At 36.3% G+C, this 49,604-nt stretch carries 44 protein-coding genes, 1 rRNA gene and 1 other annotated feature (1 of these 46 only partly in view); of the genes, 42 read left to right on the top strand and 3 right to left on the bottom strand.

Translation table 11 applies throughout. The features are described from left to right. From rrf to HCJ45_RS11650, 16 genes are all read left to right on the top strand, one after another. A 5S ribosomal RNA gene (rrf, locus tag HCJ45_RS15170) occupies window positions 1–75 on the top strand; the annotation flags it as partial. A 141-nt stretch (window positions 76–216) separates the two neighbouring features. Next, window positions 217–741, top strand: a complete 525-nt coding sequence (locus tag HCJ45_RS11720; RefSeq protein WP_185381276.1) for a DUF2179 domain-containing protein — start codon at window positions 217–219, stop codon at window positions 739–741. 246 nt (window positions 742–987) lie between these two features. After that, window positions 988–1,476, top strand: coding sequence for a 5-(carboxyamino)imidazole ribonucleotide mutase (gene purE, locus HCJ45_RS11715; RefSeq protein ID WP_185347309.1), 489 nt, complete (start codon window positions 988–990; stop codon window positions 1,474–1,476). Continuing rightward, window positions 1,469–2,593, top strand: a complete 1,125-nt coding sequence (gene purK, locus HCJ45_RS11710) for a 5-(carboxyamino)imidazole ribonucleotide synthase (protein ID WP_187124919.1) — start codon at window positions 1,469–1,471, stop codon at window positions 2,591–2,593. Before purE ends, purK begins: the two co-directional genes overlap by 8 nt. Window positions 2,594–2,611: 18 nt before the next feature. Continuing rightward, a complete protein-coding gene (gene purB / locus HCJ45_RS11705) occupies window positions 2,612–3,904 on the top strand; it encodes an adenylosuccinate lyase (RefSeq protein WP_185347296.1) in 1,293 nt (430 codons plus the stop codon). A gap of 80 nt (window positions 3,905–3,984) precedes the next feature. Further along, window positions 3,985–4,698, top strand: a complete 714-nt coding sequence (gene purC, locus HCJ45_RS11700; protein WP_185381279.1) for a phosphoribosylaminoimidazolesuccinocarboxamide synthase — start codon at window positions 3,985–3,987, stop codon at window positions 4,696–4,698. Between the two features lie 11 nt (window positions 4,699–4,709). Next, the gene (gene purS / locus HCJ45_RS11695) at window positions 4,710–4,955 is read left to right on the top strand and encodes a phosphoribosylformylglycinamidine synthase subunit PurS (RefSeq protein ID WP_185347292.1); all 246 of its coding nucleotides are present in this window, start codon (window positions 4,710–4,712) and stop codon (window positions 4,953–4,955) included. Window positions 4,956–4,958: 3 nt separating this feature from the next. Continuing rightward, a complete protein-coding gene (gene purQ / locus HCJ45_RS11690; protein WP_185347290.1) occupies window positions 4,959–5,642 on the top strand; it encodes a phosphoribosylformylglycinamidine synthase subunit PurQ in 684 nt (227 codons plus the stop codon). After that, the gene (gene purL / locus HCJ45_RS11685) at window positions 5,635–7,854 is read left to right on the top strand and encodes a phosphoribosylformylglycinamidine synthase subunit PurL (protein WP_187124918.1); all 2,220 of its coding nucleotides are present in this window, start codon (window positions 5,635–5,637) and stop codon (window positions 7,852–7,854) included. The genes purQ and purL overlap by 8 nt, the downstream gene beginning before the upstream one ends. Next, window positions 7,839–9,266, top strand: a complete 1,428-nt coding sequence (gene purF / locus HCJ45_RS11680) for an amidophosphoribosyltransferase (RefSeq protein WP_187124917.1) — start codon at window positions 7,839–7,841, stop codon at window positions 9,264–9,266. The genes purL and purF overlap by 16 nt, the downstream gene beginning before the upstream one ends. Window positions 9,267–9,284: 18 nt before the next feature. Beyond that, window positions 9,285–10,334 (top strand): phosphoribosylformylglycinamidine cyclo-ligase, encoded by a 1,050-nt coding sequence (gene purM, locus HCJ45_RS11675; protein WP_187124916.1) that lies wholly within the window; start codon window positions 9,285–9,287, stop codon window positions 10,332–10,334. After that, on the top strand, window positions 10,331–10,897 hold the full coding sequence (gene purN / locus HCJ45_RS11670; protein WP_187124915.1) for a phosphoribosylglycinamide formyltransferase: 567 nt from the start codon (window positions 10,331–10,333) through the stop codon (window positions 10,895–10,897). The genes purM and purN overlap by 4 nt, the downstream gene beginning before the upstream one ends. Window positions 10,898–10,902: 5 nt before the next feature. Then, complete coding sequence (gene purH, locus HCJ45_RS11665) at window positions 10,903–12,432, top strand: bifunctional phosphoribosylaminoimidazolecarboxamide formyltransferase/IMP cyclohydrolase (RefSeq protein WP_187124914.1); 1,530 nt, start codon at window positions 10,903–10,905, stop codon at window positions 12,430–12,432. Window positions 12,433–12,458: 26 nt separating this feature from the next. Further along, complete coding sequence (gene purD / locus HCJ45_RS11660; protein ID WP_187124913.1) at window positions 12,459–13,721, top strand: phosphoribosylamine--glycine ligase; 1,263 nt, start codon at window positions 12,459–12,461, stop codon at window positions 13,719–13,721. Window positions 13,722–13,858: 137 nt separating this feature from the next. Continuing rightward, entirely contained in the window at window positions 13,859–14,155 is a 297-nt protein-coding gene (locus tag HCJ45_RS11655) for a YerC/YecD family TrpR-related protein (protein WP_185347276.1), read from the top strand. A 17-nt stretch (window positions 14,156–14,172) separates the two neighbouring features. After that, window positions 14,173–14,427: a hypothetical protein gene (locus HCJ45_RS11650; protein WP_185347274.1), complete on the top strand. Its 255-nt coding sequence runs from the start codon at window positions 14,173–14,175 to the stop codon at window positions 14,425–14,427. Between the two features lie 43 nt (window positions 14,428–14,470). On the opposite strand, the gene HCJ45_RS11645 is transcribed toward HCJ45_RS11650, so the two are convergent. Beyond that, window positions 14,471–15,826, bottom strand: coding sequence for a sodium-dependent transporter (locus HCJ45_RS11645; protein WP_187124912.1), 1,356 nt, complete (start codon window positions 15,824–15,826; stop codon window positions 14,471–14,473). Window positions 15,827–16,031: 205 nt separating this feature from the next. Between HCJ45_RS11645 and pcrB the strand changes: the two genes are divergently transcribed. The 11 genes from pcrB (at window position 16,032) to HCJ45_RS11590 (ending at window position 29,707) form a co-directional block, all read left to right on the top strand. After that, entirely contained in the window at window positions 16,032–16,709 is a 678-nt protein-coding gene (gene pcrB, locus HCJ45_RS11640; RefSeq protein ID WP_187124911.1) for a heptaprenylglyceryl phosphate synthase, read from the top strand. A gap of 58 nt (window positions 16,710–16,767) precedes the next feature. Further along, a complete protein-coding gene (pcrA, locus tag HCJ45_RS11635; RefSeq protein WP_187124910.1) occupies window positions 16,768–18,969 on the top strand; it encodes a DNA helicase PcrA in 2,202 nt (733 codons plus the stop codon). A gap of 23 nt (window positions 18,970–18,992) precedes the next feature. Then, window positions 18,993–21,008, top strand: a complete 2,016-nt coding sequence (ligA, locus tag HCJ45_RS11630) for an NAD-dependent DNA ligase LigA (protein ID WP_187124909.1) — start codon at window positions 18,993–18,995, stop codon at window positions 21,006–21,008. Next, the gene (locus HCJ45_RS11625; RefSeq protein WP_185347263.1) at window positions 21,005–22,120 is read left to right on the top strand and encodes a CamS family sex pheromone protein; all 1,116 of its coding nucleotides are present in this window, start codon (window positions 21,005–21,007) and stop codon (window positions 22,118–22,120) included. The genes ligA and HCJ45_RS11625 overlap by 4 nt, the downstream gene beginning before the upstream one ends. Window positions 22,121–22,243: 123 nt before the next feature. Further along, window positions 22,244–22,537: an Asp-tRNA(Asn)/Glu-tRNA(Gln) amidotransferase subunit GatC gene (gene gatC / locus HCJ45_RS11620; RefSeq protein WP_187124908.1), complete on the top strand. Its 294-nt coding sequence runs from the start codon at window positions 22,244–22,246 to the stop codon at window positions 22,535–22,537. A gap of 22 nt (window positions 22,538–22,559) precedes the next feature. Further along, on the top strand, window positions 22,560–24,011 hold the full coding sequence (gene gatA / locus HCJ45_RS11615; protein ID WP_185347259.1) for an Asp-tRNA(Asn)/Glu-tRNA(Gln) amidotransferase subunit GatA: 1,452 nt from the start codon (window positions 22,560–22,562) through the stop codon (window positions 24,009–24,011). 11 nt (window positions 24,012–24,022) lie between these two features. Further along, entirely contained in the window at window positions 24,023–25,453 is a 1,431-nt protein-coding gene (gene gatB / locus HCJ45_RS11610; protein ID WP_185381288.1) for an Asp-tRNA(Asn)/Glu-tRNA(Gln) amidotransferase subunit GatB, read from the top strand. Window positions 25,454–25,592: 139 nt separating this feature from the next. Next, complete coding sequence (locus HCJ45_RS11605) at window positions 25,593–26,525, top strand: diacylglycerol kinase (protein WP_187124907.1); 933 nt, start codon at window positions 25,593–25,595, stop codon at window positions 26,523–26,525. Between the two features lie 145 nt (window positions 26,526–26,670). Next, a complete protein-coding gene (locus tag HCJ45_RS11600; protein ID WP_187124906.1) occupies window positions 26,671–27,429 on the top strand; it encodes a hypothetical protein in 759 nt (252 codons plus the stop codon). 30 nt (window positions 27,430–27,459) lie between these two features. Next, window positions 27,460–28,821, top strand: a complete 1,362-nt coding sequence (rlmD, locus tag HCJ45_RS11595; RefSeq protein ID WP_187124905.1) for a 23S rRNA (uracil(1939)-C(5))-methyltransferase RlmD — start codon at window positions 27,460–27,462, stop codon at window positions 28,819–28,821. A 331-nt stretch (window positions 28,822–29,152) separates the two neighbouring features. Further along, window positions 29,153–29,707 (top strand): molybdate metabolism regulator, encoded by a 555-nt coding sequence (locus tag HCJ45_RS11590; protein ID WP_185347249.1) that lies wholly within the window; start codon window positions 29,153–29,155, stop codon window positions 29,705–29,707. Window positions 29,708–29,732: 25 nt separating this feature from the next. On the opposite strand, the gene HCJ45_RS11585 is transcribed toward HCJ45_RS11590, so the two are convergent. Further along, entirely contained in the window at window positions 29,733–30,221 is a 489-nt protein-coding gene (locus HCJ45_RS11585; RefSeq protein ID WP_311769009.1) for a shikimate kinase, read from the bottom strand. 218 nt (window positions 30,222–30,439) lie between these two features. Between HCJ45_RS11585 and HCJ45_RS11580 the strand changes: the two genes are divergently transcribed. From HCJ45_RS11580 to HCJ45_RS11515, 14 genes are all read left to right on the top strand, one after another. Next, on the top strand, window positions 30,440–30,955 hold the full coding sequence (locus HCJ45_RS11580) for a hypothetical protein (RefSeq protein ID WP_185347247.1): 516 nt from the start codon (window positions 30,440–30,442) through the stop codon (window positions 30,953–30,955). A gap of 22 nt (window positions 30,956–30,977) precedes the next feature. After that, window positions 30,978–31,871, top strand: a complete 894-nt coding sequence (locus HCJ45_RS11575; RefSeq protein ID WP_187124904.1) for a carbon-nitrogen hydrolase family protein — start codon at window positions 30,978–30,980, stop codon at window positions 31,869–31,871. Window positions 31,872–32,027: 156 nt separating this feature from the next. Further along, window positions 32,028–32,795, top strand: a complete 768-nt coding sequence (locus HCJ45_RS11570) for an ABC transporter ATP-binding protein (protein ID WP_185381291.1) — start codon at window positions 32,028–32,030, stop codon at window positions 32,793–32,795. Continuing rightward, the gene (locus HCJ45_RS11565; RefSeq protein ID WP_187124903.1) at window positions 32,785–34,764 is read left to right on the top strand and encodes an ABC transporter permease; all 1,980 of its coding nucleotides are present in this window, start codon (window positions 32,785–32,787) and stop codon (window positions 34,762–34,764) included. The genes HCJ45_RS11570 and HCJ45_RS11565 overlap by 11 nt, the downstream gene beginning before the upstream one ends. Window positions 34,765–34,824: 60 nt before the next feature. After that, entirely contained in the window at window positions 34,825–35,502 is a 678-nt protein-coding gene (gene virR / locus HCJ45_RS11560; protein ID WP_187124902.1) for a two-component system response regulator VirR, read from the top strand. 70 nt (window positions 35,503–35,572) lie between these two features. Further along, a complete protein-coding gene (locus HCJ45_RS11555; protein WP_187124901.1) occupies window positions 35,573–36,448 on the top strand; it encodes an SDR family oxidoreductase in 876 nt (291 codons plus the stop codon). Window positions 36,449–36,467: 19 nt separating this feature from the next. Next, window positions 36,468–36,926, top strand: coding sequence for a hypothetical protein (locus HCJ45_RS11550; protein ID WP_187124900.1), 459 nt, complete (start codon window positions 36,468–36,470; stop codon window positions 36,924–36,926). Window positions 36,927–36,945: 19 nt separating this feature from the next. Continuing rightward, window positions 36,946–38,685 (top strand): adenine deaminase, encoded by a 1,740-nt coding sequence (gene ade / locus HCJ45_RS11545; protein ID WP_187124899.1) that lies wholly within the window; start codon window positions 36,946–36,948, stop codon window positions 38,683–38,685. Between the two features lie 19 nt (window positions 38,686–38,704). After that, a complete protein-coding gene (locus HCJ45_RS11540) occupies window positions 38,705–39,745 on the top strand; it encodes a sensor histidine kinase (RefSeq protein ID WP_187124898.1) in 1,041 nt (346 codons plus the stop codon). A gap of 246 nt (window positions 39,746–39,991) precedes the next feature. Then, window positions 39,992–40,231: a binding site (T-box leader), on the top strand. A gap of 55 nt (window positions 40,232–40,286) precedes the next feature. Next, complete coding sequence (locus HCJ45_RS11535; protein ID WP_185347228.1) at window positions 40,287–40,928, top strand: amino acid ABC transporter permease; 642 nt, start codon at window positions 40,287–40,289, stop codon at window positions 40,926–40,928. A 10-nt stretch (window positions 40,929–40,938) separates the two neighbouring features. Beyond that, window positions 40,939–41,586 carry an amino acid ABC transporter ATP-binding protein gene (locus HCJ45_RS11530; protein WP_185347226.1) on the top strand — a complete coding sequence of 216 codons (648 nt, stop codon included), beginning with the start codon at window positions 40,939–40,941 and terminating at the stop codon, window positions 41,584–41,586. Beyond that, window positions 41,587–42,402 carry an amino acid ABC transporter substrate-binding protein gene (locus HCJ45_RS11525; RefSeq protein WP_185381296.1) on the top strand — a complete coding sequence of 272 codons (816 nt, stop codon included), beginning with the start codon at window positions 41,587–41,589 and terminating at the stop codon, window positions 42,400–42,402. Window positions 42,403–42,493: 91 nt separating this feature from the next. Further along, the gene (locus HCJ45_RS11520; protein ID WP_187124897.1) at window positions 42,494–43,600 is read left to right on the top strand and encodes an iron-containing alcohol dehydrogenase family protein; all 1,107 of its coding nucleotides are present in this window, start codon (window positions 42,494–42,496) and stop codon (window positions 43,598–43,600) included. 2 nt (window positions 43,601–43,602) lie between these two features. Then, entirely contained in the window at window positions 43,603–44,121 is a 519-nt protein-coding gene (locus HCJ45_RS11515) for a GNAT family N-acetyltransferase (RefSeq protein WP_185381298.1), read from the top strand. Here the strand turns inward: HCJ45_RS11515 and gltC are convergent. Further along, window positions 44,118–45,005 carry a glutamate biosynthesis transcriptional regulator GltC gene (gltC, locus tag HCJ45_RS11510; protein ID WP_185347221.1) on the bottom strand — a complete coding sequence of 296 codons (888 nt, stop codon included), beginning with the start codon at window positions 45,003–45,005 and terminating at the stop codon, window positions 44,118–44,120. The genes HCJ45_RS11515 and gltC overlap by 4 nt on opposite strands. Before the next feature lie 193 nt (window positions 45,006–45,198). Between gltC and gltB the strand changes: the two genes are divergently transcribed. Next, window positions 45,199–49,604, top strand: the 5' portion of a protein-coding gene (gltB, locus tag HCJ45_RS11505; protein WP_187124896.1) for a glutamate synthase large subunit. It continues 187 nt past the right edge of the window; only the first 4,406 of its 4,593 coding nucleotides appear in the window; its start codon is at window positions 45,199–45,201; its stop codon lies beyond the right edge, outside the window.

Genomic DNA, 49,604 nt, shown 5'->3' with positions numbered 1-49,604 from the left:
GAACACGGTAGTTAAGCTTCTCTGCGCCAATGGTAGTTGGGGGCTTCCCCCTGCGAGAGTAGGTCGCTGCCGGGCAACAAAAAAAGTCCTAATTATTTAGGGCTTTTTTTGTTGGATAGAAGTTTTTCTTTGTAAGGTGTATGATTGAATGTTATATTGGTAAAAGATTCTTTCATATAGGAATTCTACTGCAGTTTTTTAGTCGGAGGTAATTTTGTGGATAATAGTTTGTTTATAGTGGTTACGATTTTTATTGTGAATATTTTGTATGTGACAATTTATACAGTAAGATTATTGCTTACGATGAAAGGTTATAGATATTTAGCGGCACTTTCTAGTGTATTTGAGATGATTATTTATGTAGTTGCGCTCAGCTTAGTGTTGGATAATTTAAATAATATTGCGAATGTATTAGCTTATGCAATTGGATTTGGTGTAGGTGTTATCGTTGGAATGAAAATTGAAGAGCGAATTGCGCTTGGATATATTACAGTAAATGTTATTACAAAAGAGTATAATTTGGACTTACCTAATCAAATTCGAGATTTAGGTTATGGTGTTACTAGTTGGCTCGCTAGTGGTCGTGATGGAGAGCGAATGATGCTGGAAATTTTGACCCAAAGGAAAAATGAGCGAAAATTATATAGACAGATTATTGAGATTGATGGAGGAGCTTTTATAGTTTCTTCTGAACCAAAACAGATTCATGGTGGATTTTGGATAAAACAAGTTAGAAAGTAAGCAATAAATATTTTAAATAGAGCTGGTACGCTTGAAATTCTAGGTTAGGATTTTAGGCGTGCTTTTTTATGTACAACCTTTTCTTTCGTGAAAAAAGCACTTAAATGGCAAAAACAACCTTAATTACAGCAAAACACGAACGTTAATAAAATGTAACATTTAAATGTTCGATTTTTAATTGACTTTTAGTGATGCTATTGTTAGAATGAAGGAGTCGAAATGAGATATAAAGGAGTTGATCACGTAATGCCTGCGGAAATTGGTGTCATCATGGGGAGTACCTCAGATTGGGATACAATGAAAAAAGCATGTGATATATTGGATGAATTAGAGATTACTTATGAGAAAAAAGTTGTTTCAGCTCATCGTACACCAGATTTAATGTTTCAGTATGCAGAACAAGCGCGGGAACGTGGTTTAAAAATTATTATTGCAGGTGCTGGAGGTGCAGCACACTTGCCAGGTATGGTTGCAGCAAAAACGACTTTACCTGTTATTGGTGTGCCAATTAAATCAAAAGCGCTTAGTGGAATGGATTCTTTATTGTCCATTGTACAAATGCCTGGGGGAGTTCCTGTTGCTACTGTCGCAATCGGTGAGAGTGGTGCTGTAAACGCTGGACTTCTAGCAGCACAAATTTTATCTGTAACAGACGAGGCAATTACTAACAGATTGCAAAATAGACGTGCTACACTAGAGAAAATAGTTCTAGAAAGTAGTGATTCTCTTGGATAAAAAATATTTACTGGCAAATAGTACGATAGGTATCATTGGTGGTGGACAATTAGGGCGCATGATGGCTCTAGCTGCTAAAGCGATGGGATATAGAATTATTGTTCTAGACCCGACTGTAGATTGTCCGGCTGCACAAGTAAGTGATGAACAAATTATTGCAGACTATGATGATAAAGTTTCTTTAAGAGATCTTGCAGAAAAAGCGGATGTAGTTACATATGAATTTGAAAATATAGACTATGATGCTTTGAAAATGACGCAAGATTTAGTCGCTGTACCACAAGGGTCGGAATTGCTTTCGATTACGCAAGACAGAATTTTAGAAAAGGCCTATTTAGAGTCTGCTAATATCAATATTGCTCCTTATGCAATTATTGTGGATAAAGAAGAAATTGAACGTGAAATTAAAAGTATTGGTTATCCAGCGGTTTTGAAAACAGCACAAGGCGGTTATGATGGAAAAGGGCAAGTTGTTTTACGAGATGCTAATGATATTGAAATGGCAGCACGTTTATTGCGTTATGGCTCATGTGTATTAGAAGCGTGGATTCCATTTGAAAAAGAAATCTCTATTATGGTTGCAAGAGGAATAGATGGTCAAGTAGAGACGTTTCCGGTGGCTGAAAATGTTCATCAGAATAATATTTTGCATACTACAATTGCACCAGCGAATGTCTCGGCAGATGTTCATGAAGAAGCAGAAGAAATTGCAAAAAAACTAGCAGATGTTCTTCAATTATGCGGTGTATTGGCAGTAGAAATGTTTGTTACGAAGTCGGGAGCGATTTATGTTAATGAACTTGCGCCTAGACCACATAATTCTGGGCACTATACAATAGAAGCATGTTCCATTTCTCAATTCACGCAACATATCCGTGCTATTGTTGGTTTGCCTTTACTAAAACCAGAACTACTAAAACCAGCATTAATGATTAATATTTTAGGACAACATGTGGATGCTGTAAATGAAAAAATGGCGGATTATCCACACTGGTTTGTTCACTATTATGGAAAAAAAGAAGCAAAAATAAATCGCAAAATGGGTCACGTTACTATATTAACAAGCGATCCAGAGGCGGTCTTAAGAGATATAGAAAAAGCACAAATTTGGAATTAATTGGAGGAGTTTAAAAGGATGTTAGAACGTTATACTCGTAAAGAAATGGGCAATATTTGGACAGAAGAAAACCGCTATCAAGCATGGTTAGAAGTAGAAATTTTAGCTTGTGAGGCGTGGGCTGAGTTAGGTGATATTCCAAAAGAAGATGTGAAGAAAATTCGTGCTAATGCTAAATTTGATGTTGATCGTATCCATGAGATTGAATTAGAAACAAGACATGATGTGGTAGCATTTACTCGTTCAGTTTCTGAGTCTCTTGGCGAGGAACGTAAATGGGTTCATTACGGACTAACTTCCACAGACGTAGTAGATACAGCCAACTCCTACTTACTAAAACAAGCAAATGAGATTTTACGAAAAGATTTGGAGAATTTCATTGCGATTATTGGTGAAAAAGCGAAAGAACATAAATATACTGTAACAATGGGACGTACGCATGGTGTTCACGCGGAACCTACAACATTTGGTTTAAAACTTGCTTTATGGTATGAGGAAATGAAGCGTAATTTAGAACGATTTAATTTTGCTGCTGATGGTGTGGAGTTTGGGAAAATTTCTGGTGCGGTAGGGACATATGCAAATATTGATCCTTTTGTGGAAGCCTATGTATGCGAAAAATTAGGAACAACACCTGCACCAATTTCCACGCAAACATTGCAACGTGATCGTCATGCAGAATACCTTGCTACACTTGCTTTAATTGCGACTTCTGTGGAAAAATTTGCAGTAGAAGTACGTGCTTTGCAAAAAAGTGAAGTGCGTGAAGTAGAAGAATTCTTTGCAAAAGGACAAAAAGGTTCTTCCGCCATGCCACATAAACGAAATCCAATTGGTTCTGAGAATGTAACAGGGTTAGCTCGCGTTATTCGCGGACATATGGTTACAGCTTACGAAAATGTACCACTTTGGCATGAGCGTGATATTTCTCATAGCTCAGCGGAACGGATTATTTTACCGGATTCCACTATTTTACTTGATTATATTTTAAATCGTTTTGGTAATATTGTGAAAAACTTGACAGTATTCCCTGAAAATATGAAACGCAATATGGATAGAACGCTGGGACTTATTTATTCTCAACGTGTCTTGCTTGCATTAATTGACAAAGGTTTGGCTCGTGAGGCGGCGTATGATGTCGTGCAACCAAGAGCAATGGAAGCTTGGGAAAAACAAGTACCATTCCGTGAATTAGTAGAACAAGATGAAGTGATTACACAAAACCTTTCTGCAGAAGAAATTGCTGACTGCTTTGATTACAACTATCACCTGAAGAATGTCGACTTAATTTTTGATCGCTTAGGATTATAATTACGGACAGAATACAACCTAACCTCTTTGATATATGTTTTTTCAAAGAGGTTAAGTAATTTATAAGGAGATAAATTATTGTGACTAATGAACTGGTGTATGAAGGTAAGGCAAAACAACTTTTTAAAACAGAAGAAGCTGGAGTCTTGCGTGTTGCTTATAAAGATGATGCGACTGCGTTAAATGGCGTGCGCAAAGAATCATTTGCTGGTAAAGGAGAACTTAATAATCAAATTACTTCGCTTATTTTTTCCTATTTAGCAGAAGCAGGGATTGCGAGTCATTTTATTCGGGCGATTTCGGAAACGGAGCAGTTGGTAAAAGAAGTATCCATTATTCCGCTTGAAGTGGTAGTTCGTAATGTGATGGCAGGTAGTCTTGCAAAGCGTCTTGGAAAAGAAGAAGGAGAAGAGATTCCAAATGCGATAGTGGAATTTTATTATAAAGAGGACGCGTTAGACGATCCATTTATTAATGATGATCATGTATTATATTTAGAAATTGCGACAACTAGTGAGATGGAAATAATTCGTAATGCAGCTCGTTCCATAAACGAGACTTTACAGACATTATTTAATCAAATGAATATTACGCTGATTGATTTTAAATTAGAATTTGGTCGTGATGCAGATGGAAAAATCTTATTAGCAGACGAGATTTCACCAGATACATGCAGACTTTGGGATAAAGAAACAAATCAAAAGCTTGATAAGGATGTCTTTCGTCGGAATATTGGCAATTTAACAGATGTATATACAGAAGTATTAAATAGATTAAAGCAAGTTCAAAATTAGGAGGGCACAAAATGTATAATGTCAAAGTATATGTCACTTTAAAGAAAAGCGTATTAGATCCACAAGGAGTTGCAGTAAAGGACGCAGCAAAAAGTATGGGTTATATGGAAGTAGAAGATGTTCGTATTGGTAAGTTTATGGAATTAAAAGTAGCGAAATCAGATAGAGATATTCATGAAGTATTGAATGAAATGTGCGATAAATTATTAACAAATCCGGTGATGGAAGATTACCGATATGAAATTGAGGAGGCATAAACGATGAAATTTGCTGTCATTCAGTTCCCAGGTTCTAATTGTGATCTTGATATGCTACATGCGATTCGTGATTCTCTTGGCGAGGAGGCGGAATATGTATGGCATGCGGAAACAAGTCTTGCAGGTTTTGATGCAGTACTACTTCCAGGTGGATTTTCTTACGGAGATTACCTAAGAACTGGTGCGATTGCAAAATTTTCGAGTATTATGCCAGAAGTATTGCGCTTTGCTGAAATGGGGAAACCGGTGCTTGGAGTGTGTAACGGATTTCAAATTTTAACAGAAATTGGTTTATTACCAGGTGCTTTAATTCGAAATAATAATTTGCATTTCATTTGTAAAACGGTACCGCTTCGTGTTGCAAATGCGAATACAATGTTTACAGGACTTTATCAAGATGGCGAAATTATTCAAGTTCCTGTTGCTCACGGAGAAGGAAATTATTATTGTGATGATGAAACGCTTTTAAAATTAAAAGAAAAAAATCAAATTGTCTTTACGTATGATAGCGTAAATCCAAATGGAAGTCGTGCAGATATTGCTGGTATTGTAAATGAACGTGGAAATGTACTTGGGATGATGCCGCATCCAGAACGTGCAGTAGAGGATATTATTGGTGGTACAGATGGTTTAAGACTTTTCCAATCAGTTGTAAAAGCTTGGAAGGAGGAACATATAAATGCCTAATATGGAACCAACAACAAAAGAAATTAAAGAGCAAAAAATTTATCAAGAAATGGGTTTAACAGATAGTGAATATGAGCTTGTTTGTTCCATTCTTGGACGTGAGCCTAATTATACAGAAACAGGACTTTTCTCTGTTATGTGGTCTGAGCATTGCAGTTATAAGAACTCCAAACCTGTCTTGCGAAAATTTCCAACAGAAGGAAAACAAGTGCTGCAAGGTCCAGGTGAAGGTGCTGGGATTGTGGATATTGGAGATGGTTTAGGGGTTGCTTTTAAAGTCGAAAGTCATAATCACCCATCGTACGTAGAGCCGTATCAAGGAGCTGCAACTGGTGTTGGTGGAATTATTCGCGATGTATTCTCCATGGGAGCTAGACCAATTGCGATGCTTAACTCGCTACGTTTTGGAGAACTAGATACACCGCACGCAAAATATTTGGTAAGTGAGGTAGTTGCTGGGATTGCTGGTTATGGTAATTCCATTGGGATTCCAACTGTTGGTGGAGAAATCCAATTTGACCCTTGTTATACAAAAAATCCACTAGTAAATGCGATGTGTGTTGGCCTAATCGAAGCGAAAGATATTCAAAAAGGACAAGCAAAAGGAATAGATAACCCGGTTATGTATGTTGGTGCTAAAACAGGTCGTGATGGAATTCATGGTGCTACTTTTGCTTCTGTAGAGTTTAGCGAAGAAGGCGAACAACAACGATCTGCCGTACAAGTAGGGGATCCTTTTATGGAGAAATTGTTACTTGAGGCTTGTTTAGATGTGATTCGTGACCATTCAGATATTTTAGTAGGAATTCAAGATATGGGGGCTGCTGGTCTTGTTAGCTCTAGTTCAGAAATGGCATCAAAAGCTGGTGCGGGGCTAGAACTAATTATGGATGATGTTCCGCAACGGGAATTAAATATGACTCCATATGAAATGTTACTTTCTGAATCTCAAGAAAGAATGCTTCTATGTGTGAAAAAAGGACATGTAGAGGAAATTCAAGCATTATTTGAACGTTATGGCTTAGAGGCAGTAGTTATTGGCAAGGTAACTGATGATAAAATGTATAAAATTATTCATCATGGGGAAGTAGTGGCTAATGTACCAGTTGATGCACTTGCAGAAGATGCACCTGTTTATCATAAGCCTTCTAAAGAGCCAGCTCGTTACCAAGCTTTTAAGGATGAAGAGGCATTTGAACCGGTTATTGAAGATATAGTGGATGTTTGGAAAGAGTTACTTGCTCAGCCAACGATTGCAAGTAAGAGACATATTTATGAGCAGTATGATTATCAAGTTAGAACGGATACAGCGGTTGTACCTGGATCGGATGCAGCAATTGTGCGTGTACGTGGAACAAAGAAAGCGATTGCGATGACGACGGATTGTAACTCGCGCTATTTATATCTTGATCCTGAAGTGGGAGGAGCAATAGCGGTTGCAGAGGCGGCGCGTAATATTGTTTGTTCTGGTGGAAAACCACTTGCGATTACTGATGGACTTAATTTTGGAAATCCAGAAAAACCAGAAATCTTTTGGGAAATTGAAAAGGCGGCAGATGGCATTAGCGCTGCGTGTTTAGAGCTGGATACGCCTGTTATTTCTGGGAATGTCTCGCTATACAACGAAACAGATGGAACGGGAATTTATCCAACACCAGTAATTGGAATGGTTGGTTTAGTAGAAGACTTGGCGCATATTACAACACAACATTTTAAAAATAGTGGCGATATCATTTTCTTAATGGGTGAAACAAAACCCGAATATAGTGGATCAGAATTACAGAAATTACAACAAGGGAAAATTAGCGGACGTGCACCAGAATTAAACTTAATGACAGAGAAGAAATACCAACAATTACTGTTAACGGCAATTCGTGAAGGCTTAGTTGCTTCAAGTCATGATTTGGCAGAGGGCGGATTTGCAGTTGCACTTGCGGAAGCGACTTTTAAAGCTGGACTTGGTGCGGATGTAGAAGTACCTTTTGCATTAAATCAACTTTTTAGTGAATCACAATCACGTTTCTTAGTATCGGTTAAACCAGAAAACGAAGCAGCATTTGCTAAATTAATGGAACTAGAAAAAGTATATCGACTTGGTGTAGTAACAGCAGATGAAACAATTCGCATAAAACATAAGGAAGAATTAGTAAGAACAAGTACAACTGATTTACGATCCATTTGGGAAGGGGCAATTCCATGCTTGCTGAAGTAAAAGGACTTAATGAAGAATGTGGTATTTTTGGTATTTGGGATCATCCTAATGCAGCGGAAATCACCTATTATGGGTTGCATAGTTTACAACATCGCGGGCAAGAAGGCGCCGGAATTGTTTCAACAGATGGAGAAACGTTAAAAGGTCACCGGAATTTAGGACTTTTAGCAGATGTGTTTAAACATGGGGAACTTGACGAGTTAAAAGGTAAGGCAGCAATCGGTCATGTTCGTTATGCGACAGCTGGTCAAAAAAACCTTGGGAATGTACAACCATTTTTATTTCATTTTCATAGTTCATCTTTAGCACTTGCGCATAATGGTAATTTAGTTAATGCGAAAAGTTTACGCCGTGAGTTAGAGGAAGAGGGCGCGATTTTTCAAACGAGTTCGGATACAGAAGTTTTGGCACATTTAATTAAACGTAGTCATACAGGAGACTTTGTAGAAGATTTAAAAGTAGCTTTAAACAAGGTGAAAGGTGGCTTTGCGTATATGCTTTTAACAGAAGATACGATGTACGCCGCTCTTGATCCAAATGGCTTTCGACCACTTTCAATTGGTCGAATTGGCGATTCTTATGTTGTTGCTTCAGAAACTTGTGCTTTCGAAACAGTTGGTGCTGAATTTGTGCGTGATGTGGAACCTGGGGAACTGATTATTATTGACAATGACGGACTTCGCATTGAAAAGTTCACAGAAAACGTGACGCATTCCATTTGTAGTATGGAGTATATTTATTTTGCCCGCCCAGATTCTAATATTGCTGGGATAAATGTTCACTCAGCTAGAAAACGTTCTGGGAAAAGATTAGCTAAAGAAGCTTTTATTGATGCAGATGTTGTCACAGGTGTACCGGATTCAAGTATTTCTGCCGCGATTGGATATGCGGAAGAAGCTGGACTCCCTTATGAACTTGGTCTAATTAAAAATAGATATGTGGCAAGAACTTTTATTCAACCATCCCAAGAACTTAGAGAGCAGGGGGTTAGAATGAAACTTTCTGCAGTGCGGGGAGTTGTCGAAGGAAAGCGCGTAGTTATGATTGATGATTCCATTGTGCGCGGAACGACGAGTAAAAGAATTGTGCAGCTTTTACGAGAAGCAGGAGCAGCAGAAGTTCATGTGAGAATTGCTTCACCGCCACTTGCTTATCCTTGTTTTTATGGCATTGATATTCAAACACGGAATGAGTTAATTGCATCTAATTATTCTGTGGATGAAATTTGCCGAATTATTGGCGCAGATTCTTTAGAGTATTTGAGTGAGGAAGGGCTAGTAGAATCGATTGGTAAACCGTATCCAAATGAACCATATGGCGGACTTTGTATGGCGTATTTTAACGGAGATTATCCAACCCCTTTATACGATTATGAAGCAGAATATTTAGCGAGCTTAGAAGCAGAAAAATAATGAGGAGTGACAAATCGAATGGCAGAAAATGCATATAGTAAAGCAGGCGTGGACGTTGAAGCTGGCTATCAAGTTGTAGAACGCATCAAAAAACATGTTGCTAGAACGGAAAGAATAGGTGCAATGGGAGCGCTTGGTTCTTTCGGTGGGATGTTTGACTTAAGTAGTTTAAATTTAAAAGAGCCTGTCCTAGTTTCTGGTACGGATGGCGTTGGAACAAAATTACTTTTGGCTATTGAAGCAGATAAGCATGATACGATTGGGATTGACTGTGTGGCAATGTGTGTTAATGACATTTTAGCTCAAGGCGCCGAGCCATTATTTTTCTTGGATTATATTGCAACAGGAAAAACCGATCCTGTTAAAATGGAACAAATTGTTAAAGGTGTGGCAGATGGTTGTGAACAAGCGGGAGCGGCTTTAATTGGTGGAGAAACTGCCGAGATGCCTGATATGTATGAAGCAGACGATTATGATTTAGCTGGATTTACAGTTGGCGCTGTTGAGAAGCAGAAATTAATTACAGAGGGTGCGGTCAAAGCAGGTGACACACTCATCGGTATTCCATCTAGCGGAATTCATAGTAATGGTTATTCCCTCGTTCGGAAAATTTTCTTTAAAGATAATGATTTTACACTAAATGCTGAGCTTGCTGAACTGGACGTACCACTTGTGGAAGAACTTCTTAAACCAACACGCATCTATGTGAAGCCAGTTTTAGAAGTGTTAAAAGAAGTAGCGGTTCACGGAATTACACATGTGACTGGTGGCGGATTTGTAGAGAATTTACCACGGATGTTAACGAAAGAGTTAGCTGTGAAAGTGGAGCTTGGATCATGGCCGGTTCTTCCAATTTTCGACGTAATGAAAAAGTATGGTAAATTAGATGCACTTGAAATGTATGAAATTTTCAATATGGGTATTGGTATGGTGTTAGCAGTTGAGAATGCCGATGTCGAAAAAACATTAGAAATCCTTGTCCAAAACGGTGAAGCTGCTTATGTTATTGGGGAAGTTACAACACGTGATAAGGATGCAGTTGTTTTTGCAGGAGGCGCTAGAGGATGAATATAGCGATTTTTGCTTCGGGAAACGGTTCGAATTTTCAAGCGTTAGTGGATGATGAACTCATTAAACCCCATGTGAAGTTACTCGTATGTGATAAACCAAATGCCTATGTTATAGAACGCGCGAACAAGGAACATATTCCGGTTTTCCTTTTTGAAGCGAAAAATTATCCAGATAAGGAAGCTTTTGAAACGGAAATTTTATTAGAACTGCGTGGACTGGAAATCGATTTATTAGTGCTTGCAGGATATATGCGCCTGATTGGTCCAACATTACTTGCAGAATTCCCGGAGCAAATCGTTAACTTACATCCATCTTTACTACCTGCTTTCAAAGGGAAAGATGCGATTGGTCAAGCAATTCGGGCGAACGTTTTAGAAACAGGTGTCACAGCGCATTTTGTAGATGCTGGAATGGATACAGGACCAATAATTGATCAGGTGAAAGTAGCGGTTAATGAAGCAGATACTGTGGATTCTTTAGCTGAAAAAATCCATCAAAAAGAACATGTTTTTTATCCAAAAGTGATTCGCGGGTTAATTCAAAATGGAGGGAACGATTAATTATCATGAAAAGAGCGCTTATTAGTGTATCAGATAAAAACGGCGTCGTGCCATTTGCAGAAAAATTAGTAGAACTTGGTGTAGAAATTATTTCAACTGGTGGAACAAAAGCTGCATTTGAACAAGCTGGCATACCAGTGACAGGAATAGAAGAAGTAACAAAATTTCCAGAAATGCTTGATGGTCGAGTAAAAACACTTCATCCCGCAATTCATGGAGGTTTACTTGCAAGACGTGATACAGCGGAACATATGGAAGCTATTGCAGCACATGACATCAAGCCAATTGATTTAGTTGTCGTGAATTTATATCCTTTCCAAGAAACAATTCAAAAACCAGGTGTTACATTAGAAGAAGCGATTGAAAATATTGATATTGGTGGCCCCTCGATGTTACGATCTGCTGCCAAAAATTATGCGGCAGTGACGGTAGTAGTTGATACAAATGATTATGATACAATACTTACGGAACTAAAAGAACACGACACAACTACTTTTGAAACAAGACAACGCCTAGCAGCTAAAGTATTTAGGCATACAGCGGCTTATGATGCGCTTATTGCTGAATACTTAACTGATATTACTGGAGAAACTTTCCCAGAAAAAGTGACATTAACTTACAATCGAAAACAAGCTTTGCGTTACGGTGAAAATCCTCATCAAGATGCAGCTTTTTATACAGAACCTCGCACTACAATAAATTCTATTAGTGCAGCTAAACAATTGCATGGCAAAGAGCTATCTTACAACAATATTCGTGATGCGGATGCAGCGCTTAAAATTGCGAGTGAGTTTACAGAACCAGTTGCGGTTGCAGTGAAACATATGAACCCATGCGGCGTTGGTGTTGGCGAAAATATTGAAGAAGCCTATTTAAAAGCCTATGAAGCGGATGAAACCTCTATCTTTGGTGGTATTGTTGCTTTAAATAAAGAAGTAGACGCGAAAACAGCAGAACATATGAGTCATATATTTTTAGAAATTATTATTGCACCAAGTTTTTCAGAAGAAGCTATTGCCATTTTAGCGAAAAAGAAAAATATTCGCTTATTGACTGTTCCGTTTGCAGGTTTAGTGGCAGGTTTCGAGAAAACATCAGTAAATGGTGGACTTCTTATTCAAGCGAGCGATTCTCTGGTAGAAGATACAGCTAGCTATGAAGTCGTAACAGAAAAACAACCATCCGAAACAGAAATGAAAGCTCTACTTGCTCAGTGGAAAATTGTGAAACATGTGAAGTCCAATGCGATTGTTGTTGGTACAGATAAACAAACACTTGGGATTGGCGCTGGACAGATGAATCGAATTGGCTCGGCTCTTATTGCACTAGAGCAAGCTGGTGAAAAAGCGACAGGAGCCGTACTTGCATCAGATGCCTTTTTCCCAATGGATGATACAGTGGAAGCTGCAGCAAAAGCGGGAATTACAGCAATCATCCAACCTGGTGGATCTATTAAAGATAAAGATTCCATTGCCATGGCAAATAAATATGGTATTTCTATGGTTCTAACCCATGTACGCCATTTTAAACATTAATCCTCAAACAAAGGACGTGTAGTTAAATGAACTTATTAGTAGTTGGTAGCGGTGGTAGAGAACATGCCATTAGTAAAAAATTATTAGAATCAAACCATGTCGAAAAAGTTTACTGCGCTCCAGGAAATGATGGAATGCGTTTAGACGATATTCAACTAGTGTCGATTTCTGAAACGGATAAAGCTGGGTTAATTGATTTTGCAAAAAAAGCAGATATTTCTTTTGTTATTGTTGGGCCAGAAATACCTCTATTAGAAGGGGTTGTTGATGCTTTTGAAGAAGCTGGAATTAAAGCATTTGGACCAAAAGCAAATGCGGCGCTAATTGAAGGTAGCAAAGATTTTGCCAAACAATTTATGGAAAAATATGCAATTCCAACTGCATCTTCAAGAACTTTCACTGATTATACAGAAGCCAAAGCATACTTAGATGAGCGTGGTGTTCCAATCGTTATTAAAGCAGATGGACTAGCGGCAGGAAAAGGTGTCACAGTAGCACTAGAAATGGAAGAAGCTGTACTTGCGCTAAAAGATATGATGCTAGAAGAAAAATTCGGTGATGCTTCGTTAAAAGTTGTTATCGAGGACTACTTAGCAGGTGAAGAATTTTCATTGATGGCTTTTGTGAATGGAGAAGAAGTTTACCCAATGGCCATTGCGCAAGATCATAAACGTGCATATGAAGGCGATAAAGGACCTAATACTGGTGGAATGGGCGCATATTCACCTGTACCACACATTGCTGAAGCGATAGTAGAAGAAGCTGTTAAAAATATTCTTCGGCCAGCTGCATCAGGAATGGTAAAAGAAGGACGTTACTTCCGCGGTATTCTTTACGCAGGTCTTATCTTAACTAAAAATGGACCAAAAGTAATTGAATTTAACGCACGATTTGGTGATCCAGAAACCCAAGTTGTTTTACCTCGTTTAGAAAGTGATTTTGCTACACTTATTGAGGACTTGCTTAACAACAAAAAACCAGATGTTCGCTTTAAAAAAGAGGGAATTACGCTTGGTGTAGTTTTAGCAAGCGCAGGCTATCCGGAAAATTACGAAAAAGGAAATAAATTAACAGGTTTAGATGATATTGCCGAAAGTGTTACAATTTATCATGCGGGAACAAAGCAAGCAGAAAATGGTGAATTAGTTTCTAACGGTGGGCGTGTTCTACTATTAGCAAAAGAAGCAGACACAATGAGTGAGGCGCGCGCTTTACTTTATCCAGAAATGGAAAAACTAGATAATCCAAACTTCTTTTATCGAATGGATATTGGAACAAAAGCAGAATAATAAAAAGTACTATCTTGGAGAAAAACTCTGAGATAGTACTTTTTTTGTTTGTTTCGTAAAGAGAAACGTTTGTATTTTACACGTTGGTACGTTAAAATATGAAAGTAGGATATATGAGATTATTTGGAGGTAAAGATATGCAAATAGAGAAGTTGCGCGGACAAGGATTGGATGAATTTTTCCAAGGAATTCTAACGCTAGAAAATTTAGAAGAATGTTATGCTTTTTTTGATGATGTTTGTACAGTTAATGAAATACAATCCATGGCTCAACGTTTCCAAGTGGCAAAAATGCTTCATGATGGAAAAACGTATAATGTTATTGAAGCTGAAACGGGTGCTAGCACGGCAACGATTTCACGTGTAAAGCGTTCTCTTCATTATGGCAACGATATGTATGATGTGGTTTTTTCAAGAATGACGAAGCCAGAATAGATTGGTAGGGGTGCGGCTTGAAGAAATTTAATAGTAAGACCTATCAAATTGTTATCATTTCTATTCTTGCTATTGCAGTTATTTATTTTATCTTTAATATGGTTGCAAGTGGTATAGGACTTGATTTTTCCTTATTATGGCACTGGGTCTTTATAATATGCTTTATTTTTACGACACTCGCCAATTTAAAAGAAAAACGAGCAATTGGAACAGCAATTGGTTTAAGTGGTATGCTAATTTGTGTAACTAGCATTGTACTGATGGCAATATAAGAAAAGCAATCTCGCTAACATTTTAGTGAGATTGCTTTTTTAGTTAAAAGAGTAAATCAAGTAAACCTGTCGCGGAAAGAAAAACTAAAATAATGGCAATTGGTGCAATATACTTAATCAAAAATAACCACACAATAAAAATTTTCTTTCCAAAATGGCTGCTAGTAGTAAATTCTTTTAATAATAGTTCGCGAGGTAATCGATAACCAACAAAAATAGCGATAAACAAAGCACCGACTGGCAATATAATGTTGGATACGAGATAGTCGGCGGCATCAAAGATACTTAATCCAAAAATCTGAATATCGCTCCAAACTCCAAAACTAAGCGCACTTGGAATTGCCATTAGAATAATAACTATTCCCATTCCAATGCTCGCTTTTTTTCGACTAATCCCGCTATTTATCAAAGGTGCAACCGTAGCCTCTAACATTGAAAAGCTTGAAGTAAGTGCAGCAAACAAGAATAAAATTAAGAAGATAATAAAAAATAACATTCCTAATGGTAATTGATTAAAAATCGACGGCAAAATTACAAATAGTAATCCAGGTCCTGCATCGGGCGTAATACCAAAGGCAAATGCTGCTGGAAAAATGGCCAATCCAGCAAGCAATGAAACAAAGACATTCATCAAAGAAACAGAGATGGCTGATTGAGGCAAACTAATAGAACGATTTAAATAAGAACTATATGTAACCATTACCGAAATGCCGACACTTAAAGAAAAGAAAGCTTGACCAAGCGTAATAAGCACCGTTTGCGCAGTAAAATGACTAAAGTCTGGTCGTAAGAAGAAAGCGACTCCTTCCATCGCGCCAGGAAGCGTTAACGACCGAATAATTAAAACGATAAATAATATAAATAATGCGGGCATCATAAACTTGCTCATTCTTTCAATTCCACTAACAATCCCACGACTAATAACTAGGACATTAAGTAAAATAAAAAATATAGTCGCGCTAATGGATATCCAAGGGTTTGCCGTAGTTATTTGAAAATCATGCAATAAGCTAGCTTGGTTTTGTCCGGTAATCCCACCTGAAATTGCTTTAATAAGGTAAGTGATAATCCAACCACCAACCACACTATAAAAGGAAAATAAAACACTCGCGCCAACCACGCCCAGTTTCCCAATTAAGTTCCATTTTGAACCAGGTGCAAGTGTTTTATAAGCTTGCAACGCATCACCACCAGAACCTCGTCCAATCACAAATTCCGCAATTAAAAGCGGCATAACAATAAATAATGTTAAAAATAAAAACAATAAGAAAAACGCGCCTCCACCTGCAGTTGCGGCGACATAAGGTAACTTCCAGATTGCGCCAATTCCTATTGCGGAGCCAGCAGAAGCTAGAATAAATCCAACTTTTGAGCCCCATTCTTCCCTTTTTTCTTGCATAATAACCTCATTTCCATTTTTTATGTAAACCTAAGTTGTATGAATAAAATCAAATTTTTTCCCATCATACCATAAAATAAAAGCTAGCCCAATACCAATATGGCAAAAAAGCTTAAAAAAAGTTAAAAATTGCTTTTGGAAGGGTGCGGTGATATGCAACTAATGCTATAATAAGATATCCCATAATAGATAGTTGGAGGGGCAAATGAAGCATTTATTTAAGTTAGACCCAGCAAAAGATTTACCTCTTAATGTTGCAACCAAGCTCATTCATTCTGGAACCGATGGATTTATTATTGGTGGAACAGATAATTTACAAATAGAAGCAGTTGAAAAGCTGTATGAGTTACTTGTTGAAACAGATCTGCCCATTTATTTGGAAGTCAGTGACGAGGCAATGATTTTGCCAGAAGCAGAACATTTTTTAATTCCTATTGTTTTAAATACAACTAGTAGCAAATGGACACTTGGGCTTCATCAAGAGCTAATTAAACAAATGGGTGATTTTATCCCGTGGAAACGAGTGACCTCTGAAGGATATGTCATTTTAAATCAAGATGCAAAAGTGGCTAAATTAACAGAAGCAAATACAGCATTAACCAAAGAAGATATTGTCGCATATGCCAGATTAGCAGAGAATCTATTTCATCTGCCCATTTTTTATGTGGAGTATAGCGGCATTTACGGAGACCCAGCTATTGTGAAGGAAGTTAGCCAGGTTCTTAGCGAAACCAAACTTTGGTATGGTGGTGGCATTCGGTCAGCGGAACAAGCAGCCGAGATGGCAAAATATGCAGATACAATTATTGTTGGCAATGTGATTTATGAAGATTTAGACGCAGCACTAGCAACCGCAAGTATTTTTGCAAAGAAAACGGTTTGATTATATAGTGTAGTATGATAAAATAAGAACAAATGTTTGTATGGTGGTGTATAGGAGAATGCAATTAAATGCAAAAGAATTGGTGGATGGATTAAACCCAGAACAAAAGCGTGCAGTAGAAAGCACAGAAGGACCTTTATTAATTATGGCTGGAGCCGGGAGTGGGAAAACTCGTGTTTTAACGCACCGGATAGCCTATTTAGTAAGGGAACGTGGCGTTAATCCATATAATATTTTAGCGATTACGTTTACAAATAAAGCAGCACGTGAAATGAAATCACGGATTGGTAATTTAATGGGCGGGGAAGCAGAGTCTATTTGGATTTCAACTTTCCACTCCATGTGTGTCCGTATTTTACGCCGCGATATTGATCGAATCGGTTATGAACGAAATTTTACTATTTTAGACGGAAGTGACCAATTGTCCGTTATTAAAGGGATTTTAAAAGAAAAAAATGTGGATCCAAAGAAATTTGAGCCACGAGGCATTCTTGCATCCATTAGTAACGCCAAAAACGAACTGATTTCTGCAAGTGAATATATGAAAGAAGCCAGTGGTTTTTATGATAAAATGGTCGGCGAAGTTTATGAAAAGTATGAAAAGAAATTAAAGAAAAACCAAGCACTCGATTTTGATGATTTAATCATGGTGACTATCCAGTTATTTGAACGGATTCCGGATGTTTTGGAATATTATCAACGTAAATTCCAATATATTCATGTGGATGAGTACCAAGATACGAACCATGCACAATATCTACTTGTGAAGTTACTAGCGACTAGATTTAAAAACTTATGTGTCGTTGGTGATTCGGATCAATCTATTTATGGTTGGCGCGGGGCGGATATTAGTAATATCATGTCTTTTGAAAAAGATTATCCTAAAGCTAAAACTATTTTATTAGAAGAAAATTATCGTTCAACAAAGCGCATTTTAGAAGCGGCTAATCGTGTAATCGAAAACAATGGCAATCGTAAACCAAAAAATCTTTGGACTAGTAATGCAGAAGGGAAAAAGATTTTTTATCATAAAGCACTAACGGAAAAAGAAGAAGCTGCTTATGTTGTGATGAAAATCCAAGAAGAAGTAAACAACACAAGCCGTCCATTATCTGATTTTGCGATTCTTTACCGAACGAATGCACAATCTCGTGTAATGGAAGAATATTTTATGAAGTCGAATATGGCTTATACGATGGTCGGCGGAACAAAATTCTATGATAGAAAAGAAATTAAAGACATTTTAGCTTATTTACGACTTATTAGTAATAATGAGGACGATATTAGTTTAACGCGCATTATTAATGTACCAAAACGCGGAGTTGGTCCTGGTACACTTGAAAAGTTAAATAATGTTGCTACAGCTTATGATCTAAGTTTATTTGAAGTGCTTAATCGCATTGAACTAGCAGGTATTTCAGCTAAAATAAGTAAAGATCTAGTAGCATTTCATGATTTAGTTCGTGGCTTTACGCAAATGCAAGACTTTTTATCAGTAACGGAACTCGTAGAAGAAATCCTTGAAAAAACTGGTTATCGTGCGATGCTTAAAAACGAACGCACTATTGAAGCACAAACCAGACTAGAAAATATTGATGAGTTTTTATCTGTTACACAAAACTTTGAAAAAGAAAATGAAGATAAAACATTACTTGCTTTTTTAACAGATTTAGCGCTTGTAGCGGATGTTGATAAATTAGAAGAAGATAATGATGAGCAAAATGGCGCAGTAACATTAATGACACTTCACTCCGCAAAAGGATTAGAATTTCCAGTTGTCTTTTTAGTTGGAATGGAAGAAGGGATTTTTCCACATTCTCGAGCAATTTATGAAGAGGATGAAATGGAAGAAGAACGTCGCTTGGCTTATGTAGGAATCACGAGGGCAGAGGAAGAACTTTTCTTAACTAGCGCCTACTCAAGGATGTTATATGGGCGACCTTCCTCTAACCAAGAATCGCGCTTCATTGGTGAGATTCCACGAGATTTACTTGAACTAGCAAATGAAAACAAACTAAAATCAGAGAAACCATATGCTAAGCCACGTATGCCACAAAAAGCAACGACTGCTTATAAATCAAGTGGTGCTGAAACGCTTGGCTGGACAGTAGGAGATAAAGCAAGTCATAAAAAATGGGGCGTAGGAACAGTGGTTAGTGTTAAAGGAGACGGTAGTGGAATGGAACTAGATATTGCATTCCCAAGCCCAACTGGAGTCAAACGATTGCTGGCAGAATTTGCGCCAATTGAAAAAGTATAAATTTGGAAAAAGCAGGTGAAGAAATGGCTGATAAAAAAAGGTATGAAGAATTAATAAACATACTTGATCAGTACAGCTATGATTATTATGTAATTGATAATCCGACTGTAGAAGATGCAGAATATGATCAGAAAATGCAGGAACTACTTCAAATAGAAGAAGCGCATCCGGAATGGGTTACACCTGAATCTCCGTCTAATCGAGTTGGCGGGGAAGTATTAGAAGGATTTCAAAAAGTAGCTCATGACACACCAATGTTAAGTCTTGCGAATGCATTTAATCGAGAAGATCTAGCTGATTTTGATCGTCGTATTCGTGATAAAGTTGGTGAAGATATTGCTTATATGTGCGAACTGAAAATTGATGGACTTGCTGTATCTCTGCAATACGAAAATGGCAAGTACAAACAAGGGGCTACACGTGGAGATGGTACAATTGGTGAAGATATTACTGCCAATTTACGGACAATTCGCTCCATACCAATGAAATTACAAAAAGATTATTCCATAGAAGTCCGCGGTGAGGCGTTTATGCCAAAACGCTCTTTCCAAAAACTCAATGAAGCCCGTGAAGAAGAAGGGCTAATGTTATTTGCTAATCCGCGAAATGCAGCAGCCGGTTCGCTTCGACAATTAGATACAAAAATTGCTGCATCTAGAAACTTAGATATTTTTCTATATGCTGTAGCTGATTTTGGAGAAATGGGTGTTAGAACGCATAGCGAAGGTCTTGATATGTTAGAAACACTTGGTCTAAAAGTAAATAAAGAACGCAGATTATGTACTAATTTAGAAGAAGTTTATGCTTATATTGATGAATGGACGGAAAAAAGAGCAGGCCTAGCTTATGATATTGACGGTATTGTTTTAAAATTAAATAATTTAGAACAACAGCGCCAAATGGGAACAACTGCCAAGTCTCCTCGCTGGTCCATTGCTTACAAATTCCCGGCAGAAGAAGTACCAACAAAATTACTCAATATTGAACTAAATGTGGGTCGAACAGGTGTTGTAACTCCCACTGCGGTGTTAGAACCGGTCCGAGTGGCTGGTACAACAGTAAGTCGAGCCTCCCTTCATAATGAAGATTTAATTATAGAAAAAGATATTCGCATTGGCGATACGGTATTAATTAAAAAAGCCGGCGATATTATTCCAGAAGTTATTAAAACGATTGTTGAAGAACGGAATGGTGATGAAAAACCTTTCCATATGCCAAAAAACTGTCCAACTTGCGATAGCGAATTGGTTCGTTTAGAAGAAGAGGTAGCGCTTCGATGTATTAATCCTAAATGCCAAGCACAAATCAAAGAAGGATTAATTCATTTTGTCTCTCGTAATGCAATGAATATTGATGGACTTGGCGAAAAAGTAATAATTCAACTTTTTTCCCATCATTTAATTAAAGATGTAGCAGATTTGTTTTTCCTTTCGAAAGAAGAACTGTTAGAATTAGAAAGAATGGGAGAAAAATCAGTCACAAATTTACTTGCATCTATTGAACAAAGTAAACAGAATTCCCTTGAAAAATTACTATTTGGCTTAGGTATACGTCATGTCGGTGCCAAAGCAGCTAAATCACTTGCGATTCACTTTGAAACAATGGATAATTTGAAAAGAGCCGATAAAGAAACATTAACAAGCATTAACGATATTGGTGAAAAAATGGCAGACAGTATTGTTACTTATTTTGCGAATGAAGAAGTACACGATTTAATCGCTGAATTAAAAAGAGCTGGCGTCAATATGACATATACCGGACCAAAACTAGAAAATATGTCCGAAGAAGCGCTTGTTTTTGCAGGGAAAACGGTTGTCTTAACTGGTAAATTAGAAAAATTAACGAGAAACGATGCCAAAGCATTAATTGAGTCACTTGGCGGGAATGTTTCAGGAAGTGTAAGTAAGAAAACAGATGTTGTTGTGGCTGGCAGTGATGCTGGTTCTAAACTCGCTAAAGCAGAAGAATTAGCCATTCCTATTTGGTCCGAAGATGACTTAATAGAGTACTTACCAGACGAAGGTGGATTAAACAAATGAAAAAAATCATAATTGCAATGCTCGGTTTAACGCTGATTCTTTCTGGCTGTGCCCCAAAACTAGATTCCAATGATAAAGTGGTACAAAAAGATGATAAAAAAGCAGAAACGGGCATTATGACAAAAAATCAAATCTCATCTGATTATTACAAAACTGTATTACCATATAAAGCAAGTAAATCACGTGGACTGGTTGTCTCAAATATTTACTCTCGATATGATATTAATGAGCTTGAATCAGGTTTGATGCGTATTTCTCAAAATGAATATTCTTCGGATAACTATCTTTTCCAAGAAGGACAATATTTAGATAAAGATACACTTCAAAAATGGCTTGACCGCAAAAGTAAAGATAATCCAAACGGTTTAAATCCAGCAAGTAATGGAAATGGTAAAGACCGCAAACCTATTTATTTAGCACATATTTTAGAACAAGATTATTTAAAACAAACAGATAAAGACAGTGTTTCACTTGGTGGGATTTCCATTGCTTTAGCGATGAACTCAGTTGATTATTACCAAAAAGAACAATACGGCGACACTTACGAGCAACCAATTAGCGATAGTGTTTTACTTGAGCAAGGAAAACAAATGTCTGCTACCGTGTTAAATCGAATTCGCCAAACAAAAGGATTGGAAAATGTTCCAGTCACTATTGCCATTTATAAACAAGGGGAACGTGATGCAGTAGCGCCGGGGAATTTTATTTCTTATTCAACAGCAACTGGCGATACACTTTCTAAATGGGAAACAGTAGATGAAAAGAACTATGTGTTACCATCCACGGAATCAGCTAAAGACCATAAAACAGATAATGATAACTTCTTAAATTTCAAAAAATCAATTGAAGATTATTATCCAAACTTTACTGGTGTCGTTGGTCGAGGTAGATATGAAGATGGACAATTAGCTGAACTTAATATTGATATTCCGTTACAATTTTATGGACAAGCTGAAATTATTGGTTTTACTCAATATGTAACAGATTTAGTTGGTCAACACATTCCAAAAACAGCCGACTTGCAAGTAAATATCAATACAACTGACGGCCCTGCTGCATTAATTACAAGAAAAGCAAATGAAGATGCAGCGACCGCTCATATTTACGATTAATAAAAACAATGCGAATTGTTCTTTCCTGTTGTATAATTATGCAGGAGAGAACAGTTCTTCCCTTTTAAGCAGAGGGGGAAGCATTGTTACATACAAAGCATCACTAAAAAGGAGGATGGCATTTTGTCCAATATATCAAAAGAAACTGTAGAAAAAGTAGCAAACCTTGCCAAATTAGAAGTTTCCGACAACGAAGCAACTGCATTCGCTGGTCAACTTGGTAAAATAATTGAGTTAGTGGAGCAATTAAACACCCTTGATACAAGTAATGTAGAACCAACCAGCCATGCAATTGAAGTATCAAACGTATTACGAGAAGATGTGGCAGCAAAAGGACTTGATCGTAAAGAAGTCTTAAAAAATGCGCCAGACGAACAAGATGGTATGTTTAAAGTACCGACAATAATGGAACAATAAAAAACTAGGGAGGGAAAATATTTTGGGTTTATTTGATTTTTCAGTAAAAGAATTACATGATAAATTAGTTGCAAAAGAAATAACACCTTTTGATTTAGTAACAGAATCATACAACCGAATAGATGCAGTAGAAAACAAAGTAGGTTCATTTATTACTTTAAATAAAGAGACTGCATTTGGCATAGCAGAAGAACTTGGAGATGCTGGAATTGATCCTAATAATATGCTCGCAGGTATGCCAATTGGGATTAAAGATAATATTGTAACAAAAAACTTGCGTACAACGGCTGCTAGTAAAATCTTAGAAAACTTCGATCCAATCTATGATGCGACAGTTGTTTCTAAACTTAAAAATGCTCAAACGATTAATATTGGAAAGCTAAATATGGATGAATTTGCGATGGGTTCTTCTACAGAAACATCTTATTTCCATAAAACTTATAACCCGTGGGATTTATCACGCGTTCCAGGTGGTTCTTCAGGCGGTAGTGCTTCCGCTGTTGCGGCAGGCGAAGTTTTATTTTCACTTGGTAGTGATACTGGTGGATCCATTCGCCAACCAGCAGCTTTTTGTGGTGTGGTAGGAATGAAACCTACATATGGTCGAGTTTCTCGTTTTGGCTTAATTGCCTTTGCCTCTTCTTTAGACCAAATTGGACCAATCACGAAAAACGTTGAAGATAATGCTTATTTGTTAGAAGCTATTTCTGGTGTAGATGCAAATGATTCTACATCAATTAATCAACCTAATGAACGTTTTTCAGATAGCTTAACAGGTGACATTAAAGGACTACGCATTGGTGTTCCAAAAGAATATCTTGGCGAGGGTGTGGATCCAGGGGTAAAACAAGCGGTGTTAGATGCACTTAAAACACTAGAAAAACTGGGTGCTACTTGGGATGAAGTTTCATTGCCTCATTCTGAATATGGTGTAGCAAGTTATTATATTTTAGCATCAAGTGAAGCCTCTTCTAATCTTTCTCGTTTTGACGGTGTTCGTTATGGATATCGTTCTCCAAATGCGCATACTTTAGAAGAACTATACAAAAAAACACGTTCAGAAGGATTTGGAGATGAAGTAAAACGTCGTATTATGCTGGGAACCTATGCACTAAGTTCTGGCTATTATGATGCTTACTATAAAAAAGCACAACAAGCACGTACATTAATTAAACAAGATTTTGTAGATGTTTTTGAAAACTATGATGTGATTATTGGACCAAGTTCGCCAACAACAGCATTTAAAATTGATGGAATGATTAATGATCCAATTACAATGTATTCCAATGATATTTTGACTGTTCCAATTAACTTAGCGGGAGTTCCAGCTATTTCAGTTCCTTGTGGATTTTCAGAAGGCTTACCAGTTGGCTTACAAATTATTGGTAATTACTTTGAAGAATCATTATTATACAAAGTCGCACATGCATTTGAACAAGAAACAACATTCCATAAAGAAAAACCAAACTTATAGGAGGCGTAGCAATGAATTTTGAAACAGTTATTGGACTTGAGGTTCACGTTGAGTTAAAAACCAATTCAAAAATATTTTCTTCTGCGCCAGCTCATTTTGGGGCAGAACCAAACACTAATACAACCGTGGTAGACTTAGGAATGCCAGGTGTTTTACCAGTTTTAAATAAACGAGCTGTAGAATATGGTATGAAAGCAGCAATGGCGATTAACTGCGAAATTGCTGAACATACTAAATTTGATCGTAAAAATTATTTTTACCCAGATAATCCAAAAGCATACCAAATCTCTCAATTTGATAAACCAATTGGAGAACATGGCTGGATCGAAATTGAAGTTGGTGGTAAAAAGAAAAAAATTGGTATCACTCGTCTTCACTTAGAAGAAGATGCTGGTAAAAATACCCATACTTCTCATGGCTATTCATTAGTAGATATTAACCGTCAAGGAACACCGCTAATCGAAATCGTTTCTGAACCAGATATTCGTTCTGCGGAAGAGGCATATGCTTATTTAGAAAAACTAAAATCCATTATTCAATATACAGGCGTTTCTGATGTAAAAATGGAAGAAGGTTCAATGCGCTGTGATGCTAATATTTCTATTCGTCCAATCGGCCAAGAAGAATTTGGTGTAAAAACAGAACTGAAAAATCTAAACTCCTTTAATAATGTGCGTAAAGGAATTGAATTTGAAGAAAAACGCCAAGCAGAAGTACTTCTTTCTGGAGGGATTATTGAACAAGAAACACGTCGTTTTGAAGAAGCAACTGGAAAAACTTCCTTGATGCGTATTAAAGAAGGATCCGACGACTATCGTTATTTCCCAGAGCCAGACTTAGTAGATTTATTTATTGATGAAGCTTGGAAAGAACGCATTCGTGCGGAAATTCCTGAACTTCCAGATAAACGTCAAATACGTTATATTAATGAGCTAGGTTTACCAGCCTACGATGCAATGGTGCTTACTTTAACAAAAGAGATGTCTGATTTCTTTGAAGCAACTTTGGCAGCTGGTGCGGATGCTAAACAAGCGTCTAACTGGTTAATGGGAGAAGTTTCCGCGTATCTAAATGCAGAGCAAAAAGAACTTCACGAAACTGGTTTAACACCAGACAACTTAGCTGGTATGATTCAATTAATCGAAGCAGGAACTATCTCGTCTAAAATTGCGAAAAAAGTTTTCCGTGAATTAGCATTAAATGGTGGCGATGCAGAACAAGTAGTTAAAGACAAAGGTTTAGTACAAATTTCGGATGAAGGAGCACTACGTACGATTATTGGAGAAATTCTCGATAATAATGAGCAATCCATTACCGATTATAAAAACGGAAAAGATCGTGCTGTTGGCTTCTTAGTTGGTCAAGTTATGAAAGCAACAAAAGGCCAAGCAAACCCACCAATGGTGAATAAATTATTATTAGAAGAAATGAATAAACGATAAACATAAAGCAGTGAAGCTTGCCTTCACTGCTTTACTTATTAGGAATTTAAAGTGAAATTTGCTATAATATTATTTATCATGTGTCAAAATGCGCTTTTCAATGGAACAACGCTGATTGAGCAAGGAGAGGACGAACAAAATGCAAAAACACGCTCGAGTCATTTATAATCCTACATCTGGAAGAGAAATCATTAAGAAAAATCTTGCAGATGTCCTTTCGATATTAGAGCAAGCGGGGTATGTCACATCAGCTCATGCAACAACTGCTGAGCCAGATGATGCCAAACACGCAGCGGAAGAAGCTGTTAAAGCTAAATATGATTTAGTCGTCGCAGCTGGCGGAGATGGAACAATCAATGAAGTGATAAATGGCATTGCAGAACAAGATTATCGGCCAAAAGTAGGGATTATTCCTACAGGGACAACCAATGATTTTGCAAGGGCAATCCATGTTCCTAGAGACGTGATAAAAGCAACAAAGATTATAGCAGCTGGTCAAAGTGTCGCGATGGATATCGGAAAAGCAAATAATACGTATTTTATTAATATTGGCGGTGGCGGACGATTAACAGAGCTAACGTATGATGTCCCTAGCCGATTAAAAACAATGCTTGGTCAACTTGCATACTACTTAAAAGGGATTGAAATGCTACCATCCCTAAAAGCAACTAAAGTAAAAGTTGAATACGACCAAGGTATTTTTGAAGGAGAAATTATGTTTTTCCTTTTAGGCCTGACAAATTCAATTGGTGGCTTTGAAAAAATTGCCCCTGATGCAAAATTAGATGATGGCAAATTTTCTTTAATTATCATCAAAAAGGTAAATTTAGCAGAGTTTGTTCGTTTAGTAACCCTAGCACTACGAGGCGATCACATTAAAGAACCAAATGTTATCTATGTAAAATCTGAAAAAGTAGTAGTAACTTCAGAAGATAAAATGTTAATTAATCTTGATGGAGAGCTAGGCGGAGAAACACCAATGACATTCCAAAATTTAAAGCAACATATTGAATTTTTTGCAAGCGTAGATGATATTCCAGCAACAGACTTATTTATAAAAGAAAACAACTAAAACTACTAAGCTTAGTAGTTTTTTTTTTAGCCTAAATGTCCTAATTGCAACATAGTAAAAAGGATGTCATTTTTGTTAAATATTTGTCTTATGTCATTAAAACAAGTATAATAGACGTCTTGGAAAGAAATGAGGTGAGTGCGATATGGCAGGTGGACAACTAATTAAAAAATTCACAGTGATAATTATTATGTTTATCATTGCTATCGCAGCAATTGTACTTTTCTTTTGGCATGTGGAGGCTGAAGAACAAACGACTAAAGTATCAAAAACAGAATTAATTGAAAGCAATAAAGTGTGGGTAAACAATAAAATGCAAATTCCCATACAAGATAATATCTTTCTCTCCACTCCATCCGCAAACACCGAAGCAACGATTGCACCAAATGGTGATTTAATCGTTACTTCTACTAATAATGAATTTTTAAAACAATTAGCTTCTGCAGATAAAAGATATAAAGGAATAAAAACTTATCGTCTTCGTGTCGCTGCAAAAAAAGTGTCTGAATATATTACAAATGTAAAATATCGTTTTCCAACAACAACCATTCAAGAGAAAATAACTAATTACGAAATAACAAGTGGCGAACGAACGATAATAACAGAAGCAACTCCTGTAAAAGTAACATCAGTTAAAAATGAAGATAAAATCCAAACAACATTAAAAACAAGCTATTCAAATGCTGATGCAGAAATTGCAACAAAGTTATTTAGCAGTAAAATTCCTAGAGAAGTCACCATAGCAGATGAAACAAAAACATTAATAACCAATAAAGATGTTACTATCTATCCAAAAACATTTGTATATGATTTTACCTTACAAAAAAATACATTGCTTATTTTTAAAGAACAAAACGAAGAAATGATTACAGAGCCAATCGGGATCGAATATATCATTAAGTAAATTTATCGTAAAAGAGAGGGGCAAGGGAATTTGGAAGCATCCCTTTTAAAAAAGAATCAATCAATTGATATTATTATAGAGGATTTAACACATGATGGTAGCGGCGTTGGCAAAATTGATGGCTATCCGCTCTTTATTCCCAATACATTACCAGGCGAAAAAGTAACAGCTAAAATAATCAAATTAAATAAAAACTACGGCTTTGCTCGAATGGAAAGTATCCAAGTAAAGAGTGAGAACCGGGTGGAGCCGCCATGTGCGGTTTATTCCAAATGTGGTGGATGCAGCTTACAACATTTAAGTTATGAAGGCCAGCTCAAGTTTAAGAAAAATCAAGTAGAAGAAACAATGAAACGAATTGGTAAACTTCATGTGGAGGTTAAAGATACTTTAGGTATGCAAGACCCATGGCGCTATCGGAATAAATCACAAGTGCCAGTTGGCTTTGTAAATGGTAAGTTAACAGCAGGTTTTTATCAAAAAAGAAGTCATGATATTATTGATATGACAACGTGTTTAATTCATAACGAACAAGGTGATTTTGCTGTTCAAAAAACGAGAGAAATTCTAGCAAAATATGGAACGGAACCATATAACGAAAAAACAGGAAAAGGCGATATTCGGCATATTATGACAAGATATGCCCACACAACAGGGCAATTAATGTTAGTGCTTATCACCAATAAAGAGCGAATTCCATTTAAAGATGACATTATTCAAGAATTAACGGAACAATTAGCATTAACCTCGATTGTTCAAAATATTAATTCACAGAAAACCAATGTTATTTTTGGTAATCGTACTAAAACACTTTGGGGAAAAGACATTATTGAAGATACAATACATGGTATTCGGTTTGCAATCTCTGCTCGTTCTTTTTATCAAGTAAATCCACAGCAAACAGAAGTCCTCTATCAACAAGCAGTGGAAGCGGCAGAATTGACCGGAGAAGAAACCGTTATTGACGCATATTGTGGTATTGGTTCTATTTCTTTATGTTTAGCTAAAAAAGCAAAACATGTATATGGAGTAGAAATTGTTGATCAGGCGATTCAAGATGCAAGAGCAAATGCAGAATTAAATAATTTAAAAAACACTACTTTTGAGACGGGGAAAGCAGAAGAAGTTATTCCAGCATGGTATAAGGCAGGAATTACAGCAGATGTACTTGTCGTTGATCCCCCAAGAAAAGGGTGTGATGAAAAGTTACTTCAAACTATTTTAGCAATGAAACCAAAAAAAGTGGTCTATGTTTCTTGTAACCCAGCGACATTAGCTCGTGATATGCAAATACTGACGGATGGTGGTTATGAAGCAAAACAAGTCCAGCCGGTAGATATGTTTCCGATGACAACACATATCGAAGCTGTTACCGTGTTAGAAATTAAATAAACAAAAACCGCCAAAATGGGATAATGGCGGTTTTTGTTTTCTCAAGTGTGTAAATGGACTGTTAGTTAACAGATGTGATTGTTGTTAGATCAAGCCCAGGTTTTATTTAACCACGGAATAAAAAATTGGTCAAAAGAGTACATTTTTGCTTTTTAGGTTTAAAATAATAGTTTATATACTCTTTTTACGTTAAAAAGTTAAATACCATACTAAAAAATTGAAAAAAACGCTTGAAATTGTTGGTAAGTTGTCATATTTTTCTTGCTTCAAAAAGAGCTGATTGTTTGGTAAGATAAATGTAAGAGATTTCACAAGGAGGAGGAAGACAAAAATGGCAATTAAGATGTATATTGATCAACCAGGAAAAGAACTACATTTAGAAACAACACATCCCAATTTTAAAGACCACTTTAAAGCCAGTTTTTATTTAGATGAAAATGATAAATTAGCACCATTTGGACAGAAGGAAGGTTTAGAAGTTCTAAAACGGCTAGAGGAATATTTTAGTGATAAAAGTGATCAAGGCTTAAATTTATCAGCTTTTCCGAAGTACATGATGGAAACTGTGAAAAATTCGACCTATGTTCCAGCGAAAGATGATGGGGTAGAACGATTGCAACAACTTTTAGCTGAATTTGGTAGCGCTGTGCATCAATCAGACAGAATTACGATTGCTGCTGCTTTAGCACAAATTAAAATCACCGGGTATATATTACCTGCACTTCGAGATGCAGCACTTGAATCACTTCATCGCGAAATCGAATTAAATAAACTAGAAATTAGTGATAGTGGCTATGCTGATAGTATCTTTTATGATTTACTTACCTTTACTAAAGATTATACATCCGTTATGCCAGATATGTGGTGTAGACATTGTACTGAATAAAAAACAGCGCGAAATGCGCTGTTTTTTATTTATCTAACATGGCTATAATTGCTTTGGCAACTTCTTGTTGATTGCGGTTATCCGTATTCACAATAAAATCAGCTGACGTTTTATAATGTTCAATTCTTGGTTCAAAAATAGCGCGAATTTCCTCAGGTGTTTTTTGCTGTACTAGTGGGCGTGTTGTATCACCCTTAAGTCTATTCATAAATACTTCTGGATTTGTTTCTAAATAAATTACCGGATATGTATTTTTTAAAACTTCTCTATTTTCAGGATTAAGAACAATTCCACCGCCTGTTGCAATAACGGCTTTTGTATCAGCCAATTCTTTTAATTTTTCGTGTTCCAAACGACGAAATTCTTTTTCACCATATTTAGCAAAAATAGCAGAAACACTCATTCCCTGTTCGTGAGTAATAACTTCATCAATATCAATATATGGTAAATTAGCTAATTTTGCGAGTATATTTCCAACGGTCGTTTTTCCAGCTCCCATAAAGCCGATTAAGATAACTTGGTCGATGATGTTCGCCTCCTTTTTAGATACTATATTTTACTACTTAAAAGCATTAAAGAAATTATATCATATATGTTCAAAAGGTCAACATAAATTCCTTATTTAGCATACAATTAATCGAAACGCACGTCAATCCAGAATTGGCGTCTTTCCATTGAACCTTATTTCTAGTACAATAGAAATAGCACACAATGTGGGAGTGGAGGATGCAAATGATAGAAGCGGAACTAGATCAAGAAAAAAAGACAGAGAGAATAGAATTTAGCGTAAATCGCCGTTTGATTTTTTCAAGTTGCTTATTATGGATAGCGGTTGGATTATTAGTATATATCATTTTTAGTCATATAAAAGGTGTGAATGGTATAGAAGAGACTATTTTACTTATATTTATCGGACTTTGTATTTTACGGCCGTTATTAAGATTGCTAAATACTGCTCCGACCGTTGAATTAACGGAACGTGGCCTTGCTTATCGTGGAGATTTTAAACCATGGAATGAAGTAAAAGAAACCGAACTAAAAAAACCTGCTATCAAATTGTTTGCTCAAGGTCGCTTGAAAATAATGACTTCCATTAATGGGAGAACAGAAGTAGCTTGGGACATTGTTGCTGCAGACGTTTCGATTAGTCTAGAAGAATTAGAAGCACTAATCCATTCAATGCGCGAGAAATATACAGATGATGAAACAGTAGGGGCAGAAATTTTTATTGATAAGAAAAAATTTTAAAGCTATTGGAGCGGAAAAACGTATGTTAAAAATTGCTTCAGTACAGAAAAAAGCAGTTGCTAATAATAAATTGGCTAATTTAAATTTAGCTATCCAACATATCGAAACAGCTGCGAAAAATGGAGCAGATTTAGTGCTTTTTCCAGAAATGTGGTCAAATGGATATGCGCCTCCTTTTGATAAAGCCTTCGATTATCCGTTACATCCTGATTTTAAGAAAGAACGTGCTATGTGGTTAGACGAGGCGGTAACAATTGATAGCGAGTATGTCAAAGTCCTCAGAGAGCAAGCTAAACAACATCATATCGGTATTTGTACGACTTATTTATCAAAAATAGGTGAGAAAAGACAAAATACGGCAATTATTATTGATCGAAATGGTGCGATTATTTTAGACTATGCAAAAGTACATACGTGTGATTTTTCATTAGAGTGTTTACTTGATAGTGGTAATGAATTTCAAGTATGTGAGTTTGAAGGGGTTAAATTGGGTGTGATGATTTGCTTTGACCGAGAATTTCCGGAAAGCGCCCGAACACTTATGCTAAAAGGCGCTGAAATAATTCTTGTTCCTAATGCATGTGATATGAATCCAGCGCGACTGAATCAACTTAACGCTAGAGCTTTTGAAAATATGGTTGGTGTGGCAATGGCAAATTATCCTGGTGAGAATTGGGGACAATCTTGTGCCTTTTCTCCAGTAGTTTTTGATAGCGATGGTAAATATATTGATAATGTGATTTTTCAAGCAGAGGCTAGTTCGGAAGCTATTTATATGGCAGAATTTAATGTAGCGGAGATAAGAAATTTTCGAAAGACAGAGGTTTGGGGAAATGCCTATCGAAAACCACAGACCTATGCTTCACTTGTAAATGAGGAAGTAGTGGAGCCATTTAAACGAAAAGAAAAAAATTAATGAGTCTTACTTAATTTCGTGGAGCGGTTAGTCTATTGGATTAATCGCTTTTGTATGATAAAGTTTAGATTTTTCTATAAATACAACTATAGCCCATAGTATCTTTTATAAAATTAAGGTAGAATAAGCAAATAATCTAGTAACAGGAGGAAAAGAATGGAGACCGTACTAAAAGCGCACAAAGTTAGAAAAGTATATGGCTCAAAGGGAAATTTGTTTTCTGCATTAGGAAGTGTTAGCTTTGAAATACAAAAAGGCTCATTCGTTGGGATAATGGGACCTTCTGGGGCAGGTAAATCAACATTGCTTAATGTGTTGTCTTCCATAGATAAACCTACTTCTGGAGAAATTGAAATTGGTGGAAAGCAACTTTCAAAAATGAAAGCAAAAGAAATGGCACTTTTTAGAAGAAACCAACTGGGCTTTATTTTTCAAGATTATAATTTGCTTGATACAATGACTGTAAAAGATAATATTGTTTTACCGCTTGCGTTATCGCATGTTAAACAAAAAGAAATTGATGAACGGTTTGAACTTATTGCTCGTCAGTTTGGCATTTATGAGCAGCGAAATAAATATCCAACCGATATATCAGGTGGACAAAAACAACGAACGGCAGTATGTAGAGCGATGATTACGGAGCCTACCCTTATTTTCGCAGATGAACCAACTGGTGCGCTCGACTCCAAGGCTGCAACTAATCTTTTAGAAGGTCTTGCTAAAGCTAAAAATATCCGTGACTCAACAATTATGATGGTTACCCATGATGCCTTTGCTGCAAGTTATTGCGAGCGAATTATGTTTATTAAAGATGGAGAAATTTTCACGGAAATCTATCGAGGAAATAATTCAAGAAAACAATTTTTCCAAAAAGTGTTGGATGTTTTGGCGCTTCTTGGGGGGGACGAAAACAATGTTATTTAAAGTAGCACTTACCAACATGCGAAAAAACTTTACGCAATTTATGGTATATTTTGTTTCGCTTATTGTCTGTGTACTCGTATTCTTTACATTTGTTTCTTTGTCTTATAATCCTCTTATTGATAAGGTTTTTAAACGCTGGGAACTATTTGGGCCGGCGATGTTTTCTGCGGCAAGTATAGTACTTATTTTATTTATCTTCTTTTTTATTTTTTATTCGAATAGCTTTTTTCTTAAAAGACGAAAACGTGAAATTGGCTTATATTCGTTGCTTGGCCTGCGTAAATCCCAAATTGCTTTAGTGCTTTTCTTTGAGAATGCTATGATGTATATGTTAGCGACGGTATTTGGTATTTTACTTGGTATCTTTTTTTCTAAAATGTTTGCCATGCTATTGTTTTGGATTGTTGGTTTAGCGATAAATGCACAGTTTCTTATTTCTACATCAGCGATTATAAATACAGCATTGGTGTTTTTAGCAATTATGTTATTTACATCTGTATACGCCATCATCGTTGTATTACGTTATAATTTAAGTCAATTATTTAAGAATGACGATAAAGAAGAAAGAGTTGCAAAAGGCTCATTTTTTCTTATGGTAGTGGGGCTTATTTTAATTGGGATTGGCTATTTTATCGCAACTCGCAATATTGAGGAATCACCTATTTGGTTGAAATATGATTTTCTGGATATAAATCTATTTATATTATGTGCTGTAATTTTGGGAACTTGGCTAACTGTCAGATTTGGAACGCCCTATGTGATTAAAAAACTGTATCATAATAAACATTTTTTATACAATGGTACCAATCTAATAGGGATTACATCACTGCGTTTTAGATTGAAAAAGAATGCAAGTACAATTGCAATGATAGCGGTCTTAAGTGCAACTACTTTAACAATCATTGGTTCATTGAGTAGTTTTTATGTTCGAACACTCAATGATATTACAGAAGATAATCCATCGAGTTATCAAGTACGAAATCTAACAAGTAAAAATGAACAGCAAATAATTCAAACCATTAATACTGACAAAAATCATCAGCTAAAAAGTATCATGAAAACAGAAATGGTTAGAGCTAATTTAGAATATCGAGAGAATAGCAAAAAAGATTCAGAACAACTACAAATGATACACCCCATTGTTGCTGAATCTGAATATGCGCGAATTGCAGCAAAACAACAAAGTGATTTTGTGAGGCCTGAAAAATTACAATATGGTGAGGCAATTTTACTTGGGAAAAATGTTTATTATGCAAGACCAGAAATTCAGAATGATTGGTTGGAACGGCAAATAACAGTGAAAACAGAAAAAGCGACTAGTCAAAAGATGGCGCCTATCAAAGTAATTGGTTTTCGAGAATTTTCGATTTTTAATACCGGGATTTCCTATGAAACATTAGTCGTTTCGGATGAATATTATAACGATATAAAAACGTTAGCATCAAGAGAAACAGTAGGAATGTTTAATATTACAAATTCAAGCCATAGTGAAGAATTAGATAAAAAAGTTCAAACAATTGTGGATGGAAAGCCTTCGCTATTCTCAGAAAAAGTGTCTTCCTACTATACAAACTATCATATGATTTCGTTACTTGTAGGTTCATTTTTATTTATCGGTATTTTCATCGGAATTGTCTTTTTCTTAGCCACTGGAAGTATTATTTACTTTAAATTAGTTACAGATGCGGTAACGGAAAAAGTGAAATTCCAAATATTATTCAAGCTAGGCGTCACAGAGAAAGAAATAAGAAAGATAATTTCCAAACAAATTTGGCCCATTTTTGTGATTCCTTTATTTTTTGGAATTGCGCATTCAATGGTTGCGCTTTGGGGAATATCTATTAATTTAATCGATAATATTAAATTTCCAGTTTTAATTGGGACAGGTATTTATATTGTATTGTTTGGTGCTTATTACATGCTTTGCGTCAATTCATTTACTAAAATCGTTACGGCAGATAAAAAGTAATTGGCTTTTATAGGTATTTCAGCTAAAATGAAAAGAGAGTTCTGCCGAGGAGGTATGATGATGGTAAAGGTATATATAGTAGAAGATGATGAGGTAATTCGTGATACGATTCGGAAGCATTTAAACAAGTGGGGATTCGAAATTGGTGTAGTGGATGATTTTAATAATATTTTACAAGAATTCTTAGCTTTTGAGCCACAACTTGTAATTTTGGATGTGAATTTGCCTTTCTTTGACGGATTTTATTGGTGTAATCAAATCCGGGAAGTTTCTAATGTACCAATTATCTTTTTATCTTCCCGAAATTCCCGTATGGATCAAATTATGGGAATGAACATGGGAGCAGATTATTATATTGAAAAACCTGTGGATTTGGATGTTTTAATGGCTCGAATTAACGCACTTTTACGACGGACTTATTCCTACGCAGATTTAGAAGAAGCAAATGTAATGGAACATAATAATGTTTTTCTGCATATTGATACAAATACACTGACACATTTAGAAGATAAAATCGAACTAACTAAAAATGAATTTTTAATTTTATATGAATTAATGAAACAAAAAGGTAGCATAGTGAGCCGAGACGAAATTATGCGTGCGCTTTGGGAAGATGAAAGCTTTGTAGACGATAACACACTCACAGTTAATGTGGTTCGAATTCGTAAAAAATTAGCAGAAATCGGCTTAGAAGAATTTATTAAAACCAAAAAAGGCCAAGGATATATGATTGAATGAGTAATGAACAGGAAGATGGCGCTAACTGATTGCGTACTTCCTGTTTTTCATAAATAAAGGAGGAATTAAATTGAAAATACTTGTTTTAGGCGGGACGCGGTTTTTTGGGAAGAAATTAGTAGAACGACTTGTTGCAGCGAGGCATGATGTTACGATTGGTACAAGAGGAAAAACAACAGATAATTTTGGCGATGAAGTAAAACGTGTTGTTTTAAATCGTGAATCTAGGGATGATTTATTTCAATTAGCTAAGGAAGACTGGGATGTTATTTATGATAATATTTGCTTCTCACCACAAGAAGCACTTTATGCAGTAGATGCTTTTAAGGGCAAAGTAAAACGATACATATATACTTCCTCATTATCTGTATATAGTCAAAAAGGGTATGCCTTAGTAGAGGAAGATTTCAATCCAAAACAATATGAAATTGTCAGTGGTGATAAAGAAGATTTTGATTACGGGGAAGGAAAAAGACTGGCAGAAGCGGTATTTTTTCAAAAGGCATCTTTTCCAGTTGTAGCAGTACGTTTTCCAATTGTTCTTGGAATGGATGATTATACAAAGCGACTGCATTTTCATTTGGAACATATTAAAAACCAACAAGAAATTGGTATTAGTAATAATCAAGCAGAAATTGGCTTTATTACTTCTGATGAGGCAGCTCGTTTCTTAGAATGGATAGGTATATCAACAGAAATTACTGGACCAATGAATGCTAGCTCCAATGGAACCTACTCGTTAAATGGATTTATCAAAATGCTTGAAACAAAAATAGGTCAGAAAGCGCTTGTTGAAGAAGTGACCGACGACGAAGATAATTCACCATTTGGGATTGAAAAAACCTATTATCTTGATAACTCAAAAGCAACGGAAGCAGGCTTTATATTTGATAATCTGCATGATTGGTTACCAAAACTAGTGACAAAAATTTTACAAGAAAATTAATTTGGAGGAAATAAATATTATGTTGAATTTTGAAGAGAAAAAAGCGTTAATAGAAGCAGTTGGTGGTTTTGAACTGCATGAAATTTCAATGGATCGTGTGAATGTACACTATCCTGCAAGTAAGCGCGATAAAAAAATAATCGTCAAACATTTACATCCTAATGGAAATGCATTTATTTATGCACCATTTTTAGAAGTAGAACCACTGGATAAACAAGGATATGTCAACGTAAAAGATTACTCCGAAAATGAAATTCGAGTGTTGCTAGAGGAAGCAAAAGAATATATGGATAAAGATGAAGCAGGCTATAAAGAAGGCCTTACAAAAATATATCAAGATAATCATGGGGATAAACTATCACTCGTTTATGAGAATGAAATGTGGGTTATTTATACAGGCGAAAATTTAGAAGCCGTTTTTCCAACAAAAGAAGGCGCAGAGGGATATTTGCTTGACGAAGGATTTTCGGAAGTATAAATTACGGAGGTGAAATTGGGTGGAGAATTTAAAACAACTGCAAGAACGTGTAGCAGTCAGTGATGGTCGAGCAGAGGCAGATTTAGTTATTACTAATGGAAGAATAGTCAATGTCTTTTCAGGAGAAATTATCGAAGGAGATATAGCTATTAAAAATGGTTATATTGCTGGGATTGGTCATTTTCCAAATAGTGCGAACGTGATGGATGCAGCAGGAGAGTTTATTGTTCCAGGCTTTATTGATGCGCATGTCCATGTGGAAAGTGCCATGGTAACACCTGCTGAATTTGCTCGTGTCTTATTACCAAATGGCGTAACAACTATTATTACTGATCCACATGAAATAGCGAATGTTGCTGGTGAAAGAGGCATTGAATTTATGCTGGAAAATGCAGAAGATGTGCCACTAGATATGTTTGTAATGCTTCCATCATCAGTTCCAGCAACAGAAGGAGAACATAATGGTGTGACTCTCCATGCAGAAAAACTTCACCCACTATACGCACATGAAAAAGTAATTGGTCTTGCGGAAGTGATGGATTTCCCGTCTGTCGCAAAAGGAAACGCGGATATATTGACTAAAATTATCAATGCTAAAAAAGAAGGCGGCAGAATTGATGGACATGGGGCTGGGTTAACTAGCGCTGATTTGAATAACTATTTAGCTGTAGGAATTCGAACAGATCACGAAAGTACAAATGCCACAGAGGCCATGGACCGGTTGCGTGCTGGCATGTTTGTGATGCTCCGCGAAGGAACTGTGGGACGTGATTTACTTGCAACAATCCCGGCAGTCACTTCTAGAAATAGTCATCGCTTTTGTTTTTGCACAGATGATAAACTAATTAATGATTTAATTACAGAAGGGTCGATTAATTATAATATTCGCCTGGCAATTGCAAATGGTATAGAGCCAATCACAGCAATTCAAATGGCGACAATCAATGCAGCAAATTGTCATAATCTACCATATTTAGGAGCCGTTGCAGCGGGGTATCAAGCTGACATTGTTTTTCTAAAAGATTTACAAACCGTAGAAATATCTAAAGTATTAAAAAATGGACAGGTTGTCGTTGAAAATGGTGTTAGAAAAGAAGCAGCCTTCCAACAACGAAAATCAACACAATTCGTATCACCAAAAATCAATCATCATTTAACACGAAAAGATTTAGAACTTCCCCTTAAAAAGGCAATGTGTTATGTGATTGGCATGCAACCCAATAGTCTATTCACAGAAAAACGAATAGAAGAAGTGTCTGTCCAAGCTGGCTTGTTTGTTCCATCGATAACTAAAGACCTACTTAAAATGGCGGTTGTCGAACGGCATCATGATACTGGTCATGTGGGTGTCGGTATCGTTAAAGGATTTGGTTTAACGGAAGGTGCGATTGCAACTACTGTCGCGCATGATTCACATAATATTGTCGCAGTTGGTGTCACAGATGAAGCGATGGAAGCCGCCATTAATCATATAACAAATTGTGGTGGTGGAATTGCTGTAGTAGACGCATCTGGTAAAGTATTACACGATTTAGCTTTACCAATTGCTGGGCTTTTAAGCGATCGTTCTTTTGAAGAAGTGGAAGAGGATTTAGCCGGACTTATAAAAGCATTTAAACAAATTAGCCAAGCAACAGGATTTGATCCATTTTTAACATTGTCATTTTTAACATTACCTGTTATTCCTGAGCTTAAATTAACAGATCAAGGTTTATTCGACTTTGCTACATTCCAAATTATTCCCAACGAAGTAAATTAACGAAAGCGAGGAAATCCATATGAATTGGTGGAATTATATTAAGGATAAACGATTTTTCTTATTGTTTTTTTGTAGCATAATGTTTTTCGTTGGTGTACTAATTTCTATCGACCCTAACAGCAAACTTACACTAGGAAATTTCATTTATTTATATATTTTTGTCTTCGTTTTTTTACTTGCTTATCTTGTGCTAGGCTATTTCTTTAAATATAGTTATTGGCACGAGATGGAAGAATTAGTAAGTGGTGAAATGGAAGAAAATATTATTGAGCTTTTGCCAAAACCGCGAACTCGTGAACAAGCTTTTTTTAATCAATTGATGGCGAAAAAACATCAAGAAGAACTGCGAGCTATTAGTAAATTACAAGATAAACAGCAAGAGTATCATGATTTTATTTTATACTGGGTGCATGAAGTGAAGACTCCTGTTGTTGCAAGTAAGATGCTAATTAATAATCCTGATTTAAATGATACAAAAACGATTTTTCAACAAATTGATGAGGAATTAACAACGATTGATAAATTAGTTATGCAAGCACTTTATTTTTCAAGATTAGATACTTTTTCCAAAGATTATTTTATCCAAGAGCAGAATCTTGGAGTTGTAGTTCGCGAATCTGTCAAGCGCCATTCCAAACTTTTTATTGGGAAAAAAATGAAGTTGGATTTACAAAATGTGGATCTGGATGTGCGAACAGATAGTAAATGGCTTGGTTTTATTCTCGATCAAGTTATATCTAATGCTTTGAAATATACAGCAGAAAGTGGCGAAATAAAAATTTGGTGTGATACAGAAGCTAGTGGAAAAAAAGTTCTGCATATAAAAGACAATGGTCGCGGAATTAAAGAAGAAGATTTACCACGGGTTTTTGAGCAAGGCTTTACAGGCAATACTGGTCGACAAGAAAAGAAAGCCACTGGTATGGGGTTGTATCTTGCCAAACAAATGGCTAAAAAATTAGGTCACGAAATTTGTATTGAGTCAAAAAGCGAACAAGGAACAGAAGTGAAATTGTACTTTGAGCAAAAAGATGACTATTTATTAATTGCGAAAGACTAGTTCAAGCTGTAAACCATGTAAGTAGGTAAATAAAATAATGCTATATAATAGAAGCACTTTAAACCAGATTCAATAGGTTAAAAGTGCTTTTTAATATCAAAAAATTTATAGAAGCAGCGAATGTATCAATGTAAAAATGCCTCTTTATGGCTAACTCTTTGTAAAAGCATTTAATTAGTTCTTTAAAATTTTTTGTAAAACAGTTGACTCTATCGCTTTATCGTGGTAGAGTATTAGCAAGAAGAAGTAAAAGCATTGATTAGAACAAGTAGAGCGTAATTCTTTTACAAGAGAGTCCTTGGTTGGTGCGAAAGGATAAAGATAGCGTTATCGAACACATCTAGGAGCTGGTTTGCTGAAAAGTGAGTAGTAGGTGAACTCGGGAAAGCCCGTTATAGCTTGTTAGTCTAGCACTAACAGAGGCTGGTACTGTGAAGTATTAGTAAATTGAGGTGGAACCACGTGAATATTATTCTCGTCCTCTTGGTAGTTTTATGCCAAGCGGACGAGATTTTTTTATGCTAAAAAGGAGCGAATTTAAATGGACTATATAACAGAAATTTTACCAGCATTACTTGATGGGGCGAAAACAACACTTTTGGTTTTTGCAGTGACCCTTGTTTGCTCGATTCCCTTAGGTGCTATTGTAGCAATTGGCAATGTCAGTAAAATAGCCCCCCTTAAATTTATTTTAAATATTTATATTTGGATCATGCGAGGGACCCCTTTACTTTTACAATTAATTTTTATTTATTATGGCTTACCAATTATTGGAATTGTTTTTGATCGAATGGATGCTGTATTTATTGCTTTTATTCTAAATTATGCTGCTTATTTTGCAGAAATCTTTCGTGGTGGATTTTTATCAATCGAAAATGGTCAATATGAGAGTGCAAAAGTTCTTGGTCTTACATATGGACAAACACTTCGAAAAATTGTCTTACCGCAAGTAGTCAAACGTGTACTTCCTGCTATCGGAAATGAAGTGATTAATCTAGTTAAAGACTCTTCATTAGTTTATATTCTAGGCATTGGCGATTTACTTCGTGCAGGAAAAATTGCGATGAGTAGAGATGTCACTTTAATACCACTAGTGTTAGTTGCAGCGATTTACTTAGCGCTAACAGCTATTTTAACTTTACTATTCAAACAATTGGAAAAACGTTTTAGTTATTATAAATGAGGTGAAAAAAATGTTGGAAATTAAAAATTTAACGAAAAAATTCGAACAAAAAACGATTTTAGATAATGTTAATCTTTCACTTAAAGACGGAGAAATCCTCTCTATTGTTGGTCCTTCTGGTGGTGGGAAAACAACCTTGCTTCGTTGCATTAGCGGTCTCGAAAAAATGGATTCAGGAGAAATTTTGATTGACGGGGAAGTGGTTGATCCGATGTCTAAAAAGGATGTCGAAAATACTATTGGAGTTGTTTTTCAAGAGTTTCACCTATTTCCGCATTTAAGTGTGATGGATAATTTGATTTTAGCTCCTACACTAGCTCGAAAAACAAAAAAAGAAGCGGCTAAAAAAGAAGCAGAACGATTACTTAGTTTACTTGATTTAGCAGATAAAGCAGATAGCATGCCATATCAACTATCGGGCGGTCAAAAACAACGTGTTGCTATTGCCCGGGCACTTGCGATGAATCCAAAAGTTTTGTTATTTGATGAACCAACTTCAGCTTTAGACCCAGACTTACGTGACCATGTTGCATCACTCATTTTAAGTTTAAAACAAGTTGGTATTACACAAATTATTGTAACGCATGATCATGCATTCGCTGAAAAAATAGCGGATCAAATGTTAGAAGTAGAACCATTAAAAAAGGAGGCAATTTAAATGAAAAAAGGATTATTAGTAGCAGTAATGGCAATTTTTGTATTAACGCTTGTAGCTTGTGGGAAAAGTGAGGCAAAAGAAGACCAGTGGAGTAGAATCGAAAAAGATAAAGAAGTGGTAGTCGGTTTAGATGATAGCTTTGTCCCAATGGGGTTCCGTGATAAAGACGATAAGTTAGTTGGATTTGATATTGATTTAGCTAAAGCTGTTTTTGATGAATATGGTATTAAAGTTAAATTTACCCCTATTGATTGGTCTATGAAAGAATCAGAATTAAAAAATGAATCAATTGACTTAATTTGGAATGGCTATACAGTAACAGATGCTAGAAAGAAAAAAGTTGATTTTAGTAAGCCTTATATGAAAAATGAACAAGTCTTAGTAACGCTTAAATCAAGTAATATTAATAAATTTAGTGATATGAAAGATAAAACGCTAGGTGCCCAAAATGGCGCTAGTTCCATTGATGATATGGCTAAAAATCCAGAAGTACTAACTGATATTATTGCAAACAATGAACCAGAATTATACGATACTTTTGATGTTGCTTTTATTGATTTAAATAATAAACGTATTGATGGTTTAATCATTGATGAAGTCTATGCTCGTTATTATATTGATAAACAAAAAAATAAAGACGATTATAATATCATCACAGGTGGATTCGATGCAACCGATTTTGCAGTAGGCATGCGTAAAAGCGACAAAAAACTGCAAACAAAAATAAATGATGCGTTTAAAACTTTATATGACGAAGGAAAAATGCAAGAAATTAGTAAAAAATGGTTTGGTGATGATGAAATTGTAAAACAATAGCTAGATTGACAGCCAGTTTAAGTTCCTATACAATTTGAATTATAAATGTCGCAGCCGAATTGACGACCGTGCCAGACAGAAGGGATGAATTTTGTTGAATAAAGAATTGATTGTTCGCGGAGCTCCGCAAGAATATTTATGTCAAGTAGGTGCATGGGATACATTACCAAACCACTTAGAACGACGTGGCTTAGAAAATGTATTAATTGTTCGTGGAAATGCTTCTTGGGAAGTTGCCAAAAAGAAATTCCCTAAACTACCTGCTATTACATCTACTTTTGAAACCTATAATGGGACTTCTACTTATGAGGAACGTGATCGTCTAGTAGCTATCATGAAAGCTAATAAGATGGATGCTATTATTGCTGTCGGCGGTGGAAAAGTGGCAGATGTTTCAAAAGCTGCTGCAGCCGTTTTACGATTACCTGTAATTATTTTACCGACACTTGCATCCACCTGCGCAGCATACACACCTCTAAGCGTTATGTATGATTCAGAAGGTGCGATGATTCGTTATGATGTTTTTGCAAGTAGCAATGCATTACTTTTAATCGACCCGGAAATGATTCTTGATTCACCAAAAGAATTACTTGTTGCAGGAATTGGTGATACACTTGCAAAATGGTATGAAGCAGATGTGATTATTCAATCTCTTCCTATGAAATCAGTTGAAATTGAAATTGCCCACTTTGCTGCCAAAATGTGCCATGATAATTTGCTGAATTTTAGTGAAGAAGCTCTTTTAGCAATGGATAAACAAGAACTCAATGAAGCGTTTATAAAGATTATCGAAACAAATATTTTAGTTGGTGGAATGGTTGGAGGTTTTGGTGATGATTATGGTCGTTGTGCAGGAGCGCACTCTATCCATGATGCGCTAACAATGGTTCCAGAGACACATCATTTACTTCATGGAAATAAAGTTGCTTATGGCATTTTAGTCCAATTAGTGATTGAAAATAGATGGGATGAAATCGAACAATTATTACCATTCTATACAAAACTTGGCTTACCTGCTAGCTTATACGATATGGGTCTTGCTGCTCTTTCAGAAGAAACACTTATGGCTGTGTCCGAGCGGGCGACAGAAGAACATGAAACGATTCATATGATGCCAGGTGAAATGACACCTATCGTTGTTTTAAATGCAATAAAACAACTAGAAGAAAGTATGGCTGCGAAACGAGTGACTAAATAAACATGATGATACGAACAGAACAACCAAAAGACTACCAAGCTATTCGCCAACTGAATGAACAAGCTTTTAAGGGGACTGTTGAAGCGGATTTAATTGAACATATCCGAGAATCTGAATTTTATCAGCCAGGATTATCCCTTGTAGCAGAAGCAGAAGATGGCCAACTTATAGGATACATTATGTTTAGCGAAATCTCTTTAGAAACAGAAAATAAGAATAGGTTTATTCTAGCTTTAGCCCCACTCGCTGTTCTTCCAGAGTTTCAAGGGGCGAGAATTGGTTCTAAATTAATGGAAGAAGGAATTCGGCTATCACGAGAAAAAGCATATCCTGCAATTGCGGTATTAGGACATGCTGATTATTATCCACGATTTGGATTTAAAACTTCAGAAGCATTTGGAATTCCTTCACCATTTGATGTGCCAGCTGAATATTATATGTTATTAGAATTATATAATGGTAGTTTGGAAAATCTTCAAGGTGCGATTCAGTATCCAGAAGCATTTGCAATGAATGACTAATTAGAAAAAAAGGAAATAATAAACGAGCGGAACAAATTCTCAGAAGGGGATAAGTTCCGCTTTTTTGTCGTAATAATTCCCACAGAGCGGCGCAATTCCTTATCACGCAAGGCGATACTTTTTGTTTCTTTGAAAATAGCACCATCTAAAATCATTTCTGGTAAAATACTAATGCCAAGTCCAGCCCCAACTAAACCTTGAATTGTATAAAAATCTCGACTTTGGAAGGCAATTTCTGGTTGAAAGCCCTTTTTAATGGCAGTATTTGTAACTATTTTATATAAATCAAACTCTTCAGGGTAAAGCACAAATTTTTCATTAGCTAGTTCTTTGAGCGATACATTAAAATTGTCAGCAAGCGGATGTGTTTTAGGGACGATTAATTTTAGTTTTTCATCAAAGAAACGAATAGCTTCGAGTTGTTCACTGGATTCTGGTACAGGAGATAAGAAGCTAATATCTAAGACGCCACTAACAAGCATATCAGTAAGTTCTTCGTTTGTTCCTTCCATGAATTGATAAGTAATATGCGGATATTTTTCTCGAAAACTAGAAATAACAGAAGGCAAAACTTTGGTGGAAAGTGAGTTCGGTAAACCAACACGAACGGTTCCTTTAGTTGGATCGGTATATTCTGTGACGAGTGCTTCCGCTTTTTGTAGTTCATTTAAAGCGATAGCAGCTTGATTTAAGAAGTCCTGACCAACACTTGTTAGTTGCATATTTCTTCCAATACGGTCAAATAAAGGTACGCCTAATTCTTCTTCTAATTTAGTTATCTGTCTACTAACGGCAGATTGTGCTACATGCAAATTCTCACTTGCTTTTGTCATATGCTCTACTCGAGCTACTTCCATAAAATATTTCAATTGTCTAAGTTCCATGCGTGACCTCCAATTGTTCTCGAAATGAGATTGTTTTATTCTATTATATATATTGTTTCGATAAATGAAAAGGAATAAAATAGATACTACAAGAAATGTAAGGTAAACTAATTCGGAATTGAATTGTCAGTCAATTTGTACAATTCCTGTGATATATACTGGAAGATTCCATTTTTGAAGAGGAGGAACTAAAATGAAACAAACTAATTTACCAAAAAAGCACGGTCTTTATAATCCGGAAAATGAGCATGATGCTTGTGGAATTGGATTTGTGGCTAATATTAAAAAGATTTCTTCTCATAAAATCGTTGAGCAAGGTATCCACATGCTTTGCCAGTTAAAACATCGTGGTGGAGAAGTTGGTGGAGATACAGGCGATGGTGCTGGTATTTTACTTGAGATTTCTGATTCTTTCTTTCGACGAGAATGTACTAAATTAGGTATTGAATTGCCTGAAAAATATCATTATGCAGTAGGAATGTTTAATTTTCCACAAAATAAAACTGAGCGAGAACTTCTTATGGTGGAAGCAGAAAAACTAATCGCCGCAGAAGGACAGCTCTTTTTAGGATGGCGCAAATTGCCAACAGATGTAACAAAAGTTGGCGCTGGTGCACAAAAAACAGAACCAGCGATTTATCAATTATTTATTCAAAAAAATGCCAAACTAGACGAGGCCGGCTTTGAACGAGCACTTTATTTATTTAGAAAACAAATCGAGAAATTTGCCAATACTTCAGAAAAAATAACAGAGACTTTTTATGTCCCTAGTCTATCTACAAGAACAATTATTTTTAAAGGAATGTTATTACCAGAACAAATTAATCAATACTATTTAGATTTAGCAGACGCAGCATATTTATCTGCTTTCGCGCTAGTTCATTCACGTTTTTCAACGAATACTTTTCCTAGTTGGGAACGAGCGCATCCATATCGTTATTTAATTCATAATGGAGAAATTAATACGCAACGTGGCAATGTTAATTGGATGAAAGCACGAGAGAAAAGAGCAGACTCGGCCCTTTTTGGTAAGGATTTAGCTAAATTACTACCTGTTATTGATGAAAGTGGTAGTGATTCAGCGACGTTAGATAATGCTTTGGAGTTTTTAATCCAATCTGGCCGCTCGTTACCTCATGCTGCTATGATGCTTATTCCCGAACCATGGGATAAAAATCCGCATATGACAGATCCAAAACGTGCTTTTTATGAATATCATAGTACTCTGATGGAGCCATGGGATGGACCTACTTCGATTTCTTTTACTAACGGTCGAGTAATTGGCACGATTTTAGATAGAAATGGATTACGACCTGCTCGCTATTATGAAACAAAAGACCATACAATCATTTATTCTTCAGAAACCGGTGTAGTACCAGTGGATCCGAGTGAAATTATTCGCAAAGAAACCGTTGGAGCTGGAACTATGTTGTTAATTGATTTAGAAGAGGGAAGAATCGTTACTGATAAAGAATTAAAAGATAAATTAACAACAGAGAAACCTTATCGTGAATGGCTAGATGAGGAAATGACAGAAATTGCTGACCTTCTAAAAGAAGAATTAGACTATCAATCAATGGAAAAATCTGAACGCTTTAAAAAACAACGGGCGTTTGGTTATACCCAAGATGAACTAAATAAAATACTAATTCCAATGGTTACTGAGAAAAAAGATCCAATGGGCGCGATGGGGTATGATGCGCCACTTGCAGTTTTAAGCCAGCGACCACAAGTGTTATTTAACTATTTTAAACAACTTTTTGCGCAAGTAACAAATCCACCAATTGATGGAATTCGTGAAGAGACGGTAACATCTGCTATGACACTGCTTGGGGATGAGGGTAATATTTTAAATCCGACGGCAAAAAATGCTAAGCGAATTCGTTTGAAAACGCCGATTTTATCTCGGAAGGAATTCAATGCTTTGCTATCTCAAACAAAATTTGCCAAACCAACAGTAACACTTCCAATTTTATTTCAAGCGGAAGAAAGAGATGACTTAGATAAGACGCTGGCGAAATTATTTGCGATGGCAGACCAAAAAGTTGCAGAAGGAACAGAATTAATCGTTCTTGATGACGCCGGTGTAAATGCTGATTTTATTGGTATTCCTTCACTTTTAGCAGTAAGTGGATTACATCATCATTTAGTAAAATCTGGAACAAGAACTAAAGTAAGTATCATTGTAAAAACTTCAGAAGCGCGAGATGTTCATCAATGTGCGCTTTTAATTGGTTACGGAGCAGATGCAGTTTTCCCTAGTTTAGCGATTGATACATTTGCTGGCTTGATACAAGAAGACCGCTTAAAAGGATTTTCTCTGGATGAAGCAGAGAGCCGTTATATTGAAGCGATTACGGACGGAATTCTAAAAATCATGTCCAAAATGGGTATTTCAACTGTTCAAAGTTATCGTGGTGCGCAGATTTTTGAAGCTATTGGTATTGGAGACGATGTTATTGCTAGCTTCTTCCCAGGAACAGCTTCTCAAATTGGCGGGATTCCACTTTCTATTATTGCGCAGGAAGCCTGGTTGCGTCATAGAGAAGCATATCATGATATTGGCTACCAAAGTTTTACTCTAAATACTGGTGGAGAATACCAGTGGCGCTCAAACGGAGAATACCATGCGTATAATCCGCTTGCAATTCATTCGTTGCAACAAGCTACAAGAGAAAATGACCGTGAAACTTATAATCTTTATTCTGATTTAATGCAAAATCAAAATAATGCATTTTTAAGAGGATTATTAACATTTACAAGTGATCGCAAACCGATTCCACTTGATGAGGTAGAGCCAGCAGAGGCTATTTTTAAGCGATTTAAATCAGGCGCAATGTCTTATGGATCAATTAGTCAGGAAGCTCATGAGGCACTTGCTATTGCGATGAACCGAATTGGTGGAAAAAGTAATAGTGGAGAAGGTGGAGAAAATCCTAATCGTTTTACCCCAGATGCGAATGGCGACTGGCGAAGAAGTGCGATTAAGCAAATTGCTTCAGGTCGTTTTGGAGTGACAAGTCATTATTTAGTGAATGCAGAAGAATTGCAAATTAAGATGGCTCAAGGAGCAAAACCAGGAGAAGGAGGACATTTACCAGGGAAAAAAGTATATCCGTGGATTTCCAAAACACGTGGTTCAACGACTGGTGTTGGACTTATTTCACCACCTCCACATCATGATATATACTCCATTGAAGATCTATCACAACTAATTTTTGATTTGAAAAATGCCAATCAAAACGCTCGTATTAACGTGAAATTAGTTTCGAAAACTGGTATTGGGACGATTGCTGCTGGTGTAGCAAAAGGTAATGCAGATGTCATACTTGTTAGTGGTTATGAAGGTGGAACAGGGGCGGCAGCAAGAACGAGTATTCGCCATGCTGGTGTTCCATGGGAAATCGGATTAGCAGAAACCCATCAAACACTACTTCTAAATGGTTTGCGTAATAAAGTAGTTGTAGAAACAGATGGCAAACTAATGACTGGAAAAGATGTATTAGTTGCTGCAATGCTTGGAGCAGAAGAATTTGGTTTTGCAACGGCGCCACTTGTAACACTTGGTTGCGTGATGATGCGTGTTTGCCATTTGGATACTTGTCCAGTCGGTGTGGCTACTCAAAACCCAGAACTACGCAAGAAATTTAATGGTTCTGCAGATTATGTGGTAAATTTCTTTCATTTTATTGTAGAAGAGATGCGCGAAATGATGGCGGAACTTGGATTTAGAAGTTTAAAAGAAGTTATCGGCCATAAAGAATTTTTGAAAACACATGAGAAAAAAGAAGCTCATTGGAAAGCGAAATACATCGATTTTTCGAAAATGCTTTATAGTGATGATTTTTATAAAAACCAAGTCCAATATTGTACAAAACAACAAGATCATAAAATAGAGCAAACACTTGATATGCGTGAAATTGTCCCATTAATTAAGCCAGCTTTAGAAAATGCAGAAAAAGTGACGGGTTCCTTTAATGTACGTAATGTCGACCGTGCCATTGGAACAATTGCTGGTTCATTTATAAGCAAGAAATACGGAGCAGCAGGGTTACCAGAAGATACAATCTCGCTTGAATTTACTGGTTCAGCTGGTCAGAGTTTCGGCGCCTATACACCACTTGGAATGACGCTCCGAATTCACGGAGATGCAAATGATTACTTCGGAAAAGGATTATCTGGCGGTAAACTAATCGTAAGTCCAAATAAAAAGACACCGATTAACCCACATGATTCAGCGATAGTAGGAAATGTAACGCTTTATGGTGCAACTGGCGGAGAAGCTTATATGCATGGTCGTGCTGGAGCCCGGTTTGCAGTAAGAAATAGTGGTGCAACAGCAGTCGTTGAAGGTATTGGCGACAATGGTTGTGAATATATGACAGGAGGCGCAGTAGTTATTCTCGGAGAAATTGGCGAAAACTTTGCAGCTGGTATGTCTGGTGGAAGTGCCTATATTTATACAACTAATAAGCAGAGCACGCAAGCAAAAATTAATCATGAACTAGTAAATAGTCGTGCTGTTTCTACTAATAAAGAAGCAGCAAAATTAAAGCAGCTAATTGAACAACATGCTAGCTTGACCGGAAGTGAATTTGC

The organism is Listeria immobilis, from assembly GCF_014322845.1.
Taxonomy (GTDB): Bacteria; Bacillota; Bacilli; order Lactobacillales; family Listeriaceae; genus Listeria; species Listeria immobilis.
The sequence above is the reverse complement of the archived record's forward strand: the minus strand, read 5'-3'. Positions and strand labels throughout refer to the sequence as shown.

Bases quoted from the DNA above. Each gene is read 5' to 3' on its own strand.
- purE (WP_185347309.1), top strand. From the start codon at position 988: ATGCCTGCGGAAATTGGTGTCATCATGGGGAGTACCTCAGATTGGGAT.
- purB (WP_185347296.1), top strand. From the start codon at position 2,612: ATGTTAGAACGTTATACTCGTAAAGAAATGGGCAATATTTGGACAGAA.
- purS (WP_185347292.1), top strand. From the start codon at position 4,710: ATGTATAATGTCAAAGTATATGTCACTTTAAAGAAAAGCGTATTAGAT.
- purQ (WP_185347290.1), top strand. From the start codon at position 4,959: ATGAAATTTGCTGTCATTCAGTTCCCAGGTTCTAATTGTGATCTTGAT.
- purL (WP_187124918.1), top strand. From the start codon at position 5,635: ATGCCTAATATGGAACCAACAACAAAAGAAATTAAAGAGCAAAAAATT.
- purF (WP_187124917.1), top strand. From the start codon at position 7,839: ATGCTTGCTGAAGTAAAAGGACTTAATGAAGAATGTGGTATTTTTGGT.
- purM (WP_187124916.1), top strand. From the start codon at position 9,285: ATGGCAGAAAATGCATATAGTAAAGCAGGCGTGGACGTTGAAGCTGGC.
- purN (WP_187124915.1), top strand. From the start codon at position 10,331: ATGAATATAGCGATTTTTGCTTCGGGAAACGGTTCGAATTTTCAAGCG.
- purH (WP_187124914.1), top strand. From the start codon at position 10,903: ATGAAAAGAGCGCTTATTAGTGTATCAGATAAAAACGGCGTCGTGCCA.
- purD (WP_187124913.1), top strand. From the start codon at position 12,459: ATGAACTTATTAGTAGTTGGTAGCGGTGGTAGAGAACATGCCATTAGT.
- HCJ45_RS11655 (WP_185347276.1), top strand. From the start codon at position 13,859: ATGCAAATAGAGAAGTTGCGCGGACAAGGATTGGATGAATTTTTCCAA.
- HCJ45_RS11645 (WP_187124912.1), bottom strand. From the start codon at position 15,826: ATGCAAGAAAAAAGGGAAGAATGGGGCTCAAAAGTTGGATTTATTCTA.
- pcrB (WP_187124911.1), top strand. From the start codon at position 16,032: ATGAAGCATTTATTTAAGTTAGACCCAGCAAAAGATTTACCTCTTAAT.
- pcrA (WP_187124910.1), top strand. From the start codon at position 16,768: ATGCAATTAAATGCAAAAGAATTGGTGGATGGATTAAACCCAGAACAA.
- ligA (WP_187124909.1), top strand. From the start codon at position 18,993: ATGGCTGATAAAAAAAGGTATGAAGAATTAATAAACATACTTGATCAG.
- HCJ45_RS11625 (WP_185347263.1), top strand. From the start codon at position 21,005: ATGAAAAAAATCATAATTGCAATGCTCGGTTTAACGCTGATTCTTTCT.
- gatB (WP_185381288.1), top strand. From the start codon at position 24,023: ATGAATTTTGAAACAGTTATTGGACTTGAGGTTCACGTTGAGTTAAAA.
- HCJ45_RS11605 (WP_187124907.1), top strand. From the start codon at position 25,593: ATGCAAAAACACGCTCGAGTCATTTATAATCCTACATCTGGAAGAGAA.
- HCJ45_RS11600 (WP_187124906.1), top strand. From the start codon at position 26,671: ATGGCAGGTGGACAACTAATTAAAAAATTCACAGTGATAATTATTATG.
- HCJ45_RS11590 (WP_185347249.1), top strand. From the start codon at position 29,153: ATGGCAATTAAGATGTATATTGATCAACCAGGAAAAGAACTACATTTA.
- HCJ45_RS11580 (WP_185347247.1), top strand. From the start codon at position 30,440: ATGATAGAAGCGGAACTAGATCAAGAAAAAAAGACAGAGAGAATAGAA.
- HCJ45_RS11575 (WP_187124904.1), top strand. From the start codon at position 30,978: ATGTTAAAAATTGCTTCAGTACAGAAAAAAGCAGTTGCTAATAATAAA.
- HCJ45_RS11570 (WP_185381291.1), top strand. From the start codon at position 32,028: ATGGAGACCGTACTAAAAGCGCACAAAGTTAGAAAAGTATATGGCTCA.
- HCJ45_RS11565 (WP_187124903.1), top strand. From the start codon at position 32,785: ATGTTATTTAAAGTAGCACTTACCAACATGCGAAAAAACTTTACGCAA.
- virR (WP_187124902.1), top strand. From the start codon at position 34,825: ATGGTAAAGGTATATATAGTAGAAGATGATGAGGTAATTCGTGATACG.
- HCJ45_RS11550 (WP_187124900.1), top strand. From the start codon at position 36,468: ATGTTGAATTTTGAAGAGAAAAAAGCGTTAATAGAAGCAGTTGGTGGT.
- HCJ45_RS11540 (WP_187124898.1), top strand. From the start codon at position 38,705: ATGAATTGGTGGAATTATATTAAGGATAAACGATTTTTCTTATTGTTT.
- HCJ45_RS11535 (WP_185347228.1), top strand. From the start codon at position 40,287: ATGGACTATATAACAGAAATTTTACCAGCATTACTTGATGGGGCGAAA.
- HCJ45_RS11530 (WP_185347226.1), top strand. From the start codon at position 40,939: ATGTTGGAAATTAAAAATTTAACGAAAAAATTCGAACAAAAAACGATT.
- HCJ45_RS11525 (WP_185381296.1), top strand. From the start codon at position 41,587: ATGAAAAAAGGATTATTAGTAGCAGTAATGGCAATTTTTGTATTAACG.
- HCJ45_RS11515 (WP_185381298.1), top strand. From the start codon at position 43,603: ATGATGATACGAACAGAACAACCAAAAGACTACCAAGCTATTCGCCAA.
- gltC (WP_185347221.1), bottom strand. From the start codon at position 45,005: ATGGAACTTAGACAATTGAAATATTTTATGGAAGTAGCTCGAGTAGAG.